The organism is Ruegeria atlantica (assembly GCF_947495585.1).
GTDB classification, from domain to species: domain Bacteria; phylum Pseudomonadota; class Alphaproteobacteria; order Rhodobacterales; family Rhodobacteraceae; genus Ruegeria; species Ruegeria atlantica_G.
The window spans coordinates 1-55,541 of record NZ_CANLZK010000008.1; the positions used below are offsets into that span (position 1 = coordinate 1).

The 55,541-nt window shown below is 58.1% G+C and carries 58 protein-coding genes; 34 read left to right on the forward strand and 24 right to left on the reverse strand.

Translation table 11 applies throughout. From position 1 onward, the window contains the following. Positions 1 to 111 precede the first annotated feature (111 nt). Positions 112 to 1,311, reverse strand: a complete 1,200-nt coding sequence (locus QMP16_RS14120; RefSeq protein ID WP_348774601.1) for a cytochrome-c peroxidase — start codon at positions 1,309 to 1,311, stop codon at positions 112 to 114. Positions 1,312 to 1,395: 84 nt separating this feature from the next. Between QMP16_RS14120 and QMP16_RS14125 the strand changes: the two genes are divergently transcribed. Further along, positions 1,396 to 1,866 (forward strand): tetratricopeptide repeat protein, encoded by a 471-nt coding sequence (locus QMP16_RS14125; RefSeq protein WP_282152901.1) that lies wholly within the window; start codon positions 1,396 to 1,398, stop codon positions 1,864 to 1,866. Positions 1,867 to 1,900: 34 nt separating this feature from the next. Here the strand turns inward: QMP16_RS14125 and dctP are convergent, their stop codons facing one another. The 6 genes from dctP to QMP16_RS14155 are packed head-to-tail and all read right to left on the reverse strand — an operon-like array spanning position 1,901 to position 7,476. Next, a complete protein-coding gene (gene dctP, locus QMP16_RS14130) occupies positions 1,901 to 2,962 on the reverse strand; it encodes a TRAP transporter substrate-binding protein DctP (protein ID WP_282152902.1) in 1,062 nt (353 codons plus the stop codon). 24 nt (positions 2,963 to 2,986) lie between these two features. Further along, positions 2,987 to 4,276, reverse strand: a complete 1,290-nt coding sequence (locus QMP16_RS14135; RefSeq protein WP_282152903.1) for a TRAP transporter large permease — start codon at positions 4,274 to 4,276, stop codon at positions 2,987 to 2,989. Further along, a complete protein-coding gene (locus tag QMP16_RS14140) occupies positions 4,277 to 4,864 on the reverse strand; it encodes a TRAP transporter small permease (RefSeq protein WP_282152904.1) in 588 nt (195 codons plus the stop codon). Positions 4,865 to 4,916: 52 nt separating this feature from the next. Next, positions 4,917 to 5,432 carry a flavin reductase family protein gene (locus tag QMP16_RS14145; RefSeq protein ID WP_058272664.1) on the reverse strand — a complete coding sequence of 172 codons (516 nt, stop codon included), beginning with the start codon at positions 5,430 to 5,432 and terminating at the stop codon, positions 4,917 to 4,919. Next, positions 5,432 to 6,322: an aldo/keto reductase gene (locus QMP16_RS14150; RefSeq protein WP_282152905.1), complete on the reverse strand. Its 891-nt coding sequence runs from the start codon at positions 6,320 to 6,322 to the stop codon at positions 5,432 to 5,434. The genes QMP16_RS14145 and QMP16_RS14150 overlap by 1 nt, the downstream gene beginning before the upstream one ends. Further along, a complete protein-coding gene (locus QMP16_RS14155; protein WP_282152906.1) occupies positions 6,322 to 7,476 on the reverse strand; it encodes an LLM class flavin-dependent oxidoreductase in 1,155 nt (384 codons plus the stop codon). Before QMP16_RS14155 ends, QMP16_RS14150 begins: the two co-directional genes overlap by 1 nt. Positions 7,477 to 7,582: 106 nt before the next feature. Here QMP16_RS14155 and QMP16_RS14160 point away from each other — a divergent pair, with 106 nt between their 5' ends. The 5 genes from QMP16_RS14160 to QMP16_RS14180 all read left to right on the forward strand — a co-directional run bounded on the left by QMP16_RS14160 (position 7,583) and on the right by QMP16_RS14180 (position 13,227). Next, the gene (locus tag QMP16_RS14160) at positions 7,583 to 8,293 is read left to right on the forward strand and encodes a GntR family transcriptional regulator (protein ID WP_282152907.1); all 711 of its coding nucleotides are present in this window, start codon (positions 7,583 to 7,585) and stop codon (positions 8,291 to 8,293) included. 12 nt (positions 8,294 to 8,305) lie between these two features. Continuing rightward, complete coding sequence (locus QMP16_RS14165) at positions 8,306 to 9,403, forward strand: Gfo/Idh/MocA family protein (protein ID WP_282152908.1); 1,098 nt, start codon at positions 8,306 to 8,308, stop codon at positions 9,401 to 9,403. 159 nt (positions 9,404 to 9,562) lie between these two features. Then, on the forward strand, positions 9,563 to 10,717 hold the full coding sequence (locus QMP16_RS14170; protein WP_282152909.1) for a phosphoserine transaminase: 1,155 nt from the start codon (positions 9,563 to 9,565) through the stop codon (positions 10,715 to 10,717). A 58-nt stretch (positions 10,718 to 10,775) separates the two neighbouring features. Then, entirely contained in the window at positions 10,776 to 12,371 is a 1,596-nt protein-coding gene (gene serA, locus QMP16_RS14175; RefSeq protein WP_058272633.1) for a phosphoglycerate dehydrogenase, read from the forward strand. A gap of 118 nt (positions 12,372 to 12,489) precedes the next feature. After that, positions 12,490 to 13,227 (forward strand): metallophosphoesterase family protein, encoded by a 738-nt coding sequence (locus QMP16_RS14180; RefSeq protein WP_282152910.1) that lies wholly within the window; start codon positions 12,490 to 12,492, stop codon positions 13,225 to 13,227. Here QMP16_RS14180 and QMP16_RS14185 read toward each other — a convergent pair. The 3 genes from QMP16_RS14185 to QMP16_RS14195 form a co-directional block, all read right to left on the reverse strand. Beyond that, positions 13,214 to 14,731 (reverse strand): malonate--CoA ligase, encoded by a 1,518-nt coding sequence (locus QMP16_RS14185; RefSeq protein ID WP_282152911.1) that lies wholly within the window; start codon positions 14,729 to 14,731, stop codon positions 13,214 to 13,216. The two genes, QMP16_RS14180 and QMP16_RS14185, sit on opposite strands and share 14 nt — an antisense overlap. Positions 14,732 to 14,814: 83 nt before the next feature. Next, positions 14,815 to 15,519 (reverse strand): GntR family transcriptional regulator, encoded by a 705-nt coding sequence (locus tag QMP16_RS14190; protein ID WP_282152912.1) that lies wholly within the window; start codon positions 15,517 to 15,519, stop codon positions 14,815 to 14,817. A gap of 29 nt (positions 15,520 to 15,548) precedes the next feature. Then, complete coding sequence (locus QMP16_RS14195; protein ID WP_282152913.1) at positions 15,549 to 16,904, reverse strand: formimidoylglutamate deiminase; 1,356 nt, start codon at positions 16,902 to 16,904, stop codon at positions 15,549 to 15,551. A gap of 81 nt (positions 16,905 to 16,985) precedes the next feature. On the opposite strand from QMP16_RS14195, the gene hutI reads away from it, so the two are divergent. From hutI to QMP16_RS14235, 8 genes are all read left to right on the forward strand, one after another. Continuing rightward, a complete protein-coding gene (gene hutI, locus QMP16_RS14200; RefSeq protein WP_282152914.1) occupies positions 16,986 to 18,191 on the forward strand; it encodes an imidazolonepropionase in 1,206 nt (401 codons plus the stop codon). Then, positions 18,191 to 19,726, forward strand: a complete 1,536-nt coding sequence (gene hutH / locus QMP16_RS14205) for a histidine ammonia-lyase (protein ID WP_282152915.1) — start codon at positions 18,191 to 18,193, stop codon at positions 19,724 to 19,726. The genes hutI and hutH overlap by 1 nt, the downstream gene beginning before the upstream one ends. Continuing rightward, the gene (gene hutG, locus QMP16_RS14210; RefSeq protein WP_282152916.1) at positions 19,726 to 20,544 is read left to right on the forward strand and encodes an N-formylglutamate deformylase; all 819 of its coding nucleotides are present in this window, start codon (positions 19,726 to 19,728) and stop codon (positions 20,542 to 20,544) included. Before hutH ends, hutG begins: the two co-directional genes overlap by 1 nt. Beyond that, positions 20,541 to 22,223, forward strand: coding sequence for a urocanate hydratase (hutU, locus tag QMP16_RS14215; RefSeq protein ID WP_282152917.1), 1,683 nt, complete (start codon positions 20,541 to 20,543; stop codon positions 22,221 to 22,223). The genes hutG and hutU overlap by 4 nt, the downstream gene beginning before the upstream one ends. A 68-nt stretch (positions 22,224 to 22,291) precedes the next feature. Next, a complete protein-coding gene (gene serB, locus QMP16_RS14220; protein ID WP_282152918.1) occupies positions 22,292 to 23,170 on the forward strand; it encodes a phosphoserine phosphatase SerB in 879 nt (292 codons plus the stop codon). Positions 23,171 to 23,210: 40 nt separating this feature from the next. Beyond that, complete coding sequence (locus QMP16_RS14225; RefSeq protein WP_282152919.1) at positions 23,211 to 23,540, forward strand: ArsR/SmtB family transcription factor; 330 nt, start codon at positions 23,211 to 23,213, stop codon at positions 23,538 to 23,540. Beyond that, on the forward strand, positions 23,528 to 23,956 hold the full coding sequence (locus QMP16_RS14230) for an SRPBCC family protein (RefSeq protein WP_282152920.1): 429 nt from the start codon (positions 23,528 to 23,530) through the stop codon (positions 23,954 to 23,956). The genes QMP16_RS14225 and QMP16_RS14230 overlap by 13 nt, the downstream gene beginning before the upstream one ends. A 23-nt stretch (positions 23,957 to 23,979) precedes the next feature. Further along, positions 23,980 to 24,300: a YciI family protein gene (locus QMP16_RS14235; RefSeq protein WP_282120369.1), complete on the forward strand. Its 321-nt coding sequence runs from the start codon at positions 23,980 to 23,982 to the stop codon at positions 24,298 to 24,300. 2 nt (positions 24,301 to 24,302) lie between these two features. Here QMP16_RS14235 and QMP16_RS14240 read toward each other — a convergent pair whose 3' ends face one another. Beyond that, entirely contained in the window at positions 24,303 to 25,301 is a 999-nt protein-coding gene (locus QMP16_RS14240; protein WP_282152921.1) for an asparaginase, read from the reverse strand. Positions 25,302 to 25,479: 178 nt separating this feature from the next. Here QMP16_RS14240 and QMP16_RS14245 point away from each other — a divergent pair, with 178 nt between their 5' ends. The 5 genes from QMP16_RS14245 to QMP16_RS14265 all read left to right on the forward strand — a co-directional run bounded on the left by QMP16_RS14245 (position 25,480) and on the right by QMP16_RS14265 (position 29,002). Further along, positions 25,480 to 26,013 carry an invasion associated locus B family protein gene (locus tag QMP16_RS14245; RefSeq protein ID WP_058272619.1) on the forward strand — a complete coding sequence of 178 codons (534 nt, stop codon included), beginning with the start codon at positions 25,480 to 25,482 and terminating at the stop codon, positions 26,011 to 26,013. A gap of 170 nt (positions 26,014 to 26,183) precedes the next feature. After that, positions 26,184 to 26,351, forward strand: a complete 168-nt coding sequence (locus tag QMP16_RS14250; RefSeq protein WP_186437396.1) for a hypothetical protein — start codon at positions 26,184 to 26,186, stop codon at positions 26,349 to 26,351. Between the two features lie 147 nt (positions 26,352 to 26,498). Further along, positions 26,499 to 26,876 carry a lysozyme inhibitor LprI family protein gene (locus QMP16_RS14255; protein WP_282152922.1) on the forward strand — a complete coding sequence of 126 codons (378 nt, stop codon included), beginning with the start codon at positions 26,499 to 26,501 and terminating at the stop codon, positions 26,874 to 26,876. A 79-nt stretch (positions 26,877 to 26,955) separates the two neighbouring features. Beyond that, complete coding sequence (gene rlmN / locus QMP16_RS14260) at positions 26,956 to 28,143, forward strand: 23S rRNA (adenine(2503)-C(2))-methyltransferase RlmN (protein WP_282152923.1); 1,188 nt, start codon at positions 26,956 to 26,958, stop codon at positions 28,141 to 28,143. A gap of 232 nt (positions 28,144 to 28,375) precedes the next feature. Further along, complete coding sequence (locus QMP16_RS14265) at positions 28,376 to 29,002, forward strand: cytochrome P460 family protein (protein ID WP_282152924.1); 627 nt, start codon at positions 28,376 to 28,378, stop codon at positions 29,000 to 29,002. Between the two features lie 7 nt (positions 29,003 to 29,009). On the opposite strand, the gene QMP16_RS14270 is transcribed toward QMP16_RS14265, so the two are convergent. Then, a complete protein-coding gene (locus QMP16_RS14270; RefSeq protein ID WP_058272615.1) occupies positions 29,010 to 29,354 on the reverse strand; it encodes a hypothetical protein in 345 nt (114 codons plus the stop codon). After that, positions 29,351 to 30,268 (reverse strand): J domain-containing protein, encoded by a 918-nt coding sequence (locus QMP16_RS14275; protein ID WP_282152925.1) that lies wholly within the window; start codon positions 30,266 to 30,268, stop codon positions 29,351 to 29,353. The genes QMP16_RS14270 and QMP16_RS14275 overlap by 4 nt, the downstream gene beginning before the upstream one ends. Positions 30,269 to 30,426: 158 nt before the next feature. On the opposite strand from QMP16_RS14275, the gene QMP16_RS14280 reads away from it, so the two are divergent. Beyond that, on the forward strand, positions 30,427 to 30,816 hold the full coding sequence (locus QMP16_RS14280; RefSeq protein WP_282152926.1) for a hypothetical protein: 390 nt from the start codon (positions 30,427 to 30,429) through the stop codon (positions 30,814 to 30,816). On the opposite strand, the gene QMP16_RS14285 is transcribed toward QMP16_RS14280, so the two are convergent. Together QMP16_RS14285 and QMP16_RS14290 are read right to left on the reverse strand one after the other, a co-directional pair. Next, the gene (locus tag QMP16_RS14285; RefSeq protein ID WP_282152927.1) at positions 30,811 to 31,911 is read right to left on the reverse strand and encodes a cystathionine gamma-lyase; all 1,101 of its coding nucleotides are present in this window, start codon (positions 31,909 to 31,911) and stop codon (positions 30,811 to 30,813) included. The genes QMP16_RS14280 and QMP16_RS14285 overlap by 6 nt on opposite strands. Positions 31,912 to 31,914: 3 nt before the next feature. Beyond that, the gene (locus QMP16_RS14290) at positions 31,915 to 32,757 is read right to left on the reverse strand and encodes a TIGR00730 family Rossman fold protein (RefSeq protein WP_282152928.1); all 843 of its coding nucleotides are present in this window, start codon (positions 32,755 to 32,757) and stop codon (positions 31,915 to 31,917) included. Between the two features lie 79 nt (positions 32,758 to 32,836). Here QMP16_RS14290 and QMP16_RS14295 point away from each other — a divergent pair, with 79 nt between their 5' ends. From QMP16_RS14295 to dapD, 3 genes are all read left to right on the forward strand, one after another. Then, positions 32,837 to 33,754 carry a threonine/serine dehydratase gene (locus tag QMP16_RS14295; RefSeq protein ID WP_282152929.1) on the forward strand — a complete coding sequence of 306 codons (918 nt, stop codon included), beginning with the start codon at positions 32,837 to 32,839 and terminating at the stop codon, positions 33,752 to 33,754. Positions 33,755 to 33,798: 44 nt separating this feature from the next. Beyond that, the gene (locus QMP16_RS14300) at positions 33,799 to 34,398 is read left to right on the forward strand and encodes a GntR family transcriptional regulator (protein WP_058279708.1); all 600 of its coding nucleotides are present in this window, start codon (positions 33,799 to 33,801) and stop codon (positions 34,396 to 34,398) included. A gap of 109 nt (positions 34,399 to 34,507) precedes the next feature. Beyond that, on the forward strand, positions 34,508 to 35,335 hold the full coding sequence (gene dapD / locus QMP16_RS14305) for a 2,3,4,5-tetrahydropyridine-2,6-dicarboxylate N-succinyltransferase (protein WP_282152930.1): 828 nt from the start codon (positions 34,508 to 34,510) through the stop codon (positions 35,333 to 35,335). Positions 35,336 to 35,392: 57 nt separating this feature from the next. Here the strand turns inward: dapD and QMP16_RS14310 are convergent, their stop codons facing one another. Next, complete coding sequence (locus tag QMP16_RS14310) at positions 35,393 to 35,728, reverse strand: cupin domain-containing protein (RefSeq protein WP_109310629.1); 336 nt, start codon at positions 35,726 to 35,728, stop codon at positions 35,393 to 35,395. Positions 35,729 to 35,842: 114 nt separating this feature from the next. Here QMP16_RS14310 and QMP16_RS14315 point away from each other — a divergent pair, with 114 nt between their 5' ends. After that, positions 35,843 to 36,187: a hypothetical protein gene (locus QMP16_RS14315; RefSeq protein ID WP_058279829.1), complete on the forward strand. Its 345-nt coding sequence runs from the start codon at positions 35,843 to 35,845 to the stop codon at positions 36,185 to 36,187. Here the strand turns inward: QMP16_RS14315 and QMP16_RS14320 are convergent. Then, positions 36,184 to 37,242, reverse strand: a complete 1,059-nt coding sequence (locus QMP16_RS14320; RefSeq protein WP_282152931.1) for a transporter substrate-binding domain-containing protein — start codon at positions 37,240 to 37,242, stop codon at positions 36,184 to 36,186. The genes QMP16_RS14315 and QMP16_RS14320 overlap by 4 nt on opposite strands. A gap of 209 nt (positions 37,243 to 37,451) precedes the next feature. On the opposite strand from QMP16_RS14320, the gene dapE reads away from it, so the two are divergent. Genes dapE through rnr form a run of 3 tightly spaced genes read left to right on the forward strand, consistent with a single transcriptional unit; the run spans position 37,452 to position 41,478 of the window. Beyond that, the gene (dapE, locus tag QMP16_RS14325; RefSeq protein ID WP_282152932.1) at positions 37,452 to 38,591 is read left to right on the forward strand and encodes a succinyl-diaminopimelate desuccinylase; all 1,140 of its coding nucleotides are present in this window, start codon (positions 37,452 to 37,454) and stop codon (positions 38,589 to 38,591) included. 3 nt (positions 38,592 to 38,594) lie between these two features. After that, entirely contained in the window at positions 38,595 to 39,170 is a 576-nt protein-coding gene (locus QMP16_RS14330; RefSeq protein ID WP_282152933.1) for a TIGR04282 family arsenosugar biosynthesis glycosyltransferase, read from the forward strand. A gap of 46 nt (positions 39,171 to 39,216) precedes the next feature. After that, positions 39,217 to 41,478, forward strand: a complete 2,262-nt coding sequence (gene rnr / locus QMP16_RS14335) for a ribonuclease R (RefSeq protein WP_282152934.1) — start codon at positions 39,217 to 39,219, stop codon at positions 41,476 to 41,478. Here rnr and QMP16_RS14340 read toward each other — a convergent pair. After that, positions 41,469 to 41,855, reverse strand: coding sequence for a DUF1801 domain-containing protein (locus QMP16_RS14340; RefSeq protein WP_282152935.1), 387 nt, complete (start codon positions 41,853 to 41,855; stop codon positions 41,469 to 41,471). The two genes, rnr and QMP16_RS14340, sit on opposite strands and share 10 nt — an antisense overlap. After that, complete coding sequence (locus QMP16_RS14345; RefSeq protein ID WP_348774602.1) at positions 41,852 to 42,631, reverse strand: glutathione S-transferase family protein; 780 nt, start codon at positions 42,629 to 42,631, stop codon at positions 41,852 to 41,854. Before QMP16_RS14345 ends, QMP16_RS14340 begins: the two co-directional genes overlap by 4 nt. Before the next feature lies 1 nt (position 42,632). On the opposite strand from QMP16_RS14345, the gene QMP16_RS14350 reads away from it, so the two are divergent. Next, positions 42,633 to 43,346, forward strand: coding sequence for a helix-turn-helix transcriptional regulator (locus tag QMP16_RS14350; protein ID WP_282152936.1), 714 nt, complete (start codon positions 42,633 to 42,635; stop codon positions 43,344 to 43,346). Positions 43,347 to 43,409: 63 nt separating this feature from the next. Next, complete coding sequence (locus QMP16_RS14355) at positions 43,410 to 44,708, forward strand: lytic murein transglycosylase (protein ID WP_282152937.1); 1,299 nt, start codon at positions 43,410 to 43,412, stop codon at positions 44,706 to 44,708. Between the two features lie 389 nt (positions 44,709 to 45,097). Here the strand turns inward: QMP16_RS14355 and QMP16_RS14360 are convergent, their stop codons facing one another. Both QMP16_RS14360 and QMP16_RS14365 read right to left on the reverse strand, forming a co-directional pair. After that, entirely contained in the window at positions 45,098 to 46,495 is a 1,398-nt protein-coding gene (locus QMP16_RS14360; protein ID WP_282120351.1) for an aspartate aminotransferase family protein, read from the reverse strand. Between the two features lie 76 nt (positions 46,496 to 46,571). Next, positions 46,572 to 47,255 carry a GntR family transcriptional regulator gene (locus QMP16_RS14365; RefSeq protein WP_282152938.1) on the reverse strand — a complete coding sequence of 228 codons (684 nt, stop codon included), beginning with the start codon at positions 47,253 to 47,255 and terminating at the stop codon, positions 46,572 to 46,574. Positions 47,256 to 47,395: 140 nt separating this feature from the next. Between QMP16_RS14365 and QMP16_RS14370 the strand changes: the two genes are divergently transcribed. The 5 genes from QMP16_RS14370 to QMP16_RS14390 all read left to right on the forward strand — a co-directional run bounded on the left by QMP16_RS14370 (position 47,396) and on the right by QMP16_RS14390 (position 52,690). Further along, positions 47,396 to 48,481, forward strand: coding sequence for a polyamine ABC transporter substrate-binding protein (locus QMP16_RS14370; RefSeq protein ID WP_113791802.1), 1,086 nt, complete (start codon positions 47,396 to 47,398; stop codon positions 48,479 to 48,481). A gap of 69 nt (positions 48,482 to 48,550) precedes the next feature. Continuing rightward, a complete protein-coding gene (locus tag QMP16_RS14375; RefSeq protein ID WP_282152939.1) occupies positions 48,551 to 49,678 on the forward strand; it encodes an ABC transporter ATP-binding protein in 1,128 nt (375 codons plus the stop codon). Next, positions 49,678 to 50,568, forward strand: a complete 891-nt coding sequence (locus QMP16_RS14380; RefSeq protein ID WP_108861206.1) for an ABC transporter permease subunit — start codon at positions 49,678 to 49,680, stop codon at positions 50,566 to 50,568. Before QMP16_RS14375 ends, QMP16_RS14380 begins: the two co-directional genes overlap by 1 nt. Continuing rightward, the gene (locus QMP16_RS14385) at positions 50,565 to 51,383 is read left to right on the forward strand and encodes an ABC transporter permease (RefSeq protein ID WP_058272596.1); all 819 of its coding nucleotides are present in this window, start codon (positions 50,565 to 50,567) and stop codon (positions 51,381 to 51,383) included. Before QMP16_RS14380 ends, QMP16_RS14385 begins: the two co-directional genes overlap by 4 nt. Beyond that, on the forward strand, positions 51,380 to 52,690 hold the full coding sequence (locus QMP16_RS14390; protein WP_282152940.1) for an NAD(P)/FAD-dependent oxidoreductase: 1,311 nt from the start codon (positions 51,380 to 51,382) through the stop codon (positions 52,688 to 52,690). Before QMP16_RS14385 ends, QMP16_RS14390 begins: the two co-directional genes overlap by 4 nt. Here the strand turns inward: QMP16_RS14390 and QMP16_RS14395 are convergent. From QMP16_RS14395 to QMP16_RS14405, 3 genes are read right to left on the reverse strand one after another with little or no spacing between them, the layout of a single operon-like run. After that, positions 52,687 to 53,553, reverse strand: a complete 867-nt coding sequence (locus QMP16_RS14395; RefSeq protein ID WP_282152941.1) for a phosphotransferase family protein — start codon at positions 53,551 to 53,553, stop codon at positions 52,687 to 52,689. The two genes, QMP16_RS14390 and QMP16_RS14395, sit on opposite strands and share 4 nt — an antisense overlap. A 54-nt stretch (positions 53,554 to 53,607) precedes the next feature. Continuing rightward, positions 53,608 to 54,279, reverse strand: a complete 672-nt coding sequence (locus QMP16_RS14400) for a flagellar hook capping FlgD N-terminal domain-containing protein (RefSeq protein WP_282152942.1) — start codon at positions 54,277 to 54,279, stop codon at positions 53,608 to 53,610. Next, positions 54,276 to 55,487, reverse strand: coding sequence for a flagellar hook-length control protein FliK (locus tag QMP16_RS14405; protein ID WP_282152943.1), 1,212 nt, complete (start codon positions 55,485 to 55,487; stop codon positions 54,276 to 54,278). Before QMP16_RS14405 ends, QMP16_RS14400 begins: the two co-directional genes overlap by 4 nt. Positions 55,488 to 55,541: the final 54 nt, after the last annotated feature.

Genomic DNA, 55,541 nt, shown 5'->3' on the forward strand with positions numbered 1-55,541 from the left:
TCGACAACGCTTACGGCGACAGAAACCTAATCTGCACATGCCCCCCAATGGACGCTTACGAAGAAGCCGCAGAGTAAAATCAAAGCCCCCGTTGAAAAGCGGGGGTTTTTCTTAGGGTGCGAAGCCAACGGGTACACCAAAGGGTGGCGTGTCCACGCTGGCCCCGGTCAGGGCGTGCAGAAACGAGACAAGGCTGCTGATTTCCGTTTGTGATAGTTTCACCGGAGCGATGTCGATCTTACTGCGCACACGCTGCATCTCAAACTGGTCCTGCCAAACAACAAAATCTGCCTTTTGCAGCCATGGTACACTGGGTAATTGCGCCATTTCGGGTGCCCAGTTTGCGAAACTGGCCAAAGGCTCCAGGTGATGGCGGATCATGCTTTCAAGGTCAGGAAAGGCGCCGTTATGGCCGTAAGGTGCGGTCAAGGCCACGTTGCGCAGCATCGGAGTACGGAAGCGATAGGCATCCTCAAGCCGGTCACTTTCGCCCATCCGGCCCACGTCGCGAACATAGGGATCCCACTGCCGCGTACGGCCGGGACCAAATGGGGGCAGGGCCAGAGCGTGGAATTTCTGATCGGACATAAGCGGGCCAGAATGGCAGTTAGAGCATTGTGCTTTTCCGTAGAACAGGTTCATTCCGATCAGTTGGGTAGGCGACAGGGCATTTGTGTCCCCGGCCAGATACCGATCAAATGGGCTGTCGGTGCTGCGCCATTCGGTGGCCATGAACGCCGCCAGCGCGTTGGCGATTTGTGTGATCGAGATGTCTTCGGTCGTCTCGACCTCGTCAAACGCGGCGACCATTGCCGGGCCATAGTGCGGGTCGGTGCGGACCCGTTTGGCCAGGATCGGCCAGCCCTTGTCGATGCGATCATGGACCGCGCCCGTGACCTGGTTTTCGGCGACATTCCCGGCCATTTCGAATTGCGAGGTCAGCGGGAACAGCGCTTGTGCGGCCAGCAGCGAATTCAGCCCGTCAGGCAACCATTCCTGCGCAGGTGAGTTGAAGCCGTTGCCATAGACATCCGAAATGCTGAGGCGGCCATCATGGAAAACCGTATGAATGTCTTTTGCCCCAAGGTTCCATAGACCCGGCGAATTGCGCGGAATACGTTTGCGGATTTTTTCCGCTCCGGTTCCAGGGGTTCGGTCTGGGCCGAGACCCTGACCACCCTCGCCAATACCTAACGATAACCCGTCGGACGTGCCGAAATCCGGGTGATGGCAATGGGCGCAGGCGATGTTCTGATTGCCGGACAGGATCGGATCGTAAAACAGTTGATGACCGATGGTGGCCTGTTCCATATCAAAGGCGATGAAGTCATTATCCGTCAGCGGGCGCGGTAAGTCCTGCGCCGCCGCCGCACCGACGAAAAGGAAAACAGCCCCATGCGCCAGTTTGTATTTACCCTTTGCTGTCTTGCGACCCCGGCGCTGGCCGAACTGGAGCAGGCCCGTGATATGATGGAGGCCGGCGCGTTCGAGGCCGCGCGCGAGGAACTGATGCCCGCTGCCCGATCGGGCAATGCCGAGGCAGAGGAACTGATTGGCGTGATGTACGGCCTTGGGCTGGGCGTCGAGCAGGACTATGAGCGGGCTTTTGAATGGTATCTGCGCGCCTCGATGAAGGGTCATCCCGGGGCGCAGTCCGGCGTTGGCTGGTACTATGAGTTGGGTCTGGGCATGCCTGCGCCCGATCTGGTGCGGGCTTATATGTGGTACACGCTCAGCGCTATTGGCGGCGATCCCGATGCGGCAATCAGCCTTGAGGAAGTGGTCAAGAAAATGTCGCCGGAGCAGATCGAAAAAGCGCATGTTCTGGTCAACGACTACAAAGGGTGGATGTACCCATTTCGGTGAAAGGGCCGGGCCACAAGGCCCGACCCGCAATTGATTAGTTCAGGTCCGCATCGCGCGACGCATTGATCTCGCCTTCGGCGATGGACACGGCCTCGGTCAGCGCGGCAAAGATCTCATCCCCACGGGCCACGTTGGACTGGAACCACTCGTAAACCGGTGTTGCTGCGTCTTTGAACGCGGCTTTCTGTTCGGGAGTTGGAACGTACAGGTCACCACCACCTGCGACGAAATCTTCATAGGCCTGGATCGACTTGCGCTTGGGCGATGCAAAGGTCGCTTGCTGCAGAGCATAGAAACCATCGACGACCACGCGGCGCAGGTCCTCGGGCATCTCCTGGAACTTGGCGTTATTCATCCACCACAGCGCACCCATGTAGGCGTGGCCGTCCAGCGTGACGTATTGCAGTCCAGCATCCGGGAACTTCATGCCCATGATGTCGGTGATGCCGTTCTTGGATCCCTCAACAACGCCAGTCTGGAAGCTGGTGAACAATTCCGGCCACGGGATCGGGGTAGGCGACGCGCCCAATGCCTTGACCAGTTCCTGAGGCAGGTCGGCGACCACGGTGCGGATTTTCAGGCCTTCCATGTCGGCAGGTTCTGCGATCCGGCGTTGCGTGTTCGCGAAGTTCCGCCAGCCACCGGTATTGCCGATGGTCATCAGGCGGATCGCACCGCCGGAATCCTCCAGCGCCATCTCGCGCATCGTGCGGGTGAAGTCACCGGACAGAACACGCTCGGCCACGCGATCATCGGCCATCAGGTAGGGCAGGTCGAGAACCTGCACATATGGGAAGATGCCCGACGCGCCACCCGACGTGGAGATATAAATGTCGATGGTGCCGTCAGCCACACCCTGCAGACATTCCGCCCCGTTCGAACAGAGTTGCGTGCCGATGAACAGCTCGACCTCGATCGCGCCGTTTGAGGCCGCTTCGACATAGTTCTTGAAGACGATCAGACCGTCATAGTCCTCATCGTTTTCGTTTGAGTTTGCTGTGGCGCGCAGCGTGTAATCTGCTGCCGTGGCCGCGATGGCCGATGCGGCAACCAGCGACGTCGCTAAGGCTGCTGTTTTGATAAATCTTCCGAGCATGCGTTTCCTCCCTGTGATACTCAGTCAGTTTGCAAATCCCGTTATGCGCGGGATCGTCATGGATAGTGCGGGGATATAAGTGATCAGGAAGATCACTATGATTTCGACGGCCAGAAACGGCAGGATCGCTTTGGCGATTGTCTCGACCTTTTCGCGCGACACAGCAGCAGCCACGAACAGGACCAGCCCCATTGGCGGCGTGGCGAGGCCAACGGTCAGGTTGACGCTCATGATGATGGCAAAGTGGATCGGGTCAACGCCCAGGCTGGTGAAGATCGGCGCAAGGATCGGACCAAGGATGATGATCGCGGGGCCTGCGTCCAGGAACATGCCGACGACAAACAGCAGCAGGTTGATCAGGAACAGCAGGATCAGCGGGTTTTCAGACAGGCTAAGGATCAATTGCGCCAGTTGTTCGGGCGCATGGCTGAGACTGACCACGGTTTTGAAGGCCATCGCCGCGCCGACCAGCAACAAAACGACGGCCGAGGTCAGACCCGCATTGCTGAGAATTTCAGGCACCTCTTTCAGCGTCAGCGTGCGCAGGACAAAAAAGCCGATGAGGAACGCATAGCCGACGGCGACCGCCGCGGCCTCGGTTGGGGTGAAGATACCACCCAGAATACCGCCCAGAATGATGACAGGCGTCAGCAGTGGGAAGAACGCTTTGAGGCTGGCCTGTCGGCGCTCGCCCCACGTGTATTTCCGGCTGGCGACGGGAAAGTCGTACTTGTCAGCCATAACCTTGATCATCAGCATCAGGCCGACGCCGACCATCACGCCGGGCACGATGCCGGCCAGAAACAGAGCGGCAACGCTTTCACCCATGACATAGGCATAGATGATCATAATACCCGAGGGCGGGATGATCGGGCCGATCACCGAACTGGCCGCCGTGATCGCGGCGGCGAACTTGCGGGTATAGCCCTGTTTTTCCATCGCTGGGATCAGCATTGAACCCAGCGCCGACGTATCGGCCACGGCTGAGCCTGACAGCCCGGCAAACAGGATCGAACTCAGCACATTTACATGCGCCAGACCGCCCCGAAAATGGCCCATCAGGGCTTGGCTGAACTCAACCAGACGGATTGTGATGCCGCCGCGGTTCATCAACTCTCCGGCCAGCATGAAGAAGGGGATGGCCATCAGCGGAAAGCTGTCCATGCCGTTATAGACATTGCGATACAGCAGCGTGATGTCGGCCGTCTGACCGTTCAACCACAGAAGAATGCCTGGTGCAGCCAGCAATGCAAAAAAGACCGGCAGGCCGATCAGCAGAAACACCAGAAATGTGGGCAGGAACCATATCAGCATCTATTCGGCCCCCACAGGTGCATCGGCAATGTCTGGCAGCAGATGACCGCCGCCCAACAGGGTCACGACGGCGCGCAAGATCAGCTCGATATTGACTGAAATCAGCAGGATGACCCCAACCAACAGTGAGGCCATCATCCAGCTGCGCGGAATGCGGTACCACTCGTCAAACCCAAGGGACGTTGGCAGATACAGCGCAGCGGTGGCGAACTTGCCGCCAAACCCGGTGACCTCGGACCAGCCGATTTTGACGGCCACCAGCAAAACGGCCAGCGAAACCAGCAGCAGCAGGATGTTCAGGGTTTTCCCAACCCCTCGCGGCAGCATCAGGGGCACCATGTCGATGGCGACAAACCCGCCGCGCCGAAATGCCGTGGGGGCCATCAGGCCGGTCATCCACAGCATGCAGAACCGAGCGGCCTCATCCGGCCAGGGCAGCGCGTTGCCCAGAACGTATCTGAAAAACACCTGTATCAGGATCGCGATCACCATAAGCGCAATCGCAACGACACCAACCGCGCGGCCCAATCGCAGCACGGTTTCATTCACAAACGCGATCGGCGCAAGCACCGACGTCAATCCGCCCATGCGGATCCTCCCTTTTCAGCCGCGGGCTTTCACCGCGACAGTTATTCCGCGCTTACTGGTGCGCGAATTGGCCGAGCTTTCCGGCGTAGAAGGTCAATGCGTCTCCGTCCGCCATACTGGCACGCAGGACCTTTCCAATAACGATAACGTGGTCGCCAGCGTCGTGATAAGCGTGTTGCTCACATTCGAAACGGGCCAGGCAATCGGGCAGCAGCGGGGTTCCGTTTTCACAGCGCTCGTGGTCGATATCCTGAAGCGCAAACGCGTCTTTCGAACATCCAAAGCAAAGCTCGGCCTGTTCTGCTGAAAGGACGTGAACACTGAAATGTCGTGCTTCTTGGAAATAACGGAACCGGCGCGAGTTGCGATCGCCTGCCCACATGACAAGTGGTGGGTCCAGCGAAAGGGACGAAAAACTGTTGGCGGTGATGCAAACCGGCCCGTCTGTGCTGTCGCAGGTGACAACAGTGACACCGGTGGCAAAACGACCAAAAGCGTCGCGCAAGGTTCGGGTGTCGTCCCTGTGGGGAACGAATGTGCGGGTCATGTCCTTTGAGATTGCATTCATCATGGTACCTCATGCCCCAGTGCCGCCTCATACAGGCGGTACCAGCTCTCGCGATCCAGATTGACCTTCAGCGCGTCAGAGATGCGCTTGATCCGGTCCAGATTGTTGGTGCCCAAGACCGGAAGAATGCCTGCAGGGTGGGCCAGAAGAAACGCCACCGCCACGGCGGCGCGATCCACGCCGAATTCCTCGGCGATTTCGTCCGCTACAACCCCGACCGGAGGGTTTCCAGCCATCAGCAACCCGCCACCCAAGGGTGACCACGCCATCACCGGCTGACCATGCTGCTGATGAAACGCCAGATCACCGTTGGTGAAGGGGCCGATTTCGCCCAGAGAAATCTCGATCTGGTTGGTCACCAATTGGGTTTTCATCGCCGATTGCAGCAGGCTCCAGTCCCATGGACGGAAATTAGACACGCCAACCGCGCCGACCTTACCGCTGGCGACAACTTCGTCCAGCGCAGCACCTGTTTCGTGATGATCCATGAAGGGATCGGGGCGGTGAATCAGCAGCAGGTCGATATGATCGATGGCCATTTCAGACAGCGATGTCTCAACCGATTTCAGGATATGCGCGCGTGAGGTGTCGTAGTATTTCGCCTTCGCGTCCGCGTACCGCCCCATCGGCGCGACGATGTCACATTTGGTGACGATCTCCATCTGTTGACGCAGACCCGGATTTGCGCGCAAGGCATTGCCCAGAACGGCCTCGGCTGCGTATCCGCCATAGATATCGGCCTGATCGAAGGTGGTGATGCCCTGATCCAGACAGGCCTGAATCTTGGCCTCGACATGGCCCGCCGAAGTGTCGTCGTCGTCGCCCAGCCGCCACATGCCGTACACAATGCGGCTCATGTCCAGCGAGTCAGATAGTTTCACACGTTGCATCAGCGACGAACTCCGTTGCCCAGCGGCGTGGCCGGGGTATTTGCAGGGACCCTTCCGTAGGCTTCGGGAAGGGAACAGGTTTTCAGATTAGGCATAACACGGCTGCCAAAATGGCGAGCTTCGTCCATGTGCGGATATCCCGAGAAGATGAAGGCGCGGATGCCCATCTTCTGATACTCTTCGATCTTGGACATGACCTGATCGGTCGATCCGACCAGTGCTGCGCCGCACCCCGACCGTGCGCGGCCAACGCCGGTCCAAAGGCCGGGTTCGACATAGCCATATTCATCCGCCAGATCGCGGTTTTTGGCCTGATGAGCGACGCCCAGTGATGTCGAATCCAAAGCACGCTCACGGATGGCGCGACCGTATTCGTCATCCAGTTTCGAGACGATGTAGTCGGCGTATTCCTGCGCTTCGGCTTCGGTATCGCGGACAATCATGTGCACGCGAAGGCCGTAGTCCAGTGTGCGGTTGTAGTTCTCGGCAACCGCGTGGACGGCTTTCATCCGTTCGGCCAGTTGATCCTTGGTTTCGGGCCACATCAGGTAGACGTCGCAATGCTCGCCACACAGATCCAGAGCGGATGGGGAATAACCACCAAAATACAGCAGCGGGCCACCTGCCTGATATGGCTTCGCCGGGTCGGTTGTGAGCCCTGAGAAGTTATAGACCTCACCCGCATGATTGATCTCGTCCTGCGTCCACGCCTGTTTCAGGATTTCCACCACTTCGCGCGAACGCTGATAGCGATAGGCGCTGTCGGCTTTCTCGCCGGGGAAATCGGACGAGATGATATTGACCGTTAGCCGTCCCTGCAGCATGTGATCCAGTGTCGCGATAGTGCGGGCCAGCATGATGGGCTGCATCTCGCCGCAGCGCACAGCGGCCAGCATGTTGATCTTTTCGGTGATCGGCGCGCAACCGGCTACAAAGCTCAACGTGTCTTGCCCCACCTGATAGGACGACGGGCAGAGGATATTTCTAAACCCTTGCGCCTCGGCCTCTTTCACGATGCCTGAACAGTGATCCCAGCTGGATCGCAGGTCACCATCGGGCATTCCAAGAAACTGGTAATCGTCCGAACACAGCGCCGCGAACCATGAAACCTCGGCCGCATCCAGATCGGGTGAGGTGATGGGGACGATGGTCATCTGATTCGTTCTCCGCAAAGCTGTGACTTTCCTCTTGCGTAGCAATCACATTGATGTAGATCAATGGTGTATCAATTTTTCCTGCGACCGAGTGAAGCGCCAAAAGATGTCTTCTGCCAACCGAAACCCGAACGCCCTGCCGGTCTATGTTCAGATTGCCGAGCTTCTGATCCGCGACATCGCCGCCGGTCGCCTGATCGATGGTGAGCGTTTGCCGCCGGAAAGAGATCTGGCGGCGGAACTGAAAGTATCGGTCGGGACCTTGCGAAAATCGCTGGCTGAGCTTGATAAAAAAGGGATGCTCGAACGCATTCAGGGATCAGGGAATTACGTTCGCGAGACCGGAACGCAGAACAGCGTCTATGCGATGTTCCGCCTGGAGCTGCCCGAGGGGGGTGGGTTGCCGCGCGCAGACATCCTCTCGGTTGACCACCTGAAAAAGCCTGTGGATCTGCCGCGATTTGGGTCCTCGGAGATGGGCTCGCGGGTGCGTCGAATGCGGTATCTGAATGACACAATTATCGCGGTTGAAGAAATCTGGCTGGATGAGTCCGTCGGTCGGATCGATCAGCACCTGCTGTCCGACTCGCTGTATAGGTACTATCAGCATCAGCTTGGGTTCTGGATTACGCGGGCTGAAGACAGGGTTTCGCTAGGAGCACTGCCGGACTGGACGCCTCCTGATTTCACCAAGCCGGCCGGAGATCTAGTCGGATACATCGAACGGTTCAGTTGGTCTGAGCGATCTGAACCCGTCGAGTTTTCAAAAACATGGTTCGACCCCGATCGGGCCACCTATGTCCAACGACTGAAATAAGAGGAACTGCGCATGACCCGGACCATTCACTACGGGCTGATCGGATGCGGTATGATGGGGCAGGAACATCTGCACAATATTGCCCTGCTGGACGACACGCGCGTTTCAGCGATTTTCGAACCCGACGCCCAGATGGCACAGGCCGCACAAGCGATTGCGCCTGATGCGGTAATGGTGTCGTCGGTTGAGGACTTGCTTGCGGTCGAGGATCTGGACTGCGTTGTCATCGTCAGCCCCAATCACCTGCATGTGGATCAGATCGAAGAGATTGCCCGGACACGCCCGTTGCCATTGTTGGTAGAGAAACCTCTTTTCACAGATCCGGTGGATGCGGCGCGCCTCGAGGCTTTACAGCATGACTATCCCCATCCGATCTGGGTGGCGATGGAATACCGCTATATGCCGCCCATTGCCGCGCTGATTGCCGAGGTTGAGGCCACGGGCGGCGTTAAGATGCTGTCGATCCGCGAGCATCGGTTTCCGTTTCTGGAAAAGGTCGGTAATTGGAACCGGTTCAACCGGAATACCGGCGGAACATTTGTCGAGAAGTGCTGCCATTTCTTCGACCTGATGCGTTTGATCCTGCAATCCGATCCGGTTCGCGTCACTGCAAGTGGTGGGCAGGCGGTCAATCATCTGGATGAGGACTATGAGGGCGAAACGCCCGATATCCTTGACCATGGCTATGTCATCGTGGATTTCGCCTCGGGCGCGCGTGCGATGCTAGAGCTGTGCATGTTTGCCGAAGGATCACGGTATCAAGAGGAAATCTCGGCCGTTGGGCCAGACGCCAAGATCGAAGCGTTGGTGCCAGGGCCGGGGCGGTTCTGGCCGGAACATCTTGGCACGCCGCCGGTCCCGCAGATCATTGTCAGCCCACGTGCCCCAAAAGGTCCGGTCACCAAAGAGATCCCCGTCGATTCGCGCCTGTTGGCCGCCGGGGACCACAATGGTTCGACTTTCTACCAACATCAGGGGTTTCTGGCGGTTCTGCGGGGCGAAAAGGCACAACCTGACGTCACCCTGAACGATGGTCTTTGGGCCGTGCGCATCGGTTTGGCGGCGCAACAGGCATTGGCAACCGGAGAGACTGTGCGCTTCTCGTCATGATGCCGATAGGAAACCCGCGTTCCAGATACGCACATAATCGGGTGTCGTTTTTGGCACCCGATGCGTCTTTTCCGCTTGCTGGGCGTCGTTCGAGGCAATAGCTCTGTCTGTGGGACACCCCTCCCCAACGAGGGGCGTGTATCTGTAAGGGTAATACACATGAGCATTAAACAACCGGCGACGCGGCCGGCAAATCCGCGTTTTTCCTCGGGCCCCTGCGCCAAACCCCCCACATTTGATCTGACCAAACTGGCCGATGCCGCACTGGGCCGGTCGCACCGTGCAGCTGTCGGCAAGGACAAGCTGAAGGCCGCGATCGAAGGTACGCGTGAGGTGCTGGGCATTCCGGCGGATTACAAGATCGGCATCGTTCCCGCCTCGGACACAGGCGCGGTTGAGATGGCCCTGTGGTCGCTGTTGGGCGAACGCAAGGTCGAGATGTTGGCCTGGGAAAGCTTTGGCTCTGGCTGGGTGACCGACGTAGTCAAGCAGCTGAAGATCGACGCCGAGGTGAAGACGGCGGATTACGGTCAGCTCGTTGATCTGGCCTCGGTTAATTTTGCCAATGACGTTGTCTTTACGTGGAACGGCACCACCTCGGGCGTCCGGGTTCCCAATGGCGACTGGATCGCGGATGACCGTCAGGGTCTGACGATCTGTGACGCAACCTCGGCTGCGTTTGCGATGGACCTGCCTTGGGACAAACTGGATGTGACCACGTTTAGCTGGCAGAAAGTGCTGGGCGGTGAAGCGGCGCACGGGATGTTGATCCTGAGCCCCCGTGCAGTGGAGCGGCTGGAAAGCTACACCCCCGCATGGCCCCTGCCCAAGATTTTCCGCCTGACCAAGGGCGGCAAGCTGATCGACGGTATCTTTACCGGTGCAACGATCAACACGCCCTCGATGCTGGCGGTCGAAGATTACTTGTTCGCATTGGACTGGGCGCGCTCGGTTGGTGGTTTGCAGGGCCTGATCGCCCGTGCGAATGCCAATGCCGGTGCGGTTCACGCGTTCTGCGACCAAAACGACTGGATCGCCAATCTGGCAGAGGATGCGGCGACACAGTCGAACACTTCGGTCTGCCTGAAGTTCACCGACACACGCATTCAGGACGGTGCGACATTCGCCAAAGCTGTGGCCAAGCGGCTTGAGGCCGAGAGTATCGCATTGGATATCGGCGCCTACCGAGACGCACCCGCAGGCCTGCGCATCTGGTGCGGTGGCACGGTTGAAACCTCGGATATCGAGGCGATGTTGCCCTGGCTGGCATGGGCCTTTGAGGCCGAGATCGCGGCGCAGACAGAAGCCGCCTGACCCTTTTTACCGGGCCGTCTCAGGCCCGGATTTTTCATGACATTCAAGGACCACAAACATGGCCCCCAAAGTACTCGTATCCGACAAACTCAGCGAAACCGCCGTGCAGATATTCCGCGACCGCGGCATCGACGTGGATTTCATGCCCGATCTGGGCAAGGACAAGGACAAGCTGGCCGAGCTGATTGGCCAGTACGATGGTCTCGCCATCCGTTCGGCCACCAAGGTTACGCCGACCTTGCTGGAAAAAGCCGACAATCTAAAAGTGATCGGTCGCGCTGGTATCGGCACCGACAATGTCGATAAGGATGCAGCGTCGAAAAAGGGTGTGATCGTCATGAACACGCCGTTTGGCAACATGATCACCACCGCCGAACACGCAATTGCGATGATGTTCGCCGTCGCGCGTCAAATCCCCGAGGCCAGCACGTCGACCCATGCAGGCAAATGGGAAAAATCCAAATTCATGGGCATCGAGCTGACCAATAAGACCCTCGGCGTCATTGGCGCGGGCAACATTGGCGGTATTGTTTGTGAACGTGCGCTGGGCCTGAAAATGAAGGTCGTCGCCTACGATCCCTTTCTTGGCGAAGAGAAAGCCGCCAAGATGGGCGTCGAAAAGGTCGAGTTGGACGAGTTGCTGGCCCGCGCCGATTTCATCACACTGCACGTGCCGCTGACCGACCAGACGCGCAATATCCTGAGCCGTGAAAACCTGGCCAAGACCAAGCCCGGCGTGCGCATCGTCAACTGCGCCCGTGGTGGTCTGGTCGACGAAGAGGCGCTGGCCGAGATGCTGCAATCCGGCCATGTCGCAGGGGCCGCGTTTGATGTGTTCAAAGAAGAACCGGCAAAGGACAACCCGCTGTTCAACTTGCCGAACGTCGTGTGCACGCCACACCTTGGTGCTGCAACGACCGAAGCGCAGGAAAATGTTGCCCTGCAGGTGGCTGAACAGATCTCGAACTATCTGCTGACTGGCGCGGTGGAAAACGCTCTGAACATGCCAAGCGTCACCGCCGAAGAAGCCAAGGTCATGGGTCCATGGATCAAGCTGGCCGGTCACCTGGGTAGTTTCATTGGTCAGATGACCGATGAACCGGTTAAGGCAATCAACATCCTGTATGACGGTGTCGCGGCTGAGATGAACCTGGCTGCCCTGAACTGCGCCGTGGTTGCCGGGATCATGAAAAAGTTCAACCCGGAAGTGAACATGGTGTCGGCCCCGGTTGTAGCGAAAGAGCGCGGGATTCAGCTATCGACCACCAATCAGGACAAGACCGGTGTCTTTGACGGCTACATCAAGGTGACTGTGGTAACCGATAAGCGCGAACGCTCGATCGGGGGTACGGTTTTCAGCGATGGCAAACCACGCTTTATCCAGATCAAAGGCATCAATATCGACGCCGAGGTCGGTGCCCATATGCTCTATACCACCAACGAAGACGTTCCGGGCATCATCGGCGCGCTGGGTCAGACCATGGGCGAGAACGACGTGAACATCGCTAACTTTACGCTGGGCCGTGCCGAAGCGGGCGGAGAAGCGATTGCTTTGCTGTATGTGGACGAACCTGTTCCGGCCGAAGCGCGGGCGAAACTGGCGGAAACGGGTCTATTCACTCAGATCAAACCGCTGGAATTTGACGTAGCTTAAGATTCTGTCCGAAAATTGTGACCTTGGCGATGCCCGTGCAAAAAATGTGCGGGCATTGTCTTTTTTCTGCAACCGAGTTGTTGCACAAAGTGACTGACATATTCCAAGAGGTAACGTTTTGAGCATCCCAATTTACGCAGTCGGCGATATCCATGGGCAAATGGGAATGCTGCAAAACGCGCTATCCCGGATCGAGGCGGATGGCGGGCCGGATGCGCGTGTAGTCTTTCTTGGGGACTATGTGGATCGTGGCCCGAACAGCCGCGAGGTTCTGGATCTGCTGATCGAAGGGCGCAAGGCGGGGCGGAACTGGGTCATGGTCAAAGGCAACCACGACCGGATGATGGTCCGTTTCGTGCAGGATTGCGAGATCGCAGATAAGCAGTTGCCGATCACTCTGAACTGGCTGAATCCCCGGCTTGGGGGCCGAGAGACGCTGGCATCCTACGGTGTCGAGGTCACGGACAATGACCGGATCTTTCAGGTTCACGAACGGGCTTGCGCCGCTGTGCCGCCGGAACATTTGGACTTTATCAATGCTCTGCCGGCCTATCATCAAGAGGGTGAGCTTTTGTTCGTTCACGCTGGCATCCGACCCGGTATCCCCTTGGCGCAGCAATCCGAGGATGATCTGGTTTGGATACGACAAGAGTTCTTAATCGAATCCAGCCCGTACCCTTGGCTGATCGTGCATGGGCACACACCCGTGGATACGGCGGAGCATTGCGGCAATCGTGTCAATCTGGACGCAGGGGCAGGTTATGGTCGACCACTGGCCACAGCCGTGTTCGAAGGGCGTCAGTGCTGGTTGCTGACGGACGCCGGCCGGGTCCGATTAGAGCCTAATCCGAGTTAAACATATCTCTGTAAAGCTCACGCAAGGCGTTCTTTTGCACTTTCCCCATGGTGTTTCGGGGCAGCTCATTCAGCACGATCAGTTGGCTGGGGTGTTTGAACCGCGCCAGTTGGTTCTGAACGCTGGCCATAATGGCATCAAGGTCCGGCGCTCGGCCCGGTTCTGCAACCAGAATACCCAGAACGGTTTCGCCGAAATCAGCGTGTGGCACGCCAATTACGGCGCTTTCCAGCACACCGGGCTGGTCGTCCAGAACCAGTTCAACCTCTTTGGGGTAGATGTTGAACCCGCCCGAAATGATCAGGTCCTTGCCGCGACCCACGATGTGTACGTAACCATCCACGTCCACGCGCCCGAAATCACCGGTGATAAAGAACCCGTCTTCGCGCAATTCCGCAGCGGTTTTTTCGGGCATTTGCCAATAACCTTCGAAGACGTTTGGTCCATGCACTTCGATCATGCCAATCTCGCCTTGCGGTAATGCCTCGCCGGTTTCAGGGTTGGTTACCTTTAGTTCGACACCCGGCAGCGGGAACCCGACAGTTCCTGCGCGACGTTCACCGTCATAAGGGTTCGAGGTGTTCATATTGGTTTCTGTCATCCCATAGCGTTCCAGGATGCGGTGTCCGGTCCGGTCCTCGAACCGTTCATGTGTCTCGGCCAGCAGGGGGGCCGAGCCCGAGATGAACAACCGCATGTGCTGCGCCAGATCACCGGTGAACCGATCATCCGCCAGCAATCGAGTGTAGAAGGTCGGCACGCCCATCATCGAGGTCGCATTGGGCATCAGGCGCAGGACATCCTCCAGATCAAACTTCGGCAGAAAGATCATCGAACCGCCCGAGGCCAGAATAACGTTCGTCGCTACAAACAACCCGTGGGTATGAAAGATCGGCAAGGCGTGCAGCAGCACATCATCTTGCGTAAACCGCCATTCGTCCACCAGCGTCTCGGCATTGGACAGCAGGTTGGCGTGCGTCAGCATCGCACCTTTGGAGCGCCCGGTCGTGCCAGAGGTGTAGAGGAATGCGGCAAGATCACCTTCGGTCCGCTTGACTGGTTCGAAGGCAGGAAGCATGCCCAATGCCCGCCGCATCAGACTGCCCGACCCATCGGCGTTGAGCGTCTCTAACCTTGCGTTTTGCGCCTCGGCGATGGGCGTCAGTTCCGCTTGCTTGGCGTCATCGCAAACCACCAGCGCAGCCCCACTGTTTTCGATGAAATAGCTAAGCTCGCCGGATGTGTAGGCCGTGTTCAACGGCAAAAAGATCAATCCGGTTTGCGCGCAAGCCGCGTAGAGCGCCAGCGCTTCTGGTGACTTTTCCACCTGAACAGCAACTCGGTCTCCGGGCTCAAGCTCGTACCCGTTCAACGCGTTTGCTATGCGCGACGCCATGTCCAGAAAAGCTGCATGGGTAATGGTTTGGCCGTCAGGCAGGTGAAGAAACGGCGTATCCTTGCCCGCATGGATACCAAACAACCGATCATAGAGCGGGTTACCCATCCCATACTTCCTTCTCGCAGGACCAGATTGCCCCGAATCTGGCGCGGATTAGAAGCACGGTAAAGCGGAAATCGTAGTCAGGTTTAGAACTGAGTGGTCATCCGGTACCCGGCGGCGAAGTACATCTTTGCAAAGGTGACAGGCTGGCCCTCAAGCCATGTGATCCGCTCGCCCGTGAACACCGGCTCGCCGATGGGCAGATCCAGGAATGCGGCCACCGAGTCATCGGCGCGACTGGCCAGGAAACTCAGCTCGACATTGGTGAAGGGAACGGTCTGTATAAGCCATTCATTCGGGCCTATTGAGGCGAAGTCCGCATTTACCACTTGCGGAACCGAGTCTATGACGATCCATCGGTCTTCGTATTGAAACGGAGTATTGCCGTTAAAATGCATGCAACGCACGTGCATCACGTGTTGGTCCGGTTTCAGCGCAAGTCTAGCGCACAGCCAGTCTGGCGCATGGCCGGCAACTGACGAGACCAGCGCATAACGATAGATTCCGCCCAACGCCTCAACCTCGTCCCGCACCTTGGGGATCGTGAAACGGGCCTGCCTTTGCGGCGCGCTTAGAACCCGTGTACCGGCTTTGCGGCGGCGCTCCAGAAACCCTTCGTCCGCCAGCTCTCGCATTGCGCGGTTCACGGTCGTTCTGGTGCACGAGAATTCGACGGCAAGATCCTGTTCGTTGGGCAGCAGCGAATCCGGCTGCCACTCACCCGACCGAATGCGCGCCAGCACGGTTTCCTTGATGTCCCTGTAGCTGGTGGTTTCGTTCGATTGGGTCATGGTGCCTCTGGTTACCTGAATAGGTGCGTTTAGACGTCTGCCAAAAGATCGGCAATCGCCGACCGATACGCGGGAATGATCCGATCCCGTTCGATGTGTCGACCTTGCTGCACCATGTGGCGCCCCGCTGACCAAAGATCCGTCACCAGCCCATCCGGCGCTGCAAAGCACAGCCCGTCCAGCACCTGTTCGTCGGTCAGCGCGCAGATCGTGGGATGAGATCGGTCGATCGCAACAAGGTCAGCCAGCTTGCCGACGGCGATTTCCCCGGCATTTCGTCCCAGTGACTGCGCGCCCCCTTGTGCGGCACCTGTATACAACGCCTGGCCGACTGAGCCTTCATCTTTGACCAAAACCGTCCGCGCATGGTCCCGCAGGCGTTGGGAATATTCCAAAGTCCGCAGCTCCTCAGGCAGAGAAATCCTGATGTTAGAGTCTGATCCCACGCCAAATCGACCACTTTCTTCGACGTAAACAGCACCATTGAAGATACCGTCGCCCAAATTCGCCTCGGTTATCGGGCACAACCCGGCAACGGCACCCGAACGCGCAACGGCGCGTGTTTCGGCATCTGTCATATGAGTTGCGTGGATAAGGCACCACCGGTCATCGACGTCAACATGGTCCAGCAGCCACTCAACCGGCCGCTGTCCAAGCGCGGCCTCGACATCGGCCACCTCCTTGAGTTGTTCGGCAATGTGGATGTGGACGGGACCGTAAGGAGCGGCATTCAGAACCTTGCGCAAATCGTCAGGCGATGTTGCCCGCAGAGAATGCGGGGCGATACCGATCACAGAATCCGCATGCGGTGGGGCCAAACGGCATTCCTCGACCAGGTTCAGAAACTGATCCACAGAATTGCCAAAGCGTAGCTGACCGCCAGCCAAGGATTGTTGTTCGACACCACCGTAGGTGTATAGGACCGGCAGGTGCGTCAGCCCGATTCCAGTTTGGGTGGCTGCGGCAAATATGCGCTGGCTCAGTTCCGACACATGGTCGTAGCGCCCGCCGCCCGGCTGGTGATGGACATAGTGAAACTCACCGACCGAGGCATATCCGGCTTCTTGCATCTCCAGATAGACCAAAGCTGCAATGGCCTCTACGTGATCCGGCGTCAATCTGTCCAGGAACCGGTACATCAGAGTGCGCCAGGTCCAAAAGCTCTCGCGCCCAGCGGCGCGCACTTCTGTCATACCGGCCATAGCGCGCTGAAAGGCGTGGCTGTGCAGGTTTCCCAAGGCTGGCAGCAAGACATCAACCTGTGTGTCTCCGGATCGCGCGGTCGCTTGTGATTCCAAGCTTTGGATCTGACCGTGCGCGATCTCTACGCGCAAGTTACTGACCCAATCAGAGCCTAATAAAGCCGTTTTCGCATGGATGGTCATCGTATTTCCATTTTGTGTAGACTTTAAACTTTTATACGTATACGAAAAATCTAACGACAAAGGGAGCCCAAAAGAATCGATATGGCCAAAAAATCTGTCCTTTTGAGCACGCGGGTGGCGACCATGGACAATGGCGCCGAACCTTATGGGATGGTTCAGGACGCAGCACTTGCTGTTGATGGTGAGAAAATTGCCTGGATCGGGCCTCGGAATGCACTGCCTGCTGACTATTCTGATTGGCCGACCGTGGATTATGGCGACCGGCTGATAACGCCGGCGCCAATCGACGCCCACACCCATGTCGTCTTTGGTGGCAACCGGGCGGTCGAATTCGAAATGCGTCTGAATGGTGCCTCATATGAAGAAATTGCGCGCGCAGGTGGTGGAATTCTGTCGACTGTCACAGCGACCCGTTCGGCCAGCGAAGAGGCCCTGTTAGAGGATGCCCTGCCGCGAATGGACGCCCTGCTGACTGAGGGCGTGTCGTGCATCGAGGTCAAGTCGGGCTATGGACTGGACACCGACACAGAGCTCAAGATGCTGCGCGTCGCACGCCGGATCGGCGAGGTGCGCCCGGTGCGAGTGAAAACAAGTTTTCTAGGAGCACATGCGGTGCCGCCTGAGTTTCAGGGGCGCGCTGATACCTACATTCGCGATGTTTGCATCCCGACTCTGCGTTTGGCGCATGAAGAGGGGCTGGTGGATGCCGTTGATGGCTTTTGTGAGGGGATCGCCTTTGATCCGTCTCAGATCGCTAAGGTCTTCGATGTGGCGAAAGAACTGAACCTTCCGGTCAAGTTGCATGCAGAGCAGCTTTCGAACCTCGGAGGGGCAGCCCTGGCGGCTTCGTACGGGGCGTTGTCGGCAGATCATATCGAATATCTGGACCAGGCTGGCGTGGCCGCCATGGCACAGGCCGGAACCGTGGGTGTGCTGCTGCCGGGGGCGTTCTATACGCTGCACGAAACACAGGTGCCGCCGGTTGAACTGCTGCGCGAGTATGGGGTGCCGATTGCGCTGGCGACGGATTGCAACCCCGGTTCGTCCCCTCTGACGTCGCTCCTGCTGACCATGAATATGGCTTGCACCCTGTTCCGCCTGACGCCGGAAGAGGCATTGGCTGGCGTGACCCGCAATGCGGCGCAAGCCTTGGGCCTGACCGACACTGGCACAATAACTGAAGGCAAACGCGCGGACCTGACGGTATGGGACATCACGCACCCAGCCGAGCTGTCCTATCGGATCGGCTTCAACCCGCTGCACGCCCGCATTTTCGGAGGTTTGTAATGAAGACCCTGTCGCTTGTGCCCGGTCAGGTTACGCTGTCAGATCTGTCCGAAGTGTATTGGTCGCAGCCCGCGGTATCGCTGGATGACGGGTGCAAACCCAAGGTGGAGGCTGCAGCCAAACGCATTCTCGAAGCTGCGGCCGGGGAAGACCCGGTTTATGGCGTTAACACCGGGTTCGGAAAGCTGGCCAGCCACAAGATCGCGGCCAAGGATACTTCGACCCTTCAGCGCAACCTGATCCTTAGCCATTGCTGCGGCGTTGGTTCTGCCGTGCCTCGGCGTGTCACCCGGTTGATGATGACGCTAAAGCTGTTGTCTTTCGGACGCGGAGCATCGGGCGTGCGTTGGGAGCTGATCGACCTGTTGCAGCAGATGCTGGCCAAGGGCGTGACCCCGGTTATTCCCGCGCAGGGGTCGGTCGGGGCCTCGGGCGATCTTGCGCCCCTGGCGCATATGACAGCCGTAGTCATCGGCGAAGGTGAAGCCGAGGTTGACGGAACCATCCTGCCGGGAGGGAAAGCGCTAAAATCAGTTGGATTAGAGCCTGTTCAACTCGGTCCAAAGGAAGGGCTTGCCTTCATCAACGGCACGCAATTCTCGACTGCCTTTGCGCTGGCCGGTTTGTTCGAAGCCTGGCGTGCAGCGCAAAGCGCGCTGGTCATCTCGGCCCTGTCGACGGATGCGATCATGGGGTCGACCGCGCCCTTGCAGCCCGAAATCCATACCCTGCGTGGGCACCGCGGCCAGACCGAAGCCGCCAGCGCCATGCGTGCCACACTGGCCGGGTCCGAGATCCGCGAAAGCCACCGGGACGGCGACACGCGCGTTCAGGACCCATATTGCATCCGATGCCAGCCGCAGGTCACCGGTGCGGCCATGGACGTCATGCGCCAAGCAGCCACCACGCTTGAGATCGAGGCGAACGCGGCCACCGATAACCCGCTGGTTCTGACTGAGGCGGGTGCCATCGTTTCAGGCGGAAATTTTCATGCCGAACCTGTCGGCTTTGCTGCAGACATGATTGCGCTGGCAGTGTCCGAGGTCGGCGCGATTGCGCAGCGGCGCATTGCCTTGATGGTCGACCCGACGCTCAGCTTTGATCTGCCGCCGTTCCTGACGCCTGATCCCGGGTTGAACTCGGGCCTGATGATTGCCGAAGTCACGACCGCCGCCTTGATGAGCGAGAACAAACACCTTGCCAATCCTTGCGTGACCGACAGCACACCGACCTCGGCCAACCAGGAGGATCACGTGTCGATGGCTGCACATGGCGCGCGGCGTCTGACACGGATGGTCGAGAACCTGAATTACATTCTGGGAGTTGAGTTGCTTTGTGCTGCTCAGGGCGTGGAGTTCCGCGCACCGCTGGCAACCAGCGAACCGTTGCAACGGGTAATGGATAGGGTACGGGCAGAGATCCCAACACTGAACGAAGACCGCTATTTGGCACCCGATCTGGAAACATCCAAGTGCTTGGTGGCTGAGGGTGACATCCTTGGGGCAGTGGGTGCCCAGATGCCGGGGCTGTTCTGATGCAGGTGTTCAGCGTGCAGCGCGGGGACGGTCCCATTGTGCTGGGCCAGCCTCATGGCGGAACTTATGTGCCAGACGAAATAACGGCCCGCCTGAATGACAACGGGCGCGGTTTGGCGGATACGGACTGGCACATAAATAGGCTCTATAAAGGGATATTGGATGATGCCACGGTCGTGCGGTCGCGTGTTCATCGCTACGTCATCGACGCCAATCGTGATCCGTTCGGCGCCTCGCTATATCCGGGCCAGAATACCACTACACTTGTGCCTCTGACCGATTTCGACGGGCAGCAGATCTGGAATGACGGGCAATCACCATCCGAGGATGAAGTCGAAGATCGACGGCGCAAATACCACGCACCTTATCACGCTGCCCTTCTGGATGAATTGAGCCGCGTTCGGGACCGGCACGGTGTGGCGATCTTGTTTGACTGCCACTCGATCCGGTCGCTGATCCCGTTTCTGTTCGAAGGCGAATTGCCGGTGCTCAACACTGGAACCAATGATGGGCTGACGTGCGACACGGCCATTGAGCAAGCCGTGCACGACGTGGCGAGCAAGGCCGAAGGTTTCACTTCGGTCCTGAATGGCCGGTTTCGCGGGGGATGGACCACCCGCCACTATGGTCGCCCTTCTGATGGCATACACGCCATCCAGATGGAGATCGCGCAACGGGCTTACATGGATGAGACACCCCGGTGGACATGGCGCGAGGACCGCGCTGCGAAACTGCGCCCCCATTTAAAAACCATGCTGACACGCCTCAACGATCTTGCCCTCTCGGGCGCATTGACCAGACAAGGAGCCCAGAAATGAGCGATCCGCGCAAAAACACCCGCGACATCTATCCACCGACCGGCCCCGAGTTGAACGCCAAAAGCTGGGTAACCGAGGCCCCGCTGCGGATGCTGATGAACAACCTGCACCCGGATGTTGCCGAGAACCCGCATGAGTTGGTGGTCTATGGTGGTATCGGTCGCGCGGCCCGCACGTGGGAGGATTTCGACACTATTGTTGCCGGTCTGAAGGATTTGGAGGAAGATGAGACGCTGATCGTCCAGTCCGGCAAGCCGGTCGCGATCATCCGCACGCACAAGGATGCGCCGCGGGTGCTGATCGCCAATTCCAACCTCGTTCCACATTGGGCGACCTGGGATCACTTCAACGAGCTCGATAAGAAGGGCCTGATGATGTACGGCCAGATGACCGCTGGCTCGTGGATTTACATCGGCACGCAGGGTATCGTTCAGGGCACTTATGAGACCTTTGCCGAAGCGGGGCGTCAGCATTACGACGGTGACCTGACAGGCAAGTGGATTCTGACCGGAGGTCTGGGTGGAATGGGCGGCGCGCAACCGTTGGCGGCTGTGTTTGCAGGGGCCAGTTGTTTGGCAGTTGAGTGCAACCCGGACAGCATCGATTTCCGTCTGCGGACAAAATACCTCGACGAGAAAGCCGAAACGCTGGACGAAGCGTTGGAGATGATCGACCGCTGGACCAAGGCGGGCGAGGCGAAGTCCGTTGGTCTGCTGGGCAACGCCGCTGATGTTTTCCCCGAGATCTACGCCCGGATGCAGGCGGGCGGGATGCGTCCCGATATCGTCACCGACCAGACCAGCGCGCATGATCCGATTAACGGTTATCTGCCATTGGGCTGGACTATGGGAGAGTGGCGCGAGAAGCGTGAAACAGACCCTAAATCGGTGGAAAAAGCCGCTCGCGCTTCGATGAAGCAGCATGTCGCGGCGATGGTGGATTTCTGGAACGCGGACGTTCCGACGCTGGATTACGGCAATAACATCCGGCAGGTCGCGCAGGATGAGGGGCTTGAGAATGCCTTTGCCTTCCCCGGCTTTGTACCCGCTTATATCCGCCCGCTGTTCTGCAAAGGTATCGGCCCGTTCCGCTGGTGTGCTCTGTCGGGCGACCCCGAGGACATCTACAAAACCGATGCCAAGATGAAGGAACTGTTCCCTGAGAACGAGCACCTGCATCGCTGGATCGACATGGCGCAAGAGCGGATCGCGTTTCAGGGCCTGCCTGCGCGTATCTGCTGGATTGGATTGGGTGACCGGCACCGCGCTGGGCTGGCGTTCAATGAAATGGTCGCCAATGGCGAGCTGAAAGCGCCGGTGGTGATTGGACGTGACCATCTTGACTCGGGGTCGGTGGCCAGCCCCAACCGCGAAACCGAGGCTATGCTGGATGGCTCGGATGCGGTCAGCGACTGGCCGTTGCTGAATGCGCTGATCAATACGGCGAGCGGGGCGACATGGGTGTCTTTGCATCACGGTGGTGGCGTCGGGATGGGCTTTAGCCAACACGCGGGCGTGGTGATCTGTGCCGATGGCACCGAAGATGCCGCGCGTCGGTTGGAGCGCGTTCTGTGGAACGACCCGGCCTCGGGTGTTTGGCGCCATGCGGATGCTGGGTATGACGTCGCGAAGGATTGCGCGCGGGCCCACGGGCTGCGTCTGCCTGGTATTTTGGGCTAGTTCGAAACAGACTCTGGCGAAAATGCTGCACCTGCGATATGCGCAGGTGAGCTTGCCGGAGATCGAATATGTACGTTGCCACCCTGTTGACCAACCCCGATGTGTCTAATCTGGATTTGTCGCTGGTCGAGTCATTGCGGAACGCATGGGGCGGCGATGAAATCGTGTGGCTCAGCCCGGATGAAGCTGCAGAGTTCCATCTAAACGAAATGCCGGGCAATCGGTGGGATGTCTGGGCGGATCTTCAGCAAATGGGCGTCGATCTGGTTGTCCAACCGGCCGAAGGCCGCCGTAAGAAGATGCTGTTGGCCGATATGGACAGCACCATGATCCGACAGGAATGTATTGACGAACTTGCGGATGAGGCCGGCGTCGGCGAACGCGTCAAGGACATTACCGCACGTGCGATGAATGGCGAGCTGGACTTTGAAGGCGCACTGACCGAACGGGTTGGTCTGTTGAAAGGTCTGGATGAGGCGGTGATCGGAAAAGTACTGGACGAACGCATCACTCTGATGCCGGGCGGTAAGGAACTGGTCGCGACGATGCGCCAGAAAGGAAGCTATGCCGCCTTGGTCTCGGGCGGGTTTACGGCTTTTACCACGAAAGTGGCCGAAGTGCTGGGCTTTGACGAGAACCGTGCCAACACCCTGCTGGCCCAAAACGGAAAACTGACCGGGGATGTACTGCGGCCCATTTTGGGGCGTCAAGCCAAGGTGGATGCCTTGGAACAGATCACCGCGCGACTGGGCTTGCGTGAAGAAGATGTTATTGCCGTAGGCGACGGGGCCAACGATCTGGGGATGCTGCACCGGGCAGGAACAGGGGTGGCCCTGCATGCAAAGCCCACGGTTGCCGAGCATTGCGAGGTTCGGGTCAACCATGGCGATCTGACGGCACTGCTGTATTTACAGGGCTATAGCCGCTCGGAATTCGTGTCCGGTTAAAGGTCTTCCTTTTATTTAACGCACGTGTTAAATAAAGGCTATGAACACTCTGATTAACGCTTTTTCTGCTTTGTCCGATTCCACTCGGTTCTCGATTGTTGAGCAACTGATGCAGGACGGAGAGCTGCCTGCCGGTGACCTGATCCAAGGGCGCGGCATGTCGGGCGCAGCGATTTCGCGCCACCTAAAAGTGCTGCGCGAGGCCGGGTTGGTGCAACAGCGCGTCCAAGGCACCCAGCGGATGTATTCTGTCCAGCCTGACGGGCTGCGGGCGATTGCGGAATGGACGATCTCGAAACGTCAGTTCTGGGAAAACAGCCTCGATCGTCTGGGCGACCTGATTGAAAGGGAAAACTCATGGCCGACCTGAAACTGGAACGTGAGTTCCCGACCACCCCGGAAAACCTGTTTGCCTGGATCAGCGATGGCGCAAAGCTGTTGCAGTGGTGGGGGCCGGAAGGGGTGCATGTACCCGAACATGACCTGAACTTTTCACGCACGGGGCCCTGGTATTCTGTGATGAAGAACGCGGAAGGCCAGACATTTAAAGTCTCGGGCCACGTAACCCATGTTGATCCGCCCAATTCGGTTGGGTTCACCTGGGCCTGGCATGACGATCAGGATCAGCGCGGGCCGGAAAGTCACGTGACGTTTTTGGTCGTTGCGACCGAAAACGGGGCGAGGTTAGTGCTGGATCACCGCGAACTGGCAGATGTCGAGGCCGCAGCAAACCACAACATGGGCTGGACATCGTCGCTGGCCAAGCTTGAGGCGCAGTTTGGATAAGTTTTCATTAGGGAGGAAATAAAATGCCACAATATTTGTTTGTCTATCACGGCGGAACCACACCAACCGACCCCGCCGAAGTCGAAGCAACCATGGCCGCGTGGGGCGCATGGTTTCAAGGCATGGGTGAGGCGCTGGACATACCCGGCAATCCGGTTGGTCAATCCTATACGGTCAGCAACGGAAGCGTCGTCGACAATGGCGGCGCAAACCCAGCATCCGGCTTTACGGTTGTAAAGGCCGATAGCATTGATGCTGCGACCGAAATGGCCAAGGGCTGTCCCATGGTGGTCAACGGTTCAGGCTCGGTCGAGGTGGCCGAGGTGCATGAAATAGAAATGTAACCTTAGCCGGGGAACCCCGGCGCAGGCCTGATTACGCCGCATTCCAGCCCGCGACGGCTGTATTGCGTGGCATTCATGAATTTGCGGGTGGCCGGGTGATCGGCCTCCAGCACACCAAGGCTGACCAGAATCGCGGCGATTGCGCATTCGCTGGCGCGGGTGGTGCCATCAGTGATTTTCAGCGCAACACCCATTCGTTTTTCCGGGATGATGGCAATGAACACCGCCTCAGCCCCTGTTTTGATTGCAGCGCGGCCATCCATAGCGCGCATCAGTTCTGTACAGGCGCGGCTTTCGCCCGCCACCAGTTCGGGGTGCTTGATCATGGCCGCCGTAAGCTGTTGCGCTGCGTCGCTGGCACGGTCCGACCGGTCAGCGGCCGAGGCAAACCACGCCATCGAACGCGCCAGTCCCACCAGTGATGTCGCAAAGTTCGGGGCCGAACATCCATCGATTCCATAGGCAGGACTGGTTTCTCCAGTGGTATCTTCCAGCGCGGACAGGCAGGCTTGCTGTACGGGGTGGTCGATCTCAAGGTATTCCGGTCCCGCGCCCATGTGCTGTGCGACCGTCAGAAACCCGCAATGTTTGCCCGAGCAATTGTTGTGGATCTGGCAGGGCGTGTCATCGGCAAGTATCAGCCCGTCGCGCGCGGCCATGTCCTGCGGTTCTTGCGGACCGCAGCGCAGATCGTGTTCGGTCAAGCCCAAGTGATCCAGCCAGGCAGCAACCCTGTCGGTATGGATATGTGCGCCGCTATGCGAGGCACAGGCGAGGGCCAGATGCTCGGAGTTCAGGCCATATTTGGCGGCTGCACCCGATGTGATCAGCGGCAGCCCCTGGATCATTTTTGCAGAAGACCGAGGGTAAATCACCGCGTCCGGATCGCCCCAGCTGCGTACGATTTGGCCGCTGTCGTCACAGATCACTGCGTGGCCAAGATGCAGGCTTTCCAACAAGGGGCCTCGCCATAGTTCTGTCATTGGTACCGGCTGCGTCATCTGGCCCCTCCATTATATGCGCAAAAATCTGCCAATCGCCCTTTCGCCTGTGGCGAAACCTGCGTTAGTGTGTGTATGTCGACAATCATCGGAATACGCAACTTACAGACGAACCGACAGAGTTCGTATGCGGTCTCGATGGGTATGAGGTATTAGGTCGAGCTAGGAGGCTGGACAGATGGGATTAAAACTCGTCCGCACAATTGCGGGTCTGTGCGTGGCAGGAATGGCCACAACCGCAATCGCTCAGCAGGCGACCAGCACCAATCGGGTTGCTGCGAAGACCGACTGGAGCGTTTTTGTGGAGAAAGATCCCACAGAGTGCTGGAGCGTATCCGCGCCCAAAGAGACTGTGAACACCAAAGGTGGGCGCGTGGTTTCGGTGCGCCGCAGCGACATCCTGTTGTTCGTGTTCTACCGCCCGAATGCCGAAGTCAAAGGTCAGGTGACCTTTACCGGCGGCTATCCTTTCGCGGCAGGATCGACGGTCACCCTTGAGATTGACGGCACCGAGTTCGCTTTGATCACCGAAGGTGAATGGGCCTGGCCGGCAACCGAAGGCGAAGACTTGAAGGTCGTCGCAGCGATGAAGCGCGGCACCGAGGCCGTTCTGACCGCCCGGTCCGAGCGCGGAACCCAGACCAAAGACACGTTCTCGCTGTTGGGTTTCAGTGCTGCGATCGAAGACGCCGAAAAGCGCTGCACCCAATAAGCAAGTACAACAGGTCTACGCAGCCCCGTCATTTGGCGGGGCTTTTTCGTGGGCGATCATACGTGTCATCTGAAATTTACGCTACGTCCATCCACCAAATTGATCCGCATCAAGGCAAGCGATCCATCTTTCTGAACCAATCAGTTCAAATATATGGAAGGAGCTTATCCATGCTGAACAAACCTCTTGCTGCTGTGTTGGTGGTCGCCGCCGTATTTCTGAGCGCATGTGAAAAAAACAACGAAACCTATCCGGTTTCTGGCGAGCAATGTGGTCCGAAAGATCCCGTGCAAACTTTGGACGCGGATGATTGCGACATCCTGCCAGCAGGGATCTGATATGTTTACCTGATCTGATTCCTCGCAATCGCAATGCAGATAGTTCGGTCGCATCGGTTTGGCCTATGCGGCCGACTTGCAATTGGGACTATGGCGCAACGCGTGCTACGGTGGCCTCATACAAGGGTTTATATGTGGAAACGGATAATGCGTTACGTCCTGATTGCAGTTCTTTTCTCTTCGACCGCGTGGGCAGATCCCAGCCTGGAATGTTTCGACGCAGGTTCGCAGGTCGAAATCGGAGCCTGCGTTGGGGAAATGGAGAAACGCGTGAATATGGCTGTTGAGACAAGCTATGGCTTCGCCATGCAGTCCGCATTTGAGTTGGACGAGGTCACAGACCGTGTGGTGGCACAACCGGCACTTGAGGCTGCACAAGAGGCATGGAGAGGATATCGCGATGCGCAATGTGAAGCAGTGGGTGCTTCATACGGCGGCGGCTCTGGCACCGGCATCGCCATCGCGTCTTGTCGCGTCGATCTGGGCCGGGCGCGTGTGGACGAATTGCTGCGTATGGCAAATTAAACGATACGAATTCTTTTGATCTTTGCGCGCGATCCTATATAGAGGCGCATCCCAAGCCCGAATTCGTTGAGATAGCCAAATGTCGCCCAAAGCGCCGATCACTCAAGATGTCATGACCATCCCCCGCAAACTGCCCGAGGGGAAGATCAACCTTGTCGGGTTGACCCGTGATCAGTTGCGTGACGCTCTGATCGAACATGGCACGCCGGAAAAGCAGGCCAAGATGCGGACCGGGCAGATCTGGCAGTGGATCTATCAATGGGGCGTGCGCGATTTTGCCGAGATGACCAACCTCGCCAAAGCGTATCGTGCGCAACTGGCTGAGAATTTCGTTGTGGAAATCCCCGAAGTCGTGACACGGCAGGTGTCCGAAGACGGCACGCGCAAGTACCTGTGCCGCATCGCGGGTGGCCATGAGGTCGAGGTTGTCTACATCCCCGAAGAGGATCGCGGGACCCTGTGTATCTCGTCTCAGGTTGGCTGCACGCTTACCTGTTCCTTCTGCCATACGGGCACGCAGAAACTGGTGCGCAACCTGACGGCTGCAGAAATCGTCGGTCAGGTGATGATGGCCCGCGACGATCTGGACGAATGGCCGACCCCTGGTGCGCCAAAGGACGAAACACGCCTGTTGTCGAACATCGTTCTGATGGGCATGGGTGAGCCGCTTTATAACTTCGAAAACGTGCGCGACGCGATGAAGATCGCCATGGACCCCGAAGGCATTTCTCTGTCACGCCGTCGGATCACCCTGTCGACGTCCGGCGTGGTGCCGGAAATTGCGCGCACAGCTGACGAGATCGGCTGCTTGCTGGCGATCTCGTTCCACGCGACAACGGATGAAACCCGCGATTTTCTGGTGCCCATCAACAAGCGCTGGAACATCCAAGAACTGCTGCAGGCGCTGGCAAGCTATCCCAAAGTGTCCAATTCCGAGCGGATTACTTTTGAATACGTGATGCTGGATGGTGTGAATGATAGCGACGAAGATGCGCATCGCTTGATCGACCACATCAAAAGCCACAACATTCCCGCCAAGATCAACCTGATTCCGTTCAACGAATGGCCCGGCGCGCCTTACAAGCGCAGCTCGAATAACCGCATCCGCGCGTTTGCAAACATCATTTATCAGGCGGGATATGCCTCTCCCATTCGCAAGACGCGTGGCGAGGACATCATGGCAGCTTGCGGTCAGTTGAAATCGGCCACAGAGCGCGCCCGCAAGTCGCGCAAGCAGATCGAAGCCGAAGCGGGATTGCAGAGCTGACAAGCCCAACTTTCGTGCAAACTACGCCAAGAAATTAATTTTCTGGCCGCTGTTATTTGTATGCACAATTTGATATGTTTCGGGGGCTGAAACCGGCTGCCTAGGCCTCACGCTTGCGCACAAAGCAGTGAGAGTCGCATTCCGGTCGTGGCGCGTTTGTTCATGGCCGCTATCATTTTACACGTAACTTGCGGCGTTCAGGCGAACCTTTTGAAGCAGGTGGGCCAAATACATGTTTGTACGATTTATAAGACTGTTTCCGACATCTCTTGCGGCTTTGTTTGTGGTGGGGCTTGCCGCGTACCAAGCTGGCGCTCAATCCAGTGGTGAGGATGCTCACCTTGCCATTGAAAATCCTGCCGAGCTGTCCAAAGAAGAAGCTTTGGGCATCTACAAGTCCCTGCAGCGACGGATGGAGCGTGGCTATGCCGCCGCGCAGTTAGATTTGCTGATGAACTATCAGGCATGGCCGCTGTTCAACGACGCGCCTTACATCTCGGCAACCCATGGGCAGCGCTATGTGAACAGCTATGCCAACCGCATGGCGCACAACTATGGTACTTTGGCCGAGGGTGAAAAGCTGCCGATGGGGTCAGTGCTGGCCAAGGACAGCGTCACGGTCACGGACGAGGGCAATGTCCATCCCGGGGCTTTGTTCGTGATGGAAAAACTGGCCCAAGGCACCAGCCCGGAAACTGCGGACTGGCGCTATATCATGGTCATGCCGGATGGGTCTTTGTTTGGTGACACGATGGGCGCGCGTTCGGACGCTGTCGTCTATTGCCATGATTGTCACGAAGCGGTGGCTGATCGGGATTACACTTTCTTTGTTCCCGAAGAGAATGTTGTCGGCAACTAAGCGCGGGTTACTTGCGACCGAACCGCGCCGTTCCAATTACCTCGATCAATGTCTGACGCACCGGCTCCGGTTGTGTTTCTACCGCATTCAGAACCTCTCGTAACTCGGCCCGAAGGCCGTGCATCTGGTCGATCAGTGAGATCATCATCGACAGCGCATCAGGCTCCATCTCGTATTGGTCGTGCAGCTCGCACGCCAGCTCCAACCGCGCCACGTCGAGGGTGTGATATACCAACCCCTGCTCGGTTTGCTCGGGAATGACGATCTCGGCAGCCAGGTATTCGGTCAGGCGGGTCGAGGTCAGGCGGGTGACGGTTGCGATCAGCTGCTCTTCGGTCAGGGTGCGGGTCATGACGGCATTCCTTTCCGCGGATCATAGCTGTGGCTCTCGCGCCAAGTCTCCATGAATTGCTTCAACTCGTCATCAATCTGATCGGGCATGGATACAGTTAGTTCGATCAACTGATCGCCGCGATCGGACGAGCCGCGCTTCTTGACCCCCTTGCCGCGCAGGCGCAACGTCCTGCCGCTGCTGGTGCCTGCGGGGACACTAACATTGACGCCGCCATCAATGGTGGGGGCGGGTACCTTGCCACCCAGAATGGCCTCATCAATTGTGATGGGCAGAGTAATATGGATGTCATCGCCCTGACGATCAAAGACCGGGTGTTTAGCCACTGACACAGTGACCAAAGCATCGCCGGGCGGGCCTTCGCCAAAACCCGGGTCGCCTTTGCCGCGCAGGCGAATAGTTTGTCCATTGGTGATGCCCGCAGGAATCTTCACCTCGATCCGGTCACCATCCGGCAGCGTCAGCTTTTGGCTGGCGCCAAACACCGCATCCAGAAAACTGATCTGCAGATTGTAAGCGCGATTGTGGCCCGGCGCGTGAAATTCGTGCGTGCGCTGCTGGTGTCCTCCGCGGCCCCGCATGAATTCGGCAAAGATGTCTGACATGTCATCCGGGTCTGCTGCGCGCGCACGATAAGGGTTCCCGGCGGCCTCGGCATATTCGCGATAATACTGCTGCTGGGGACGTTCCTGACCCGAGGCATCAATTTCGCCACTATCGTAACGCGCGCGTGTCGCCGCATCTTTCAGCAGGTCATAAGCCGAAGCGGCGGCCTTGAACTTGGCTTCAGCCTCGTCATCCCCGGGTTTCAGGTCCGGGTGGCACTCTTTGGCGATGCGCCGATAAGCCTTCTTGATCTCGGCGGCGCTGGCGTCTTTAGCGACACCAAGAACGGTATAGGGATCGTCGCTCATCACATCTCTCGTCGATGGGGGTGGGTCTGATCTATATGAATGTGTTTTATCATGCGATTTCAATAACCCAAAAGGAAGTGGCTTTTGAAACCGCTCGCAAATTCCTTCGAGTCTGTTAACATCTGCATGTTTCTAATTGATCATTCACGGAGAACCCCATGACGCGCAGAATAAAATCCGCACTGGCCCTGTTGGCCGGGAATGCCATCGGGTTGTTGCTTGCGACGCTGTTGTTGTCGGGGTTTGCGATCAAACCGATATCATTCATCGTCGTGGTGATCGTGTTCACTCTGGTGCAGGTGGTGGCCGAGCCGCTGATCCTGAAACTGGGTGAGAAAAAAGCGCCCTCGATCAAAGGTGGGATTGCTTTGATCGTAACGTTTGTCGGTCTGTTGGTGACGGATCTGATTACGGCAGGGCTGACCGTTGGCGGCGTTGCCAATCTGTTAGCAGCGACCCTGCTCGTTTGGCTGGGCGCGTTGATCGCCAGCGTTCTGCTGCCGATCTACGTGTTCACCGAATTGCGCGAGCCTAAGAAGAAATCATAACGCGTTCAGGCAGGTTTCCATCGCCTGCCACAGTTCATCCGTAGGTTCGCAACCTATTGAAAGACGGATAAAGGCCGGATCGACGTCATCGCCCCAGCGTGCGCGTCGTTCGGCAGAACTATGAACACCGCCGAACGATGTGGCCGGTCGCAGCATCGGGCAGGTGTTGATGAAAGTTTCGGCCTTTTCCTCGGTCTCTAACGTGATCGACAACAAGAACCCGAACCGGGACGTCTGCGCCTTGGCCAGAGCATAGGACGGGTCATCCGACAGGCCGGGATAGCGGATCTGTTTCACGGCCTCATGTTCTGCCAACCGTTCCGCGAGCACTTGCGCCGATGCACACATCCGGTCGAAACGAACGTCCAGCGTTTCCAACCCGCGATGCAGTAGCCATGCCTCATGCGGGCCGGGGATCGCGCCGGAAACGCGCCGCCATTCTTCGACCCGTTCCATAATCTGCGCGTTGCGGCTGGCGACATGACCCATCAGCAGATCGGAATGCCCGCCCATTGCCTTGGTATCCGAAGCGACCACCACGTCGATGCCCAAATCCAACGGGCGTTGACCCAATGGGGTCATCGTTGTGTTGTCGGCAATCGTGAGACCGCCCGCCGCGCGAACGGCAGTGGCGATCGCAGGCAGGTCCATCATATCCAGACCGGGGTTCGAGGGGCTTTCCAAAAAGACCACGTCAAACCCGTCAAACCCGCCCTCGGCGAACGCCGTCGTCGGACGCTCAGTAACTAAGACGCCAAGATTGGACAGAAACCGATCGGCCAGCAGTCGTGTGACATAATACCCGTCCGAGGGAATCAGGATATGAGACCCGGCTTTCACCGTCGCGAACAAAGAGGCAGAAACCGCCCCCATGCCTGACGGAAAGGTCAGACAGGGCGCGTCTTCCAGATGCGCCAACACATGTTCCAGATGCACCCATGTCGGGTTGTCGACCCGACCATAGGTCGGATGCCCGTCCGGTGCGCCGGGCAGATGGTACATGCTGCTTTGCGTCAGCGGCAGAGCCACCGGATCGCCCTTGTCCAATGCGTTCCCACGCAGGTGCAACATCTCACCGGTCTTTGGCGGCTTCATGTTTCAGCGCCCCGGAATTTCGTCGCGGGGTGGGGCCGGTTCCCAGTTTTCAATAATATCGACCGCCTCTTGCGCGGTATCCACGAAGCGGAACAGGTCGAGGTCCTCTTCCGAGATCGTGCCCGCATCGGCCAGTGCCTCCCAATTGATGACTTTTTCCCAGAAATCGCGACCGAACAGCAGGAAGGGCACACGCTCCATCCGGCCAGTCTGGATCAACGTCAGCGACTCGAACAGCTCGTCCATCGTGCCGAAGCCGCCGGGGAAGATGGTGATTGCGCGGGCGCGCATCAGGAAATGCATCTTGCGAATGGCGAAATAGTGGAAATTAAAGCTGAGATCGGGCGTTACATACAGGTTCGGCGCCTGCTCGTGCGGCAGCACAATGTTCAGGCCAATCGAACAACCGCCAGCATCCTGGGCACCGCGATTTCCGGCCTCCATCACGCCGGGGCCACCGCCAGTGACGATCACGTTCTCGCGGCAGCCGGTTTCATTGGATTTTTCGGTCATCAGACGGGCGAATTCCCGCGCTTCGTCGTAATATTGCGACAGGTTGGCCAGCGTCTGGGTTCGCGCGGTGTGTTTCTGCGACGGCTCGGGAATGCGCGCACCACCGAACATGACGATGGTCGAGGTGATCTCGCGCTCGGTCATGATCATCTCGGGCTTCAACAACTCCAGCTGCAGACGCACGGGGCGCAGCTCATCCCGGCACAGGAAATCATCGTCTGCGAAGGCAAGGCGATAGGCGGGTGAGCGCGTCTGCGGCGTGTCCGGCACCTCGCTCGCGGTCGAGCGGTCAGTCTGGGCGTCGCGGAAAGGGCTGAGGCGGTCTTCTCTCATGGGTGATGGTTCCCTGCTTGCGTGTTCATAAAACAGCTATAGGGTTCGCAGGCAGAGTGCCAGTCACGGAAGAACAAGAATGAATTGGAAGAGTGAAATTTCGGCCGCCGCCGAACGGATCAATGGGTATGCGCAGGTGACCCCGGTGATTGAAAGCCGCGTGCCCGGATTGGATTATCCGGTCGAAATGAAGCTGGAGCATATGCAGCACACGGGCAGTTTCAAAGCGCGCGGGGCGTTTAATACGCTGCTCAGCTTGGACGTGCCCGAGGCTGGCGTTGTGGCGGCTTCGGGCGGCAATCACGGGGCGGCGGCGGCGTATGCGGCACAAACGTTGGGATATCCGGCCAAGATTTTCGTGCCAGACCTTGCCGGACCATCCAAGATCGCCCTGATTGAACAGACGGGCGCAGATCTGACAGTTGTACAGGGTGAATACGCTAACGCGCTGAGCGAGGCCAAAGCGCATGAGGCAGCAACCGGGGCGATGCAAATCCACGCCTATGATGCACCGGCAACCGTAGCAGGGCAGGGCACGTGTTTTGCTGAATGGGAGGCACAGGGGCTGCAGGCTGACACCATTTTGGTTGCAGTGGGCGGCGGTGGCCTGATTGCCGGGGCTTTGGGTTGGTTTGATGGCACGCGCAAGGTCGTAGCAGTCGAACCGGAAACCTCCTGCGCGCTGAACGCGGCGCTGCAGGCGGGTGAACCGGTGGATGTCTCGGTCTCGGGGATAGCGGCCAACGCGCTGGGCGCGCGGCGGATCGGAGGGATTTGTTTCGATCTTGCGCAAGGAATGACATCTGTTCTTGTCTCAGACGAGGCGATTGCCGATGCGCAAAAGGCGCTGTGGCAGACCCATCGCATATTGGTCGAACCGGCCGGGGCGACTGCGTTGGCGGCTTTGACCTCAGGTGTTTATAAGCCAGAACCAGACGAACGCGCGGCGGTTCTGCTGTGCGGGGGAAATATTACCCCGGACCCGCTGATGGGGTGAATTATCAGCTTGTGGAAGGTGGTTAAGGATTTTATCGATAATCTATGACCACTACGATCGCCGACACAATCTACCAAAACCTTAGACAGAAGATCATCACCGGCGAATTGCTTGCCGGTGAAAAACTGCGTCAGGATCACATCGCACGGGCCTTTGAGACCAGCCATGTACCGGTGCGCGAGGCTTTGCTGCGTCTGGAAGCGCACGGGTTGGCCCAAAGTGAGCCGCGCCGCGGTATGCGTGTTTCGGCGCTGGACCCGGCAGAAGTGCGCGAAGTGGTTGAAATGCGTGTCGCGTTGGAATCCCTGGCCTTGCAGCATTCGGTACAGAATATGACGCCTGGCGCGCTTAAAGAGGCGGATGATGCTCGGATCGCCTGTGATGCTGCGCAAACGATGCCCGAGTGGGAAGCGTGCAACCGTACCTTTCATCGCTCGATCCTGACGCCGTGCGGGTTGCCACGCCTACTGCATGCGATTGATGACCTGCATATCGCCGGCGCGCGCCACCTGTTTGCCCATTGGCGCCCCAAGTGGGTACACCGTGCGGATGGTGACCACGCAGCCATCGTTCAGGCGCTCAAGCGCAAGGACGCGGCCACGGCGACGGCCATTCTGACGCGCCATATCCGCCGCGCAAGCTGATCACAGGTCAACCTAGCCGCAAATCGTACCTCCTGCGTCGCATTGCACCGCGAGGTGCAGTTGCGTATAGGCCAAACAAACGTGAACAGATTCTGCAGGGAGCCATCCGATGTCCAACGCGCAACTGGAAACCGCTATCGAAGCCGCCTGGGAGGCGCGCGACACCATTACGCCCGCCACCACCGGCGAACGACGCGAGGCGATCGAGGATACGCTGGCCGCGTTGGACAGCGGTTCGCTGCGGGTTGCTGAAAAGCTGGATAACGGTGATTGGCATGTGAACCAGTGGGCCAAGAAGGCAGTTCTGCTGGGCTTTCGCATCAAGGATATGGAAATCCAGACCGGCGGTCCACAGGATGGCGGCTGGTGGGACAAAGTGGACAGCAAGTTCGCCGGCTGGGGTGAAAACCAGTGGCGCGCAGCCGGTTTCCGCGCGGTGCCGAACTGTGTTGTTCGCAAATCGGCCTATGTCGCACCCGGTGTGGTTCTGATGCCGTCCTTCGTGAATTTGGGCGCCTATGTCGACGAAGGCACTATGGTGGACACATGGGCCACCGTTGGTTCCTGCGCGCAGATTGGTAAAAACGTACACCTGTCAGGCGGTGTTGGCATCGGCGGCGTTCTGGAACCGATGCAGGCCGGCCCGACCATCATCGAAGACAATTGCTTTATCGGCGCACGCTCGGAAGTGGTCGAAGGCTGCATCGTGCGCGAAGGCTCGGTTTTGGGCATGGGTGTCTTTATTGGCAAATCCACCAAGATCGTGGATCGCGAAACCGGCGAAGTCACTTACGGCGAAGTGCCGCCATATTCGGTGGTTGTCGCGGGTTCGATGCCGTCCAAGAACAACGTCAACCTGTATTGCGCCGTGATCGTAAAGCGCGTGGACGAGAAAACTCGTTCGAAAACCGGGATTAACGAACTGCTGCGCGACTAAATCAAGTGCGGATTTGAAACGGGGCTGTAGCGTATCTCGCTGCAGCCCTTTTTTTGTTTATCCTTTGACTGGATAGCGGTCGGGTTCCTCAAACACGTCGATCACGCGGCTTCCGGCTTTGATTTTCCCGCCGTGTTCAACACCAGACGGGATCGAGTAACTGTCGCCGGGGCGATAGGTCTTAGTTTCTCCGCCTATTGTCAGTTCAACCTCGCCCTCGACCACCGTGCCCCATTGCGCCTTGTGTGAATGCGGTGGCAGTTCGAAATCCTTGAGGAAGGTGAAGAACGCGACCAAACCCGCATCTGACCGGATGACGGCGGTTTGCACCACGTCCTCGGGGAATGGGACGTCGAGGCTAGGGAAGTCTGTGATGAAATCTGGGTAGGCCATGAAAAATCCTTTGCAGTTTGAAATGGGTTTTCGCGGGTACTATGGACGTGCTGGGGGCTTCCCGCAATTCCCGGCTGCTTGACCACGGACAGGCGCGCGGCTATGGCCCCCTGCATGGAAAAGCAAAAGAAACCGTCCCGTCAGCAAGTTTATACATTGCTCGTTCAGATTGGCCGCAAAGAAGGCGACGGTCTGCCCGAAGGTGCGACCGGAGCAGCGCTGATGTGTTTTGCTAGCGGCGTGGATGAGGCTGAAGCGGTGCGTGAAACCGTGGCGATCCTGAAACAGGCCGACACTGCGCCACTGGACGTCACCGGTTATGGAACTCTGGCCGAGCGTGAGGCGCAGGGGCACGACATCGACCCGGACGAACGCGACCTGATGCAGCGGGCCTTGGACGAAAACGCCGTTATCGTGGCGCAAATGACGCCGTTTTTCGGGGATGAAGAACCGGCTTAGTTTCGCACCCCGAACCATTTGCGGTAAATTTCATCATAGGTGCCGTCTTCGCGCAGCGCGAGCAGAGCCTGGTTCACGTCCTCGACCAATGGCGAGCCGGTTGGGAACGCAATCCCGTAGTTCTCGCGTAGGAAAACGCCACCTGTCATCGATGCGATCCGACGTCCTTCATGCGCCGCGTAATAGGACAGGATCGGCGCGTCAAAGACAACGGCGTCCAACTCCTTATCTTGGAATGCGGTCAGCACATCATCCAGGTTTTCATAACCGGAAAACTCGATCTCGCGCCGGTTCAGGAAGTTTGCGGCAGTTGAGTTCGAGATTGTGCCCACCTGTTTGCCATAAAGATCGTTGACCGAGTTCACGTTGCCGCTGATGGCATCCACTGTCATGACCGACGTGATGCGCGCTGTGAAGACCGATACGATGAACAGTGAGGACACCACCAGAACCACGCCCAGCAACCGTCCGAACGGTGTGCGCGGCATGCGTTCCTCGAACCCACCATTGACCACAAGATTCAGCGCCCACCAAAAGGACGGGAACCATGCCTCATTCAGCTTACGGTCGAAATACGGCTGGGCCCGACGCTCAAACCCCCACATCAGCATCCCGCCGCCAAGCAGGATCGCAAAGGCCAGTCCGATGGCGATGAACAATTCAACAGACAGCAAAGCGTGCAGCAGCGATGGCCTGCGCGCTGCATCCGATGGCACCATGATCTGCAGACCGGCCTCGAATATGGGCTGGCTGAAATCCATCTGCGTTTCACGCGCAGCCGTGATCGAGATATTGGCCACAGCCAGGTCCGCGGTTCCTTCCTGCACAGCACCCAGCATATCGCTGAAGGCCTCGACCCTGGTGACCGAGTAGTCCCAATTCAGTGCCTCGGACAAGGCTTGTAGCAGGTCCATTGAAAAACCGGTTTGGGTCCCGTCCTCGACATAGGAAAACGGGGGGCGGGTCACGGTCGTGACCGAAAGCGTCTGCGCCTGGCTTTGCTGTGCAAGAACGGCGAAAGTCAGGCAGATCCAAACGAGAAGCGCACGTATCATCGTCAATTCACCTGTTTCGCGGCCCTCTAACGCAGATTTGAAAGGCACGGCAAGGTGGCCGCAAGGTAAACCGCCATGTTTTATTGGGGTGTCATTTCAAGACTCGCGAAAAAAAGCGCCCGGAAACCAGTGGCGAGGGGTTGGCAATTGGTCCAATTCGTTGAATCTGTGCACGATCCCGCGATTGAACCAACCAAAAGGGCCCAGAAATGACAGATCCGGTGAAGTTGACGGCGGACCTGATCCGTTGCCCATCAGTCACACCTGAGGAAGGTGGCGCGCTTGTGTTGTTGGAGAAGCTTCTGTCCGACGCAGGCTTCGACTGTACCCGCGTGGACCGGGGCGATGTCAGCAATTTGTACGCGCGCTGGGGGCCGATAGCCCATCCGCGCAGCTTTGGGTTCAACGGGCATACAGACGTTGTCCCTGTGGGGGACGAAGCGGCTTGGACGATGCCCCCGTTCGGTGCAGAAATCCGCGAAGGTGTGATGTATGGGCGCGGGGCCACAGACATGAAATCCGGCGTGGCGGCCTTTGCGGCGGCCGCTGTGGATTTCGTGCGCGACACACCCCCGAACGGGGCGATTATTCTTGCGATCACGGGCGATGAAGAGGCGGACGCGGTGGATGGCACTACGGCACTGCTTGATTACATGTCCAAGGCAGGAGAACGCATGTCTGCCTGTTTGGTGGGTGAGCCGACCTGCCCAAACACAATGGGCGAGATGATGAAAATCGGGCGGCGTGGTTCGATGACCGCCTGGTTCACGGTGACCGGTGAGCAGGGGCATTCGGCCTATCCGCACCGGGCCAAAAACCCTCTGCCCGCCATGGCGCGTTTGATGCATCAGCTGGCCAGCCACGAACTGGACCAGGGATCGGACCATTTCGATGCCTCAACCCTGGCCGTTGTGAGTATTGACACGGGCAACGCAGCAACCAACGTGATTCCGGCGCAATGTACCGGGGCGGTGAACATTCGCTTTAACGATCTGCATTCGGGTGCCAGCCTCAGCGATTGGCTGAAAGCGGAAGCCAAAGCCGTGGCTGAAACCTACGATGTCGCGATCAACGTTCGGATCAAGATCTCAGGCGAGAGCTTTCTGACCCCACCCGGCCCCCTGTCTGATCTGGTCGCGAAAGCGGTCGAGACCGAAACCGGTGTGCGCCCCGAGATGTCGACAACAGGTGGCACCTCGGATGCGCGGTTTGTCAAAGACCATTGCCCAGTGGTTGAGTTCGGCCTTGTCGGCCGAACGATGCATCAGGTCGATGAATGCGTCGAGGTGGCGCAGATCGAACAGCTCAAGGCGATCTACACGCGCATCCTTCGGGACTATTTCGCCTGAACCATGCAGCGCACATTGGTCATCATGGTGAAAGAACCTCGCCCGGGTCGGGTCAAGACGCGGCTGGGGCGCGACATCGGCATGGTTGGTGCTGCATGGTGGTTTCGCCATCAGACACGCGCGCTGATCCGGCGTTTGCGGGACCCACGCTGGCAGATAGTGCTTGCCGTCGCCCCGGATCGCGAAGGTCTGACCAGCCGCATCTGGCCCGTTGATCTGCCCCGCGCGGCGCAAGGGCGAGGCGATCTGGGCGACCGCATGGGGCGCATGTTGCGCGGCATGCCGCAGGGACCGGTTTGTCTGATCGGCGCGGACATTCCCGGGATCACATCCCAGCATATCGCACGAGCCTTCAAGGAATTGGGACAGTCGGAATTTGTATTTGGCCCTGCGCCGGACGGTGGCTATTGGTTGGTAGGGGCTCAGCGGTACAAGGCGTTGCCGAAAAGCCTGTTCCGTAATGTACGCTGGTCTACTGAAACTGCGCTGGCTGACACTCTGGCCTCAGTTCCGGGGTGCCGCGTAGGATTGCTGGACCATCTGCGCGACGTTGATACGGTGGCTGACTTGACGCCCTGAACTTTTTGGTCATGACGCGGTCGCATGCCCGTGATAGGCCGGAGGTATGACTCGCATACCTACCAAGCAGGAGGTCCTCGATTGGATCTCGGCGAACCCCACCCTGACCTCGAAACGCGATATCGCCAAAGCCTTTGGTATCAAGGGCGCGGACCGGATCGATCTGAAACGCATCCTGAAAGAGCTAGAGGCCGAGGGGCATCTGGAAAAGCGCAAGCGCAGCTATCGCGACCCGGACCGCCTGCCACCGGTCAGTGTGCTGCAGGTGAAGGCACCGAACTCGGATGGTGATCTGTTCGCACGGCCCTTGGAATGGCATGGCGAAGGGGTCGAGCCGATCATTCTGCTCATCACCCGTGCCAGCGATCCTGCGCTGGGCGAGGGCGACCGCATTCTGGCCCGCCTCACGGTTGTGCATGAAGAAGACCACAATTACGAAGCACGCCTGATCCGACGTGTCGGAACGAACCCGCGCAAGATCGTGGGCATCTTTCGCAAAGGGGCGGAAGGCGGACGGATCGTGCCCATCGACAAGGCCGGTCAGACCGAATGGCTGGTTCCTGATGGGGCCGTATTGGGTGCCAAGGATGGAGAATTGGTCGAGGCTGAACAGGCCGGGCCAAAGAATCGCATGGGTCTGCCACCTGCGCGTATAGTGGAACGGCTGGGTGATCCATCGGCACCCAAGGCTGTGTCACTGATTGCAATTCATCAGCACGGCATTCCGGATGATTTCCCTGACAAGGTGATTGCCGAAGCCGATAAGGCCAAACCTGTCGGGTTGAAAGGCCGCGAAGACCTGCGGGATATGCCTTTGCTGACCATCGACCCATCTGACGCACGGGATCATGACGATGCCTGTTATGCGCATGCCGATGATGACCCCAAGAATCCTGGCGGGCATGTGATCTGGGTCGCCATCGCCGACGTTGCGGCCTATGTGCAGCCCGGTACCGCGCTGGATCGTGAGGCGCGCAAGCGCGGCAACTCCAGCTACTTCCCGGATCGGGTGGTGCCAATGCTACCGGATCGCCTCTCTGGAGACCTGTGTTCGCTGCACGAAGGCGTTCCGCGCGCCTGTATCGCTGTTCGGATGCAGATCGATGCGGATGGAAACAAGATTGCTCATCGCTTTGTACGTGGTCTCATGCGCTCGGCCGCCTCGCTGCACTATGTCGAAGTTCAAGACGCTATCGACGGCAATCCAAACGACCGCACAGGACCTTTGTTAGAGCCTGTGTTGAAGCCGCTCTATGATGCCTATGCCGCGCTTAAGAAAGCACGGGCAGAACGGCAACCGCTGGAACTGGACTTGCCCGAACGCAAGATCGTTCTCAGCAACGCGGGTGAGGTCCAAAGCGTGGCCTTCCGCGACCGCTTGGACGCGCACAAGCTGATCGAGGAGTTCATGATCCTCGCCAATGTCGCCGCCGCCGAGACATTGATCGCCAAGCGACGCCCGTTGCTGTTCCGTGTGCACGAGGAACCGGTGCAAGAAAAGCTGGAAAGCCTGCGGGAAACCGCGCAGGCTGCGGGCCTAAATTTGGCTAAGGGTCAGGTGCTGCAAACCCGGCACCTGAATGCATTGCTGAACGCGGCTGCCGGGACAGAGGATGCAGAGCTGATCAACCTTTCAACTTTGCGCTCAATGGCACAGGCTTATTACAATCCCGAGAATTTCGGCCATTTCGGGTTAGCGTTGCGCAACTATGCGCATTTCACTTCTCCCATTCGTCGTTACGCGGACCTGATCGTGCACCGGGCGTTGATCACGGCGCATGGCTGGGGTGACGACGGGTTGACCGAGGATGAAATCGCGCGGCTCGATGAAACGGCAACGCATATCTCGGACACCGAGCGCCGCTCGATGATGGCCGAGCGGGATACGACGGATCGCTATCTTGCCGCTTATCTGAGCGAGCGTGTGGGCAATGAGTTCAGCGGTCGTATCAGCGGAATTGCCCGGTTCGGTGCATTTGTGAAGATGGACGAAACCGGCGCGGACGGCCTGGTGCCCGTCCGGTCACTGGGGCGCGAGTTTTTCCATTTCGACCGCGAAGCCGGCACGCTGATGGGATCAGACACCGGTTTGATCATCGCCATCGGTCAGCGTGTCACCGTGCGCCTGACCGAAGCCACGCCCGTTACCGGCGGGCTCGAGTTGGAGCTGCTGTCCATCGATGACCAGGCCCTGCCGCGCGGAGGCGGGCCCGCTAAGCGCGGGGGCGCACGGCGCAAGGCGGTCAGCACCAAGCGCAAGAAGGACAAGATCAAGCGCAAGGTTGAACGCAAACGTCGTCAAAGGTGATAGGTCAGCGCCCGTGCGATCAGCCAGCCATGCCGGGTTTCATCAATCTGATCCGGGTCATCAAACAGAATGGCCCGGTTGCCATCGATCCGATCTTCGCCCGGAAAAGCGGTGGTGAAATCACCCATCAACCGGCTTTGACAATGCACAAACAGCGCAAAGGATGCCGCTTTGTGCCCGCCCAGCCGGATGGTTGACCCTTTGGGCGCCAGATAGGCGGGTTGACCCCACCGCAGTGCTTCATTCAATGGCTGGGCTTTAGGCAAAGTCCCGGCGGTTGAAAACACCAGCTCGCGCAAGACGAGGACACCCGAACGGGTGTCCTTGGGGAACGCTTCAAAGGCGGTTAGCACTGCAGGGTCGTCAAAAGGTGTCATGGCAGCGGTATTGCCTGCTCCATTCGGTCCACGTAGTCGTTGAGCAGCCTATCCTGTTTGATCCGCTGGGTCAGCGGGGTTTCCACCGGTGTTGCGCGCATTGCAGCCAACATGGGCCCAACGCTCATATCTGCTGAGGTTGGCCGGTCGCCCAGAAGGTACGGCGATTGCCACAAATAAGCGGATATCGCTTCAAGGTCCCGCTCCAATCGATCCTGACGCTCAGTGGGAGAGAAGCGGCCGACACCCTGAAACACCAATCCCTGGACGACCTTTTTCCGGATTGAGTTCGACACTGGCGTTCGGATCAACGCAGGAATAACCGAAAAGAAGGTCTTGCGCAGAAATGGCCAAACTTCGTCATTGGCCCATCTGTCCTGGACGACCTGAAAATAGATGTGTTCCTCTGCCAAGCGGATCAGCGTTCGTGCCTGCGCCTTTTGTATGTCGCTTAGCCCAATGTCGAAGTTTGCGCCCTGCGCCTCAAGCCAATCGCGGATCAGGTCGCTGTCGGGGACAAGGCGTTCTTGCGTGCGCAGAACCGGCAGTTTCTGATGGGGCATCTTGCGGGGGTCCAACATATCGGACCGCTGCCAACGCTGGCCCGCATGTTCCAGCATGTAAGCGGCCTTGACGCAAAAGGGGCTGGCGCTGAACAGGCCAAAGGCCGAAGGGTAAATCATAAGGGTCAACATCGGAGGCTCCAAATTCGGGATGCCCGAGGAATAGCTTTTCCTGATGACAGCTTCTGTCATCAGGTTTAGATTATTCTGCACTATGTCCCGAACCGCCCGCCTGTTCCAATTGATGCAAGCCTTGCGCTCTGGTCCTTCGCCGAGGACCTCCCAACAACTGGCGCAGGATCTGGGCGTCTCGCCGCGTACGGTTCATCGCGATATTGAGTCGTTGCGTGGGCTTGGAGCGGTGATCGACGGTGAGGCCGGTTTTGGCTTTACTCTGATCGAAGACGCAACCCTGCCACCGCTTGGGTTCACAGATGATGAGCTTGAAGCGCTGGTTTTGGGGCTGCGAGAGGTTCAGGCCATTGGTGATCCTGGGTTGGCAGACGCCGCCAGCAATACGTTGCGCAAATTGCAGGGGCGATTGCCGCAGCGCCAATCACACCGCCTGTCCCATGCAGTGCTGACAGCAACGCGCTTTGATCGCCCAGCCAAGCCCACCATCGCGGTGGCTGACCTGCGGCAGGCCACATGGGACGAACGCACGATCGAGTTTGCCTACACCGATGCCAAGGGCGATGACACGCGCCGTAAGGTGAACCCGCTGAGTATCGTCTATATGGACCGCGCCAGCGTTTTGATTTCCTGGTGCCATCTGAGGCAGGACTTTCGCGTCTTCCGGCTGGACCGGATACGCGAAATGTCCGTTACAGGCGAAAGCTTTAGACCAAACCGCATCCCTTTGCTGCGTGAGGCACTTGCCGGAATTCGTGCGGAACACAAAGCAAAAGATCGCGAGGGGTCAAGCTGAACGCTTTGGAAAACGCGAATTTTGCGGTACTCTGAAGTCGAGCAGTAACCAGGAAAATTCGGAATGCGTAAATGCATAGGTGGCGTTATGACCGCCGCATTATGGGCATCCATTGTGCAGGCGGACTCTATCAATACTCTGGGCGGGTCACAGGCCATACAGCTGGCGTCAGCTGGCGTGGCGATATCGATCCGGCCAGTTTTACGACCCTCAGCTAAGGAGTACCGGGTGTCGACAGAAGGAAACGCGCGGTTTCAGGCGTGGCTTGGAGCACTTCGTGAACGGGCGTCCGAGCAGGGGATATCAGCCTCAACACTGGACAGCTCGCTGGCGGGTTTGACCTACGATAAGGACGTGATCAGGCGCGACCGCAACCAGGCAGAGTTTTCGAAGCCCATTTGGGAGTATTTGGATTCTGCCGCCTCAGACACGCGCATCAGAAACGGCCGGGTGGGGTTGGAGCGCCATCGCGACGCACTTACCCGCATCGAAGCCAAATACGGCGTCGAAAAAGAGGTTGTGACAGCGATCTGGGGGCTTGAGACGTCGTTTGGAACGTTTCGGGGCAGCGACCACACCATTCGATCTCTGGCAACATTGGCGTTTGACGCACGGCGGGCGCAGTTTTTCGAAACCCAGTTAATCGCCGCATTGCAGATCATTCAGGCGGGCGACGTCAGCCCGCGCAATATGATGGGCAGTTGGGCCGGGGCGATGGGGCATACGCAATTCATGCCAACCTCGTTTCTGGACCATGCGGTTGATTTCGACGGGGACGGGCGGCGCGATATCTGGTCGGACGATCCAACCGATGCGCTGGCCTCGGCCGCCGCCTATCTGGCGCAGCATGGGTGGACCAAGGGGCAGCCGTGGGGCGTTGAGGTGACCCTGCCCAAAGGGTTCGACTATTCCACCGCAAGGCGGGATCACACATTGATGCCCTCGCAATGGGCCGCACGTGGTGTGGTGGCGGCGAACGGCACCCAAATTTCGGATCACGGGCAAGCGGCGATCCTGTTGCCTGCCGGAGGGCAGGGCGTGGCGCTGATGATCTTCGACAATTTCAAGGTGATTGAGAAATACAACGGTGCCGACGCCTATGTGATCGGGATAGGACACCTGTCTGACCGTCTGGCCGGACGGGGGTCGTTCCAGACCGAATGGCCGCGTGGTGACAGGGTGCTGAGTTTCACCGAGAAAAAGGAACTGCAATCCCGTCTGACCGAGGCTGGCTTTGATACCCAAGGCGTCGACGGGCGCACAGGGCCAAACACAGTCAAAGCTGTTCGGGCGTATCAATTGGCGCAGGGGTTGCTGCCAGACGGATATGCCAGTCTGAACCTCTTGGAAGCGTTGCGGTGACAATGTAGGGGTGTTGATCTATTGCCTGGGTATTCGCCGCGGATACTCTCTCAGGTATTGGCTGTGCAACCTCCCGACTACCGGCACTCACTACGGTAGACGGGAGGTGGACCCAGCAGAAGAGCGGGTCGCGACGCCGGTAGAGGTAATACAAATAACCGAGTCGCATTCGCATACTTGAATCTGAGTCACATCAAATCAAGATATTTATCGCGCGCTAAATTTATTGTTGCCGCGCGATACATAATTACTTCTTTTTGTCGCTCGATTTGATTGAATCTAGTTGTGTTCAGCAATTGAGCTGGATCGATTGACGGGCAATTGCGACTCAGGAAGTGAGAAGGGGCGCATCTAGTGCGCCCCTTAAAACTGAATAGTAGCAATCTGGACTATGACGCTGCCTTCATCAGCCCCTGCGCGATGATCTCGGCCTGCGCCTCGTCCAGTGACTTGTGAATCCGCACGAACATCTCGTCGATTTCCGCAGGAGTCAGGACCAGCGGGGGTGAGATGATCATCCGGTCGCCCACATGGCGCATGATCAGGTTGTTGGCAAAGCAGCGGTCGCGGCAGATGTAGCCGACCGTACCGGGCTCGGACGCGAATTTGGCGCGGCTGGCCTTATCCGGCGTCAGAGCGATTGAGGCCATCATGCCGACGATCTTGGCCTCACCGACCAATGGATGATCGGCCAGGGCCTCCCATTTCTCTTTCAAATAGGGGGCGGCCACATCGCGGACGTGGTCGACGATGCCTTCTTCTTCGAGGATGCGCAGGTTCTCCAATGCGACTGCCGCAGCGACCGGGTGGCCGGAATAGGTATAGCCGTGATTGAACTCGGTGCCGCCGATCACCTCGGCAATCTCGTCATTCACGATAGATCCGCCGATGGGCGCGTAACCCGAGCTGAGGCCCTTGGCGATCGTCATGATATGCGGTTTGATACCAACGGTTTCGGACCCGAACCAGTTGCCTGTGCGCCCAAAGCCGCAGATCACCTCATCGGCGATCAACAGGATATCGTATTTGTCGCAAATGCGCTGGATCTCGGGCCAGTAGGTATCGGGGGCAACGATCACCCCGCCCGCACCCTGCACGGGTTCGGCAATAAAGGCCGCGACGCGGTCTTCGCCCAGTTCCAGAATGGCTTCTTCCAGCTCACGCGCGCGGGCCAGGCCAAACTCTTCCGGCGCCATGTCGCCGCCTTCTGCCCACCAGTTCGGTTGGTTGATGTGGTGGATGTTCGGGATCGGGATGCCGCCCTGAGCATGCATGCCCGCCATACCGCCCAGCGAGGCCGAACCGACGGAGGACCCGTGATAGGCATTGTGGCGGCTGATGATGATGTTCTTGTCCGGCTGACCCTTCTCAGCCCAATAGGTGCGCACCAGGCGAATGTTGGTGTCATTTGCCTCGGACCCGCCGGCCGCGAAGAACACGTGATTCAGATCCCCCGGCGCCAGTTCTGCGATCTTAGCTGCCAAAGCGATGGCCGGAATATGAGTCGTTTTGAAGAACGTGTTGTAATAGGGCAGTTCACGCATCTGACGGGCAGCAACCTCGGCCAGTTCATCGCGACCGTAACCGATATTGACGCACCAAAGACCGGCCATGGCGTCCAGAATCTCTTCGCCTTCGCTATCGGTCAGGTACACGCCTTTGGCGCGAGTGATGACGCGCGCTCCTTCCTCGCCCAATGATCCGTTGGCCGAAAACGGGTGCATATGATGCGCCGCATCCAGTGCCTGCAATTCGGCGGTCGGCATGTGATTGGTGATGGTCGACATCAGAGAATCTCCTGCAAAAGGCGGTTACCCATCACAATATGATCAAATTTTTTCGTGTCAATCGAATCGACCTGAATCAGGCGGAGATCAAAGCGTCCGACATCAATTCCATACCCTGCTCAATGTCCTGAGCGGTTGCTTTCGCGACCTTTTCCGCATCTTTCGCCCGCAAGCTTGCAATGATGTCCTTGTGCCGATCCGGCAGGCTATGTGTTCCGAACCGTCCGCAGACAACGCGTAGTGAGGGGCCGAACCGCAGCCAAAGCCGCTCGGCCAGATCGTTGAGAATCGGAGCATCCGCATGCGCATAGAGCGTTTCATGAAACTGGTGGTTCAAGCGCAAATAACCACTGACGTCGCCGTCTGTGATGGTCTGATCCAATCGCTGATCAAGCTTTTCGAGCTGATCGATATCAGCAGGTTTTAGATTCGCGGTTGCCCGTCTGGAAAGCTCTGATTCTATTGATATTCTGGCAAAAATCATCTGCTCGACATCGGTGCCCGACAACAAAGGTACGCTGACGCGCCGATTGCCCTGAAACACCAGTGCGCCATCCGAAATCAGCCGCCGGATCGCCTCGCGGACGGGGGTCATTCCAACCCCGAGCGATTCGGTCAAACCCTGTATCGTGACGGGTTGTCCCGGGACCAGATCACCGTACATGATCTGAGATCTCAAGGTTTGGTACACCTGTTCATGCGCCGGTCTTTTTCCCTCATCCACTTTCGAGCCGGATGCTTTATTTTTGATCAAATCCAAGTGGTTTACCCTGTTTCGCGTGGTGTCGACTTGCCAGACGCCTGACCTCGTGAAACCATACGATGGATCGGGGGAAAACGCAAAACTTGATCAAATCAAAAAAAACGGGAAAATACCCGTACACTTGCAGGGAGAGAAATATGTCAATCAAAACGCTGACAATGACAGCGATTGTCGCGCTGGGGACTTCGGCGGCTTTTGCCGAAGAGGTGCGCGTCTACAACTGGTCCGACTATATCGACGAGGATCTACTGAAAAAATTCGAAGAAGAGACAGGGCTGACCCTGATCTACGACGTGTTTGACAGCAACGAGGTTCTGGAAACCAAGATGCTGGCCGGTGGATCAGGCTATGACGTGGTTGTGCCGTCGGGTACGTTTCTACAGCGTCAGATTCAGGCTGGCGCCTTTCAGGAATTGGACGAAGCAAAGCTTTCGAATTCAGGAAACCTATGGGACGTGATTCAGGAACGTACCGCAGGCTATGACCCTAACAACGCCTATTCGATCAACTACATGTGGGGGACGACCGGCCTCGGCGTTAACGTTGGTAAGGTTAAGGAAGTGCTGGGCGATGACGTTGCTCTGAACAGCATGGACTTGGTTCTGAAGCCGGAGAATATGGAAAAGCTGGCCTCGTGCGGCGTCCATTTCCTGGACGCTCCGGCCGAGATTATTCCGATGGTGCTGCAGTATATCGGTGAAGATCCGGACAGCCATGACACCGATGTGATCGGTAAAGCCGAAGAAGTCCTGGCTGGCGTTCGCCCGCATATCCAGAAATTCCACAGCTCGGAATACATCAACGCGCTGGCAAATGGCGATATCTGCGTAGCTGTCGGTTGGTCAGGTGACATCCTGCAAGCGCGGGATCGCGCGGCCGAGGCCGAAAATGGCGTGGAAATTGAATACCACCCATTCGCTGAAGGTTCGCTAATGTGGTTCGACCAGATGGCCATCCCGGCAGATGCTCCGAACCCGGAAGGCGCACACCAGTTCTTGAACTTCATTCTGGACGCCAACAACATGGCTGCCGCATCGAACTATGTGTACTATGCCAATGGCAACAAGGCTTCTCAGGAGTTCCTTGAGGAAGACGTGATTGGTGATCAGGCAATCTATCCGAGTGATGCCACGATGCAGAATCTGTACATCACGACACCTTATCCGGTCAAAACGCAGCGGAGCGTGACCCGTCTGTGGACCAAAATCAAATCGGGCACCTGAACCGAAGTATCTGAGCAAGGCGGCCCGACCGCCTTGCCCTTTCAATCAGACCGTCGAACGGGGGCCGCCTTGAACACAAACGTCTTTGCGCCGTGGGAAGATCCACAGGCGAAACCATTGATCCAATTCCAGAATGTGACCAAGCGTTTTGGCGGATTCACGGCGATCGACAACCTGTCACTGGACATCTTCGAACAGGAATTCTTTGCTTTGCTCGGTCCATCCGGTTGCGGCAAAACGACCATGATGAGGATGCTGGCAGGGTTTGAAAAACCTACCGAAGGGCACATCATGCTGGGCGGGCAGGACATCGACCCGATCCCGCCAAACAAGCGGGCTGTGAACATGATGTTCCAGTCTTATGCGCTGTTTCCTCACCTCAGTATCTGGGAGAACATCGCCTTCGGTCTGCGCCGGGACAACATGCCCAAGCGGGACCTTGAAGACCGCGTGGAAGAGATGTTGCGCTTGACCCGGCTTGAGCAATTCGCCCGCCGTAAACCGCACCAGATTTCTGGTGGCCAACGACAGAGGGTCGCGCTGGCACGGTCACTGGCCAAAGCGCCAAAATTGCTGTTGCTGGACGAACCCTTGGGTGCGCTGGACAAAAAATTGCGGCAGGACACCCAGTTCGAGCTGATGGACATTCAGGAAAAGACCGGTACCACCTTTGTGATCGTGACCCATGATCAGGAAGAGGCGATGACCGTCGCCAGCCGCGTCGCCGTTATGGATCAGGGCAAGCTGATGCAGGTATCGACGCCGGACAGGATCTATGAGAACCCCAACTCGGTCTATGTCGCTGACTTTATCGGGGATGTGAATATCATCGAGGGCCGGGCGACCGCGAGCGGCGATGAAGCCTACCAGATCGACTGGGCTGAGGGGCAATCGCCGCTGACCGCAACCTCGTCGACAGAATTCTCGAACGGGCAAAGCTGCCATCTGGCGATCCGCCCCGAAAAGGTGACGATCTCGGCCGACCGCCCGGCGGATGCCATCAACGCGGTTCAGGGCAAGGTGCTTGACATCGCCTATCTGGGCAACCTGTCCACCTACTACGTCGAATTGCCGAATGGCACGATTATAAAGGCGCAATCGGCCAACACGCGCCGCATCTCGCGCCGATCCTTTACATGGGAAGACCCGGTCTGGTTGTCGTGGACGGCAACGGCTGCGGTTTTGCTGGCAAACTGATGCGCCGCGCCCTTCTGATCGCTGTTCCTTATGTCTGGCTGCTGGCCCTGTTTCTGATACCGTTTTTCATCGTTCTGAAGATTTCGCTGTCAGATGTCGAACTGGCGATCCCGCCATATACGCCGACACTGGATCTGTCGCAGGGCTGGTCTGGGATAACCGACTTTTTCAGCCAGTTGGATTTCGAAAACTTCGTCTGGCTGACCGAAGATGACCTTTACTGGAAAGCCTACCTGTCCAGCGTCAAGATCGCTCTGATCTCGACGGTTCTGACGTTGCTGGTGGGTTATCCGATTGCCTATGGAATGGCTCGTGCGCCAGCCGAATGGCGCCCGACGCTGATGATGCTGGTGATCCTGCCGTTCTGGACTTCGTTCCTGATCCGCGTTTACGCGTGGATGGGAATTCTCAGCAATGAAGGCTATCTGAACCAGATTCTGTTGTGGCTGGGTATCATTTCGACCCCGCTGACCATTTTGAACACCAACACTGCCGTCTACATCGGTATCGTCTACACCTATTTGCCCTTCATGATCCTGCCGATTTATTCGTCGTTGGAGCGCATGGATGAATCCCTGATCGAAGCAGCCGAAGATCTGGGCTGTTCACGTCTGAAGGCGTTCTGGCTGGTGACTATACCGCTGTCGCGCCCTGGCATCATTGCCGGCTGTTTTCTGGTGATGATCCCGGTGATCGGTGAATTCGTGATCCCGTCGCTGTTGGGCGGGTCCAGCACGCTAATGATCGGCAAGGTGCTGTGGGAAGAGTTCTTCTCAAACCGCGATTGGCCGGTGGCCAGTGCCGTTGCCGTTGTGTTGTTGCTTATCCTCGTGATCCCGATTGTGCTGTTCCAGCGCAACCAGCAGAAACAGACGGAGGCCGAGCAATGAACAGGCTGAGTTGGTTCAACGCGGTGTCTCTGACACTGGGCTTTGCGTTCCTCTATATCCCGATGGTCATCCTGATCATCTTCAGCTTTAACGAAAGCAAGCTGGTCACAGTATGGGCAGGGTTCTCGACCAAATGGTACGGTGAGCTTGCCCAGAATGAGGCATTTCTGAACGCGGCCTGGGTGACAATACGGGTTGCGGTGTTCTCATCCACATTGGCCACGGTTCTTGGCACCGCTGCCGCATATGTTCTGGTCCGAGGCGGGCGGTTTTTTGGCAGGACACTGTTTTCCGGAATGATTTACGCGCCTCTGGTAATGCCCGAAGTGATCACCGGCCTGTCGTTGCTGCTGCTGTTTATCGGCATTGGGCTGGACAGGGGCATTCTGACCATCGTTCTGGCCCACACAACCTTTTCGATGTGCTTTGTGTCGGTCGTCGTGTCCTCGCGTCTTGTGACCTTTGACAAATCGCTGGAAGAGGCCGCTTTGGATCTGGGATGTTCGCCAGCGCAGGCGTTCCGTCTTGTGACACTGCCGATCATTGCGCCCGCGGTGATTTCAGGCTGGCTGCTGGCTTTTACCCTATCGCTGGACGATCTGGTTATCGCGTCCTTTACCTCGGGCCCGTCGGCGACAACGTTGCCGATCAAGATATTCTCGGCCGTGCGTCTGGGCGTCAGCCCCGAGATCAATGCCTTGTCCACGATCATGATCGCGGTTGTTACCGTTGGCGTCATCACCGCGTCGCTGGTGACGAAACGCGCAATGGTGCGGCAAAAGCAGGATGAACTCGCCGCTGCGCGCACCGAATGAAACGTCTTTTTCCGGACTACACCTATGGGCCTGGACCGCGCCAGGACTGCTGGTGGGATCAGACAATTTCGGCACCTGATTGGCCGACCCATAAAGGTCATCTGAACGTTGACGTCGCAATCGTCGGCGGCGGCTTCACGGGGCTTTCGGCAGCCCTGCATCTGGCCGAGGCAGGTGTGAAAGTTGCGGTTCTTGAGGCCGCAACCCCGGGGTGGGGTGCCTCGGGCCGGAATGGCGGATTTTGCTGCCTCGGAGGGTCCAAGCTGAGCCATGCGGCTTTGGTCCGTGGGTTTGGTGTTGACGCTGCGCAGTCCTACGAACAAGCGGAAGAAGATGCTGTTCAGCTTGTCGCAGATTTGCTGGAACAGCATCAGATCGACGCCGATACCCATTCGAAAGGGGAAACCCAACTGGCCCATTCGGTGCGGGCGATGGAAAAGCTACGTCGTAACGCAGAAGCATCAGGTGTCTTGCACGGTTCTGGTGACCTGCAGCGCCTGGGTCTGGGCGGTTCCTTTCATGGTGCCTATACAAATCCGGTTGGTTTCGCCCTTAACCCTCGAAAGTATCTGTTTGGCTTGGCAGGGGCCGCCCAGGCGCGGGGCGTACAGATTTTCCAGAAATCGCCGGTTGAAACCATCAGGAAAACTCAGGTCGGGTTCGATATTGAATCCGGATCAGGTCACATCCGCGCCACGAATGTTCTGATTTGTACGAACGGATACTCCAGCGAGGATATGCCGCCCTGGTTGTCGGGACGCTACATGCCCACGCAATCCACGGTTCTGGTGACCCGGCCCCTGACAGACGCTGAGTTGCAAGCGCAGGGGTGGACCTCGGAGCAGATGTGTTATGACACCCGAAACCTGCTGCACTATTTCCGCCTGATGCCTGATCGGAGGTTCCTGTTCGGCATGCGCGGAGGGTTACAGTCGTCCCCTCGGGCCGAGGCCGCCATTCGCCGGACAATGCGTCGGGACTTTCAGGCCATGTTTCCAGAATGGAAAGATGTGGATGTGACCCATATGTGGTCCGGAATGGTGTGCCTGTCGCGTAAGTTGACGCCTTATGTCGGGCCGGTTCCTGATCAACCCGGAATGTTTGCCGCCTTTGCCTATCACGGGAACGGCGTTGCTATGGGGACGTATTGCGGAGGCGCCCTTGCCCGCGAGGTTTTGGATAGACAGACCGAGTTGCCCGCGCCGATTGCACAGCCGCCAGGCCGCTTTCCCCTTGGGTTCTGGCGGCGCGCCTTGATGCCCCCCGCCTATGCTGCCATGGCAATCGCGGATCGGTTGTCACTCTAAAGCGCGGTGATTTCCAGTTCGAGCGTTTGGGCATAATCCGCAGCTCCGTTTTCGATCCGCCACAAACAGTAGGCAGCCATGCGCCATGCATACCACGGGCGCAAATCCCGGTATCGCGCGATAGTTTCATCGTGACCATATGCAGCCAGAAACCGCTCTTCCTCGACGCTGCTTAGGGGTGCGCCCCGGTAAAGCCGTTGCATGGCCGGGGACAGGAACATTGCAATGTCCTCGCACGGATCGCCCAAAGCCGGGCACTGCCAGTCGATCAGGGTTATGCCAGTCGGCGCGACAAGGATGTTTCCGGCCACGGTATCGCCATGGATCAGGCATGTGTGTGCGGTCGCGGGCACATGGCCTTTGGGGCGCAGCTGCGCGAGCCGTGCGCGTGTATCAGAGGTGCAGACGCTGAGAATACGTTCGGCATGTTCAGCCAGATCCCTGCTGCCATTGCAGCCATCCGGCGCTTGGACCGAAACATCAAGCCTATGCAATTCACGCAGCAAACCGGCGACACTCTCAGGCCCTTCTTGCCACGGTGATCCGGGGGCGTGATCGTAGAACACCCAATGGCCTGTATCATGTGTTCCGGTCGCACGCAGGCGGGGAACAAATCCGGTGGGCTCAAGGGCGCGCAGGCATTGCGCTTCGAGTTCGGGATCGTTGCGAAACATTGGATTGCGCGGTGTAGCGCGATACAGCTTCAGAACCTTGTCACCGCTGCCACCCAGTACTTTCCAGACCTGATTTGTTCGCCCGCCATACAACGTTTGAAACTCTGCGCCGGGCTGAACAAGGCAGCGGGCGCGCAGATCGTCGATCAGATCAGAAGGAGGGTGGGTTGGGGCAGGCAGGAGTTTCACCAATGCAGTTAGCGAGTCGAATCTGCCAAGGTTTGAACTGTCCTGCCCGGCAGATCAAGTTCCGGCTCTGACCCCGGTTACCGTCGCGGCACCGACAACCTGCCCGCTTTCGAGGGTCAGCATAACCTGATTGTCCGTAACTTGAGCTTCGACAACCTCGCCATAGGTCTCTGCCAGCTGTGTCGATAACGGTTCGTCGCCATCATAACTTTCCAGTGTCGCCGAGTAACTTCCCGCCGCCAGAGGCTGCCCATCGCTTCCCTGACCAGTCCAAACTGTTTTATTGTCGGTCGTGGAAACAGCCACACGATCGACAACGGCACCGTCACTGTCGCGGATGACTATGACCGCCTTGTCAGCCTCAGGTGCAGGTGTGGCAAACAGCGTCACGGGCTCGCCCTCATATTGGAAAGCCATGGGCGCTCGCACGTCCATCCCGATCCATTTGCCGAGTTTATCCAGATTTGCACCACCCAGCGCCTGCCCAAGTGTCGCCAGCAAATCATTTGTCTGAACCTGTTGTTCGACCATCGAGAATTGCGCCAGTTGCGATGCATATTCCGAGGCATCCAACGGTTTCAAAGGATCCTGATGCTGGGCCTGTACGGTCAGCATTGTCAGGAATGTCTCAAAGTCTGATGCCAGACCTGTTTGCTTTGGCGCGTCTTGGGTTTGCGCTTTTGCTGACGGTTGGGCGTTGGGTTGGGCCGGGGAAATCAAATTCACAACCTCATGTCGATGCGGCCAACGGGGCCGGTTTTGGGAATGGGTGACGCGTTTGAAGAGGAATCGGTGTGTTGCGCGGTCTCAGCAGGCGATCCTTCCTGATGGCCGGCTTGGTTCTGGTCGGTGTCTTCGGATGTCCCGAGGTCAAATGACAGATCACCCAGGCCAAAATTTTTGAACTCTTCCTCCAGCACCGCCAAATGACGCCGCATCATCTCCAGGGTTTCCGGGCGCTCGGCGGAAATTGTCAGATGCAATCCGTCATCGCGGCCGTTCAACATGATGGAAACCCGCCCCAGTTCTTCGGGGTTCAGCGCGATTTCAACGGAACCGGATTTCGGCTGTGCGGTGATGACGGCAGCCATTTGCCCGGCGACGGCGCGCGCTGTCTCGGCCCGGGCAGTCTGTGCCATGACTTGCGTAGAAGATACCGAATCCCGACCCGCCGAAACGGGCGAATCTGCCCTGAGGGAGTGAACGTCTTCCACCTCGTGAAATGTTGGCGCGTCAGCCTGAGCACGGGTTTTTTCCGGCGCGAACATCTGCAATTGGGCGATGCTCGGCGCGCGATCCGGGTTGGTCGTTTGCGGTGGTGCAAGATTGTTTAACGGCGGATGTTGCGTTTCACGCTGGTGCCGCGCTGTATGAACGGTCAGATTCGCGGTCTCTTTCGGGGGTACGCCCACAGGTTGCAACGCAGAAGTCGCGAGGTCCGCCTTTCCCCGCGTTGCTATTGGTTGTGACGCGGTCCTCAATGCCGCGCTGTGCTGAAAGTCCGGGGTAACTTTGCGCGAATCATTGATGCCTGCATCCAGTCTATCGACCGTATTGGCCTGGCCGGTTTGCTCGGTTTCAGGCACTTTCGGACTACGCGTGTCGGGTAACGCAGCTGACACGGGTGTTTCGGCGGGGTCGCGTTTTGTGCTCACTTCAAGACGTGTGTCCAGAAGGGGTATCCGCTCACTCCGGTTGGGATCAGCGGGCACTTCTGTATCTTCAAGCAAGACAGCCTCGTCCGTTTCAACGTCGACGTCCTGTTCAGATTCAGCGCCTTTAAGAGCGGCTGCTTCTTCCTTGTTCTCACCTTTGTGTTGATTGAGCACGGCCTCAAACGTCGCGCCGTTTTCATCCCCCTGCTCGGGATTGATCCCGTGGGGTTTTGCGGTTGCGGTTGGCGAGGATGACATCACTGAAAGAGGGTTGGGCATTTTGCTCCGACTCCGGTTGTGTGACCGGAAACCTGCCTGCAGGAAGTTACGTTT

Coding starts and splice junctions, on each gene's coding strand:
- QMP16_RS14120 (WP_348774601.1), bottom strand. CDS start 1,311: ATGGAACAGGCCACCATCGGTCATCAACTGTTTTACGATCCGATCCTG.
- QMP16_RS14125 (WP_282152901.1), top strand. CDS start 1,396: ATGCGCCAGTTTGTATTTACCCTTTGCTGTCTTGCGACCCCGGCGCTG.
- dctP (WP_282152902.1), bottom strand. CDS start 2,962: ATGCTCGGAAGATTTATCAAAACAGCAGCCTTAGCGACGTCGCTGGTT.
- QMP16_RS14135 (WP_282152903.1), bottom strand. CDS start 4,276: ATGCTGATATGGTTCCTGCCCACATTTCTGGTGTTTCTGCTGATCGGC.
- QMP16_RS14140 (WP_282152904.1), bottom strand. CDS start 4,864: ATGGGCGGATTGACGTCGGTGCTTGCGCCGATCGCGTTTGTGAATGAA.
- QMP16_RS14145 (WP_058272664.1), bottom strand. CDS start 5,432: ATGAATGCAATCTCAAAGGACATGACCCGCACATTCGTTCCCCACAGG.
- QMP16_RS14150 (WP_282152905.1), bottom strand. CDS start 6,322: ATGCAACGTGTGAAACTATCTGACTCGCTGGACATGAGCCGCATTGTG.
- QMP16_RS14155 (WP_282152906.1), bottom strand. CDS start 7,476: ATGACCATCGTCCCCATCACCTCACCCGATCTGGATGCGGCCGAGGTT.
- QMP16_RS14160 (WP_282152907.1), top strand. CDS start 7,583: ATGTCTTCTGCCAACCGAAACCCGAACGCCCTGCCGGTCTATGTTCAG.
- QMP16_RS14165 (WP_282152908.1), top strand. CDS start 8,306: ATGACCCGGACCATTCACTACGGGCTGATCGGATGCGGTATGATGGGG.
- QMP16_RS14170 (WP_282152909.1), top strand. CDS start 9,563: ATGAGCATTAAACAACCGGCGACGCGGCCGGCAAATCCGCGTTTTTCC.
- serA (WP_058272633.1), top strand. CDS start 10,776: ATGGCCCCCAAAGTACTCGTATCCGACAAACTCAGCGAAACCGCCGTG.
- QMP16_RS14185 (WP_282152911.1), bottom strand. CDS start 14,731: ATGGGTAACCCGCTCTATGATCGGTTGTTTGGTATCCATGCGGGCAAG.
- QMP16_RS14190 (WP_282152912.1), bottom strand. CDS start 15,519: ATGACCCAATCGAACGAAACCACCAGCTACAGGGACATCAAGGAAACC.
- QMP16_RS14195 (WP_282152913.1), bottom strand. CDS start 16,904: ATGACCATCCATGCGAAAACGGCTTTATTAGGCTCTGATTGGGTCAGT.
- hutI (WP_282152914.1), top strand. CDS start 16,986: ATGGCCAAAAAATCTGTCCTTTTGAGCACGCGGGTGGCGACCATGGAC.
- hutH (WP_282152915.1), top strand. CDS start 18,191: ATGAAGACCCTGTCGCTTGTGCCCGGTCAGGTTACGCTGTCAGATCTG.
- hutG (WP_282152916.1), top strand. CDS start 19,726: ATGCAGGTGTTCAGCGTGCAGCGCGGGGACGGTCCCATTGTGCTGGGC.
- hutU (WP_282152917.1), top strand. CDS start 20,541: ATGAGCGATCCGCGCAAAAACACCCGCGACATCTATCCACCGACCGGC.
- serB (WP_282152918.1), top strand. CDS start 22,292: ATGTACGTTGCCACCCTGTTGACCAACCCCGATGTGTCTAATCTGGAT.
- QMP16_RS14225 (WP_282152919.1), top strand. CDS start 23,211: ATGAACACTCTGATTAACGCTTTTTCTGCTTTGTCCGATTCCACTCGG.
- QMP16_RS14230 (WP_282152920.1), top strand. CDS start 23,528: ATGGCCGACCTGAAACTGGAACGTGAGTTCCCGACCACCCCGGAAAAC.
- QMP16_RS14235 (WP_282120369.1), top strand. CDS start 23,980: ATGCCACAATATTTGTTTGTCTATCACGGCGGAACCACACCAACCGAC.
- QMP16_RS14240 (WP_282152921.1), bottom strand. CDS start 25,301: ATGACGCAGCCGGTACCAATGACAGAACTATGGCGAGGCCCCTTGTTG.
- QMP16_RS14245 (WP_058272619.1), top strand. CDS start 25,480: ATGGGATTAAAACTCGTCCGCACAATTGCGGGTCTGTGCGTGGCAGGA.
- QMP16_RS14250 (WP_186437396.1), top strand. CDS start 26,184: ATGCTGAACAAACCTCTTGCTGCTGTGTTGGTGGTCGCCGCCGTATTT.
- QMP16_RS14255 (WP_282152922.1), top strand. CDS start 26,499: ATGCGTTACGTCCTGATTGCAGTTCTTTTCTCTTCGACCGCGTGGGCA.
- rlmN (WP_282152923.1), top strand. CDS start 26,956: ATGTCGCCCAAAGCGCCGATCACTCAAGATGTCATGACCATCCCCCGC.
- QMP16_RS14265 (WP_282152924.1), top strand. CDS start 28,376: ATGTTTGTACGATTTATAAGACTGTTTCCGACATCTCTTGCGGCTTTG.
- QMP16_RS14270 (WP_058272615.1), bottom strand. CDS start 29,354: ATGACCCGCACCCTGACCGAAGAGCAGCTGATCGCAACCGTCACCCGC.
- QMP16_RS14275 (WP_282152925.1), bottom strand. CDS start 30,268: ATGAGCGACGATCCCTATACCGTTCTTGGTGTCGCTAAAGACGCCAGC.
- QMP16_RS14280 (WP_282152926.1), top strand. CDS start 30,427: ATGACGCGCAGAATAAAATCCGCACTGGCCCTGTTGGCCGGGAATGCC.
- QMP16_RS14285 (WP_282152927.1), bottom strand. CDS start 31,911: ATGAAGCCGCCAAAGACCGGTGAGATGTTGCACCTGCGTGGGAACGCA.
- QMP16_RS14290 (WP_282152928.1), bottom strand. CDS start 32,757: ATGAGAGAAGACCGCCTCAGCCCTTTCCGCGACGCCCAGACTGACCGC.
- QMP16_RS14295 (WP_282152929.1), top strand. CDS start 32,837: ATGAATTGGAAGAGTGAAATTTCGGCCGCCGCCGAACGGATCAATGGG.
- QMP16_RS14300 (WP_058279708.1), top strand. CDS start 33,799: ATGACCACTACGATCGCCGACACAATCTACCAAAACCTTAGACAGAAG.
- dapD (WP_282152930.1), top strand. CDS start 34,508: ATGTCCAACGCGCAACTGGAAACCGCTATCGAAGCCGCCTGGGAGGCG.
- QMP16_RS14310 (WP_109310629.1), bottom strand. CDS start 35,728: ATGGCCTACCCAGATTTCATCACAGACTTCCCTAGCCTCGACGTCCCA.
- QMP16_RS14315 (WP_058279829.1), top strand. CDS start 35,843: ATGGAAAAGCAAAAGAAACCGTCCCGTCAGCAAGTTTATACATTGCTC.
- QMP16_RS14320 (WP_282152931.1), bottom strand. CDS start 37,242: ATGATACGTGCGCTTCTCGTTTGGATCTGCCTGACTTTCGCCGTTCTT.
- dapE (WP_282152932.1), top strand. CDS start 37,452: ATGACAGATCCGGTGAAGTTGACGGCGGACCTGATCCGTTGCCCATCA.
- QMP16_RS14330 (WP_282152933.1), top strand. CDS start 38,595: ATGCAGCGCACATTGGTCATCATGGTGAAAGAACCTCGCCCGGGTCGG.
- rnr (WP_282152934.1), top strand. CDS start 39,217: ATGACTCGCATACCTACCAAGCAGGAGGTCCTCGATTGGATCTCGGCG.
- QMP16_RS14340 (WP_282152935.1), bottom strand. CDS start 41,855: ATGACACCTTTTGACGACCCTGCAGTGCTAACCGCCTTTGAAGCGTTC.
- QMP16_RS14350 (WP_282152936.1), top strand. CDS start 42,633: ATGTCCCGAACCGCCCGCCTGTTCCAATTGATGCAAGCCTTGCGCTCT.
- QMP16_RS14355 (WP_282152937.1), top strand. CDS start 43,410: ATGCGTAAATGCATAGGTGGCGTTATGACCGCCGCATTATGGGCATCC.
- QMP16_RS14360 (WP_282120351.1), bottom strand. CDS start 46,495: ATGTCGACCATCACCAATCACATGCCGACCGCCGAATTGCAGGCACTG.
- QMP16_RS14370 (WP_113791802.1), top strand. CDS start 47,396: ATGTCAATCAAAACGCTGACAATGACAGCGATTGTCGCGCTGGGGACT.
- QMP16_RS14380 (WP_108861206.1), top strand. CDS start 49,678: ATGCGCCGCGCCCTTCTGATCGCTGTTCCTTATGTCTGGCTGCTGGCC.
- QMP16_RS14385 (WP_058272596.1), top strand. CDS start 50,565: ATGAACAGGCTGAGTTGGTTCAACGCGGTGTCTCTGACACTGGGCTTT.
- QMP16_RS14390 (WP_282152940.1), top strand. CDS start 51,380: ATGAAACGTCTTTTTCCGGACTACACCTATGGGCCTGGACCGCGCCAG.
- QMP16_RS14405 (WP_282152943.1), bottom strand. CDS start 55,487: ATGCCCAACCCTCTTTCAGTGATGTCATCCTCGCCAACCGCAACCGCA.